At 72.3% G+C, this 52,391-nt stretch carries 38 protein-coding genes and 1 pseudogene (1 of these 39 running past the window's edge); 11 read left to right on the forward strand and 28 right to left on the reverse strand.

Features of this window, described 5'->3' with window-relative positions; all coding sequences use genetic code 11:
- The 3 genes in view from B0I28_RS20630 to B0I28_RS20640 are tightly spaced (each overlapping or abutting the next) and all read right to left on the reverse strand, a layout consistent with a single transcriptional unit that may run on beyond the window.
- Positions 1-361, reverse strand: partial view of a bifunctional aldolase/short-chain dehydrogenase gene (locus B0I28_RS20630; protein ID WP_106365724.1) — the 5' portion only. Its footprint begins 1,670 nt before the window's first position; the window shows 361 of its 2,031 coding nt (coding positions 1-361); its start codon is at positions 359-361; its stop codon lies off the left edge, out of view.
- The gene (rhaI, locus tag B0I28_RS20635; protein ID WP_106365725.1) at positions 362-1,531 is read right to left on the reverse strand and encodes an L-rhamnose isomerase; all 1,170 of its coding nucleotides are present in this window, start codon (positions 1,529-1,531) and stop codon (positions 362-364) included.
- Positions 1,528-1,908: an L-rhamnose mutarotase gene (locus B0I28_RS20640; protein ID WP_219926894.1), complete on the reverse strand. Its 381-nt coding sequence runs from the start codon at positions 1,906-1,908 to the stop codon at positions 1,528-1,530. Before B0I28_RS20640 ends, rhaI begins: the two co-directional genes overlap by 4 nt.
- A 234-nt stretch (positions 1,909-2,142) precedes the next feature.
- Between B0I28_RS20640 and B0I28_RS20645 the strand changes: the two genes are divergently transcribed.
- Positions 2,143-3,150 carry a LacI family DNA-binding transcriptional regulator gene (locus B0I28_RS20645; protein ID WP_219926895.1) on the forward strand — a complete coding sequence of 336 codons (1,008 nt, stop codon included), beginning with the start codon at positions 2,143-2,145 and terminating at the stop codon, positions 3,148-3,150.
- A 107-nt stretch (positions 3,151-3,257) separates the two neighbouring features.
- Complete coding sequence (arfA, locus tag B0I28_RS20650; protein ID WP_106365728.1) at positions 3,258-4,766, forward strand: arabinosylfuranosidase ArfA; 1,509 nt, start codon at positions 3,258-3,260, stop codon at positions 4,764-4,766.
- A gap of 48 nt (positions 4,767-4,814) precedes the next feature.
- Here the strand turns inward: arfA and B0I28_RS20655 are convergent, their stop codons facing one another.
- Complete coding sequence (locus B0I28_RS20655) at positions 4,815-5,303, reverse strand: Lrp/AsnC family transcriptional regulator (protein ID WP_106365729.1); 489 nt, start codon at positions 5,301-5,303, stop codon at positions 4,815-4,817.
- A 98-nt stretch (positions 5,304-5,401) separates the two neighbouring features.
- On the opposite strand from B0I28_RS20655, the gene B0I28_RS20660 reads away from it, so the two are divergent.
- The gene (locus tag B0I28_RS20660; RefSeq protein WP_106365730.1) at positions 5,402-6,595 is read left to right on the forward strand and encodes a trans-sulfuration enzyme family protein; all 1,194 of its coding nucleotides are present in this window, start codon (positions 5,402-5,404) and stop codon (positions 6,593-6,595) included.
- Here B0I28_RS20660 and B0I28_RS20665 read toward each other — a convergent pair.
- The 11 genes from B0I28_RS20665 to B0I28_RS20715 form a co-directional block, all read right to left on the reverse strand.
- Positions 6,577-6,987 carry an SUKH-4 family immunity protein gene (locus B0I28_RS20665; RefSeq protein ID WP_106365731.1) on the reverse strand — a complete coding sequence of 137 codons (411 nt, stop codon included), beginning with the start codon at positions 6,985-6,987 and terminating at the stop codon, positions 6,577-6,579. The two genes, B0I28_RS20660 and B0I28_RS20665, sit on opposite strands and share 19 nt — an antisense overlap.
- On the reverse strand, positions 6,984-7,730 hold the full coding sequence (locus tag B0I28_RS20670) for a maleylpyruvate isomerase family mycothiol-dependent enzyme (protein ID WP_106365732.1): 747 nt from the start codon (positions 7,728-7,730) through the stop codon (positions 6,984-6,986). Before B0I28_RS20670 ends, B0I28_RS20665 begins: the two co-directional genes overlap by 4 nt.
- 32 nt (positions 7,731-7,762) lie before the next feature.
- Positions 7,763-9,430: an allophanate hydrolase gene (gene atzF / locus B0I28_RS20675; RefSeq protein ID WP_106365733.1), complete on the reverse strand. Its 1,668-nt coding sequence runs from the start codon at positions 9,428-9,430 to the stop codon at positions 7,763-7,765.
- Between the two features lie 29 nt (positions 9,431-9,459).
- Entirely contained in the window at positions 9,460-13,026 is a 3,567-nt protein-coding gene (gene uca / locus B0I28_RS20680; RefSeq protein WP_106365734.1) for an urea carboxylase, read from the reverse strand.
- Between the two features lie 19 nt (positions 13,027-13,045).
- On the reverse strand, positions 13,046-13,753 hold the full coding sequence (locus B0I28_RS20685; RefSeq protein WP_106365735.1) for a GntR family transcriptional regulator: 708 nt from the start codon (positions 13,751-13,753) through the stop codon (positions 13,046-13,048).
- On the reverse strand, positions 13,750-14,442 hold the full coding sequence (gene urtE / locus B0I28_RS20690; protein WP_106365736.1) for an urea ABC transporter ATP-binding subunit UrtE: 693 nt from the start codon (positions 14,440-14,442) through the stop codon (positions 13,750-13,752). Before urtE ends, B0I28_RS20685 begins: the two co-directional genes overlap by 4 nt.
- Positions 14,426-15,181, reverse strand: a complete 756-nt coding sequence (gene urtD / locus B0I28_RS20695; protein ID WP_106365737.1) for an urea ABC transporter ATP-binding protein UrtD — start codon at positions 15,179-15,181, stop codon at positions 14,426-14,428. The genes urtE and urtD overlap by 17 nt, the downstream gene beginning before the upstream one ends.
- The gene (gene urtC / locus B0I28_RS20700; protein WP_106365738.1) at positions 15,178-16,245 is read right to left on the reverse strand and encodes an urea ABC transporter permease subunit UrtC; all 1,068 of its coding nucleotides are present in this window, start codon (positions 16,243-16,245) and stop codon (positions 15,178-15,180) included. Before urtC ends, urtD begins: the two co-directional genes overlap by 4 nt.
- A complete protein-coding gene (urtB, locus tag B0I28_RS20705; RefSeq protein ID WP_106365739.1) occupies positions 16,242-17,126 on the reverse strand; it encodes an urea ABC transporter permease subunit UrtB in 885 nt (294 codons plus the stop codon). Before urtB ends, urtC begins: the two co-directional genes overlap by 4 nt.
- Positions 17,127-17,154: 28 nt before the next feature.
- Positions 17,155-18,420 carry an urea ABC transporter substrate-binding protein gene (gene urtA / locus B0I28_RS20710; protein WP_106365740.1) on the reverse strand — a complete coding sequence of 422 codons (1,266 nt, stop codon included), beginning with the start codon at positions 18,418-18,420 and terminating at the stop codon, positions 17,155-17,157.
- Positions 18,421-18,673: 253 nt separating this feature from the next.
- On the reverse strand, positions 18,674-20,119 hold the full coding sequence (locus B0I28_RS20715) for a serine hydrolase domain-containing protein (protein ID WP_181245881.1): 1,446 nt from the start codon (positions 20,117-20,119) through the stop codon (positions 18,674-18,676).
- A gap of 85 nt (positions 20,120-20,204) precedes the next feature.
- Here B0I28_RS20715 and B0I28_RS20720 point away from each other — a divergent pair, with 85 nt between their 5' ends.
- From B0I28_RS20720 to B0I28_RS28660, 3 genes are all read left to right on the forward strand, one after another.
- A complete protein-coding gene (locus B0I28_RS20720) occupies positions 20,205-20,825 on the forward strand; it encodes a TetR/AcrR family transcriptional regulator (RefSeq protein WP_181245882.1) in 621 nt (206 codons plus the stop codon).
- 151 nt (positions 20,826-20,976) lie between these two features.
- A complete protein-coding gene (locus tag B0I28_RS20725; RefSeq protein ID WP_219926896.1) occupies positions 20,977-21,381 on the forward strand; it encodes a pyridoxamine 5'-phosphate oxidase family protein in 405 nt (134 codons plus the stop codon).
- A 2,404-nt stretch (positions 21,382-23,785) separates the two neighbouring features.
- Positions 23,786-24,814, forward strand: coding sequence for a serine hydrolase domain-containing protein (locus tag B0I28_RS28660; RefSeq protein ID WP_425433451.1), 1,029 nt, complete (start codon positions 23,786-23,788; stop codon positions 24,812-24,814).
- Positions 24,815-24,847: 33 nt separating this feature from the next.
- Here B0I28_RS28660 and B0I28_RS28665 read toward each other — a convergent pair.
- Positions 24,848-27,463, reverse strand: a pseudogene (locus tag B0I28_RS28665) (AAA family ATPase); the annotation flags it as partial.
- A gap of 78 nt (positions 27,464-27,541) precedes the next feature.
- On the opposite strand from B0I28_RS28665, the gene B0I28_RS20750 reads away from it, so the two are divergent.
- From B0I28_RS20750 to B0I28_RS20760, 3 genes are read left to right on the forward strand one after another with little or no spacing between them, the layout of a single operon-like run.
- Positions 27,542-28,513 (forward strand): ABC transporter ATP-binding protein, encoded by a 972-nt coding sequence (locus tag B0I28_RS20750; protein ID WP_106365790.1) that lies wholly within the window; start codon positions 27,542-27,544, stop codon positions 28,511-28,513.
- Positions 28,510-29,289, forward strand: coding sequence for an ABC transporter permease (locus B0I28_RS20755; protein ID WP_106365746.1), 780 nt, complete (start codon positions 28,510-28,512; stop codon positions 29,287-29,289). The genes B0I28_RS20750 and B0I28_RS20755 overlap by 4 nt, the downstream gene beginning before the upstream one ends.
- Entirely contained in the window at positions 29,286-30,077 is a 792-nt protein-coding gene (locus B0I28_RS20760; RefSeq protein ID WP_106365747.1) for an ABC transporter permease, read from the forward strand. The genes B0I28_RS20755 and B0I28_RS20760 overlap by 4 nt, the downstream gene beginning before the upstream one ends.
- Here the strand turns inward: B0I28_RS20760 and B0I28_RS20765 are convergent.
- From B0I28_RS20765 to B0I28_RS20815, 11 genes are all read right to left on the reverse strand, one after another.
- Positions 30,074-31,345 (reverse strand): MFS transporter, encoded by a 1,272-nt coding sequence (locus B0I28_RS20765; protein ID WP_106365748.1) that lies wholly within the window; start codon positions 31,343-31,345, stop codon positions 30,074-30,076. The two genes, B0I28_RS20760 and B0I28_RS20765, sit on opposite strands and share 4 nt — an antisense overlap.
- Entirely contained in the window at positions 31,342-32,154 is an 813-nt protein-coding gene (locus tag B0I28_RS20770) for a transporter substrate-binding domain-containing protein (RefSeq protein ID WP_106365749.1), read from the reverse strand. The genes B0I28_RS20765 and B0I28_RS20770 overlap by 4 nt, the downstream gene beginning before the upstream one ends.
- The gene (locus B0I28_RS20775) at positions 32,151-33,506 is read right to left on the reverse strand and encodes a hypothetical protein (RefSeq protein ID WP_106365750.1); all 1,356 of its coding nucleotides are present in this window, start codon (positions 33,504-33,506) and stop codon (positions 32,151-32,153) included. The genes B0I28_RS20770 and B0I28_RS20775 overlap by 4 nt, the downstream gene beginning before the upstream one ends.
- Entirely contained in the window at positions 33,503-35,419 is a 1,917-nt protein-coding gene (locus tag B0I28_RS20780; RefSeq protein WP_106365751.1) for an FHA domain-containing protein, read from the reverse strand. Before B0I28_RS20780 ends, B0I28_RS20775 begins: the two co-directional genes overlap by 4 nt.
- A gap of 19 nt (positions 35,420-35,438) precedes the next feature.
- On the reverse strand, positions 35,439-37,553 hold the full coding sequence (locus B0I28_RS20785; protein ID WP_106365752.1) for a serine/threonine protein kinase: 2,115 nt from the start codon (positions 37,551-37,553) through the stop codon (positions 35,439-35,441).
- Positions 37,550-39,910, reverse strand: a complete 2,361-nt coding sequence (locus B0I28_RS20790) for an AfsR/SARP family transcriptional regulator (RefSeq protein ID WP_106365753.1) — start codon at positions 39,908-39,910, stop codon at positions 37,550-37,552. Before B0I28_RS20790 ends, B0I28_RS20785 begins: the two co-directional genes overlap by 4 nt.
- 121 nt (positions 39,911-40,031) lie before the next feature.
- Positions 40,032-41,048 (reverse strand): LacI family DNA-binding transcriptional regulator, encoded by a 1,017-nt coding sequence (locus B0I28_RS20795; RefSeq protein WP_106365754.1) that lies wholly within the window; start codon positions 41,046-41,048, stop codon positions 40,032-40,034.
- A 25-nt stretch (positions 41,049-41,073) separates the two neighbouring features.
- On the reverse strand, positions 41,074-41,916 hold the full coding sequence (locus B0I28_RS20800) for a carbohydrate ABC transporter permease (RefSeq protein WP_106365755.1): 843 nt from the start codon (positions 41,914-41,916) through the stop codon (positions 41,074-41,076).
- On the reverse strand, positions 41,913-42,809 hold the full coding sequence (locus tag B0I28_RS20805; protein WP_181245883.1) for a carbohydrate ABC transporter permease: 897 nt from the start codon (positions 42,807-42,809) through the stop codon (positions 41,913-41,915). Before B0I28_RS20805 ends, B0I28_RS20800 begins: the two co-directional genes overlap by 4 nt.
- 68 nt (positions 42,810-42,877) lie before the next feature.
- Complete coding sequence (locus B0I28_RS20810; protein WP_106365756.1) at positions 42,878-44,191, reverse strand: ABC transporter substrate-binding protein; 1,314 nt, start codon at positions 44,189-44,191, stop codon at positions 42,878-42,880.
- A 20-nt stretch (positions 44,192-44,211) separates the two neighbouring features.
- Entirely contained in the window at positions 44,212-46,305 is a 2,094-nt protein-coding gene (locus B0I28_RS20815; protein WP_219926897.1) for a glycoside hydrolase family 36 protein, read from the reverse strand.
- A 207-nt stretch (positions 46,306-46,512) separates the two neighbouring features.
- Between B0I28_RS20815 and B0I28_RS20820 the strand changes: the two genes are divergently transcribed.
- Positions 46,513-49,194, forward strand: a complete 2,682-nt coding sequence (locus tag B0I28_RS20820) for a carbohydrate-binding protein (protein ID WP_106365757.1) — start codon at positions 46,513-46,515, stop codon at positions 49,192-49,194.
- A gap of 30 nt (positions 49,195-49,224) precedes the next feature.
- On the opposite strand, the gene B0I28_RS20825 is transcribed toward B0I28_RS20820, so the two are convergent.
- The gene (locus tag B0I28_RS20825; protein WP_342761236.1) at positions 49,225-51,375 is read right to left on the reverse strand and encodes a 2Fe-2S iron-sulfur cluster-binding protein; all 2,151 of its coding nucleotides are present in this window, start codon (positions 51,373-51,375) and stop codon (positions 49,225-49,227) included.
- Between the two features lie 204 nt (positions 51,376-51,579).
- Here B0I28_RS20825 and B0I28_RS20830 point away from each other — a divergent pair, with 204 nt between their 5' ends.
- A complete protein-coding gene (locus B0I28_RS20830) occupies positions 51,580-52,200 on the forward strand; it encodes a TetR/AcrR family transcriptional regulator (RefSeq protein ID WP_106365759.1) in 621 nt (206 codons plus the stop codon).
- The last annotated feature ends 191 nt before the right edge of the window (positions 52,201-52,391 follow it).

Consider the following 52,391-nt stretch of genomic DNA (forward strand, 5'->3'; position numbering starts at 1 on the left):
GGTGGTCCACATGTGCGGCGTCGACGAGGCCGTGCATCGCGGTGTCGATCGAGGGGGCGGCGCCGCCGCGGCCGTGGAGGCAGTAGTCGAACCGCTCGACCATGACGTCTTCGTCATCGACACCCGGGTAGGTGTCGACCATGGCGCGCAGGCGGTCCAGGCGCAGCACGGCGAGCCCGGACTCCTTGAGGGTGCCGAGGTCGCCGCCGGAGCCCTTGACCCACAGCAGCTCGACGTCCTCGCCGGTGACCGGATCGGTCTCGGCGCCCTTCGCGGAGGTGTTCCCGCCCGCGAAGTTCGTGTTCCGCTTGTCCGCCCCCAGGCGGTTCGAGCGGGTGATCAGGTCGTTGACAGCGCTCACTTACGCACCCCATCCGGCCTGGGCGCCGCCGACGCGGGCGGCCTTGATCTCCTCGGCGTACCCGGAGGCGGCGTACGCGGCCATGGGGTCTGCGGCGAGGCCCTTCTCGGCGCGGACCTCGGCCAGGAGCGGGCGCACGTCGGTGTTGTAGGCGTCCATGAGGACCGCGTTCGCGCCGAGCACGTCGCCGGCCTGCTGCGCGGCGGCGAGCGCGTCGTGGTCGACCAGGAGGGCCTTGGCGGTCGCCTCCTGCACGTTCATGATCGAGCGGATCTGGCCGGGGATCTTCGGCTCGATGTTGTGGCACTGGTCGAGCATGTAGGCGATGCCCGAATCGGGGAGGAGGACGTCCTGGAGGGTGAGCTCGTGGAGGATCCGGAAGAGCTGGAACGGGTCGGCGGCGCCGACCATGAGGTCGTCGTCGGCGTAGAACCGGGAGTTGAAGTCGAAGCCGCCGAGCTTGCCTTCGCGCAGCAGGAACGCCACGATGAACTCGATGTTGACGCCGGGCGCGTGGTGGCCGGTGTCGATGACGACGTGGGCCTTGGGGCCGAGCTTGAGGCAGTGCGCGTAGGCGGTGCCCCAGTCGGGGACGTCGGTGGTGTAGAACGACGGCTCGAACAGCTTGTATTCGAGCAGGAGCCGCTGGTGGTCGCCGAGGCGGGCGCAGACCTCGGCGAGGGACTCGGCGAGGCGGTCCTGGCGCCCGGAGATGGAGTCCTGGCCGGGGTAGTTGGTGCCGTCGGCGAACCAGAGCTTGAGGTCGGCCGCGCCGGTGGCGTCCATGATGTCGACGCATTCGAGGAGGTGGTCGACGGCCTTGCGGCGGACCTTCGCGTCGGGGTGGCAGACCGAGCCGAGCATGTAGTCGTCGTCCTGGAACGTGTTCGAGTTGATGGTCCCGATGCGCACGTTCAGGTCCGCGGCGTGGCGGGCGAGGTCGGCGTAGTCCTCGACCTTGTCCCAGGGGATGTGGAGGGCGACGGACCCGGCGGCGCCGGTGTACTTGTGGACCTGGGCGGCGTCGGCGAGCTTCTCGTACGGGTCGCGCGGGACGCCCTGCTGGGCGAAGACCTTGAAGCGGGTGCCGGAGTTCCCGAACGCCCAGGAGGGCATCTCGATGCTCTGGCCCGCGAGGACCTGCTTGGCGTACGGTGTGCGGTCGCTCATTTGCGGGCTCCTTCAGCGGCGGCGTCGGCCGCGGCCAGTTGGGTCTCCAGGTTGAACACTTCGGTGAGGACGTTGAACGCGTCGTCGGCGTGCGCGCCGCCGGTGCCCTCGAAGAACGGGGCCATCGACTCCTGCCAGCGGGCGTTGACGTCGGTGCGGGCCATGGCCTCGCGGGCGGCGTCGAAGTCGGGGGTCTCCAGGTAGCCGACGAGGAGGCCGTCCTCGCCCAGGAACAGGGAGTAGTTCGTCCAGCCGGTCGCGGCGAGGGCGCGGAGCATGTCGGGCCACACGGCGGCGTGGCGCTCCTTGTACTCCTCGATGCGGTCGGGTCTGACGCGGAGGGTGAAGCACACGCGGGTGGGTGGCGCAGCGGTCACGGGGTTCCTCCCAGGAGGGTGCGGGCTCCGGCGTGTGAACGCCGTGTTTTTGAATCGTTTCATGAACGGATTTCGATAACGTAGAACGGGAAGCAAGCGCTTGTCAAGCCGCGGCCGGGAAGAAATTCGAACACGGTTCGGTATATGCTCCTCAAGCTCGCCGTTCACGGTTGAACCGTTTCAATCGGCGGGCCGCCTGCACCCCCGCCCCCCGATAGACTCATTGAGGTGACCATGACCACTACCAGTATGAAAGACGTCGCGCGAGCGGCCGGCGTCTCGGTCGGGACGGTCTCCAATGTGCTCAACCGGCCCGAGGCCGTCGCCGAGGAGACCAGGGCGCGCGTGCTCGCCGCCATCGCCGATCTCGGCTACGTGCGCAACGACTCCGCGCGCCAGCTGCGGGCCGGACGCAGCCGCACCGTCGCGATCGTGGTCCTCGACGTGGCCAACCCGTTCTTCACCGACGTGGTCCGCGGCGCCGAGCCCCTGGTGGAGTCCGCGGGCGGCGTGGTGACCGTGTGCGACTCCGGCGAGGACGTGCGCCGCGAGCGGCGGCACCTGGAACTCCTTGAGGAGCAGCGGGTCCTGGGCCTGCTCATCACCCCGGTGGACGACTCGTCGGCGTCGTGGATCGAGCGGCTCACCGGGCACGACATCCCCGTGGTCCTGGTCGACCGCGGCGCGGGCCGCCACCCGCACTGCTCGGTGGCCGTCGACGACGTCGCGGGCGGGCGCCTGGCCGCGAGGCACCTGGTCGAGCGCGGGCACCGGCGGATCGCGTTCATCGGCGGACCCTCGGCGATCCCGCAGGTCGCCGACCGCTACGAGGGCTGCCGGGAGGTGTGCGAGGACGCGGGCGTCGAGCTGGAGGTGTTCGCGACCCCGGGCCTGAACTTCCAGGCCGGGCGCGAGGCCGTGGAGGCGATGCTCGGGCGCGAGGACCGGCCCACGGCCGTGTTCTGCGCCAACGACCTCGTGGCGCTCGGCGCGCTCCAGGGGTTGACGATGCACGGCGTGAAGGTCCCGCAGGAGTGCGCGATCGTCGGCTACGACGACATCGACTTCGCCGCCGCCGCGGCCGTGCCGCTCTCGTCGGTGCGCCAGCCGCGGGCCCAGCTCGGGAGGACCGCCGCGCAGCTCCTGTTCGACGAGATCGCCGAAGGCACGGAGCACACGCACCGCAACGTCGTGTTCCAGCCGGAGCTGATCGCGCGGGCCTCGACGGCCCTCGAACTCTGACGACCCCGGTACTGTACCGGTAAAGCAATCTTTGGTAGCGTCACGGCTACCGGGACTCCAGGGTGCCCGGGTTACCGTTCACCACGCAGTCCCTACCGGAGGCGATCATGGCCGACCACCACCGCGCACGCATCGAGTTCGACCCCCGCTTCACCGTCGCCGAGGTCCCCGACAGGCTGTTCGGGTCGTTCGTCGAGCACCTCGGCCGGTGCGTCTACACGGGCATCTACGAGCCCGAGCACCCGACCGCGAACGCCGACGGCCTCCGCGAGGACGTCCTCGACCTCATCCGCGAGCTGGGCCCGACCATGATCCGCTACCCCGGCGGGAACTTCGTCTCCGGCTACCGGTGGGAGGACGGCGTCGGCCCCAAGGAGGACCGGCCCCGCCGCCTCGACCTCGCGTGGGGCACCACCGAGACCAACCAGTTCGGCCTCGGCGAGTTCATGAAGTTCTGCCGCACCGTCGACGTCGAGCCGAACATGGCCGTCAACCTCGGCACCCGCGGCCTCCAGGAGGCCCTCGACCTGTTCGAGTACGCCAACCACCCCGGGGGCACCTACTGGTCGGACCTGCGCCGCTCCCACGGCGACGAGGAGCCCTACGGCATCAAGCTGTGGTGCCTGGGCAACGAGATGGACGGCCCCTGGCAGATCGGCCAGCGCACCGCCACCGAGTACGGCCGCATCGCCGACCAGACCGCCCGGTCGCTGCGGTTCATCGACGGCTCCGACGACCTCGACCTGGTCGCGTGCGGCTCGTCCTCGCGCGGCATGCCGTTCTTCGGCGCGTGGGAGAACGAGGTCCTCACCCACACGTACGAGTCGGTCGACTACATCTCCGCGCACGCCTACTACCACCCGCTCGACGGCGACGTCACCTCCTTCATGGCCTCGGCGCAGGACATGGAGCTGTTCATCGACGGGGTGATCGCCACCGCCGACGCGGTGGGCGCGAAGCTCAAGAGCGACAAGAAGATCAACATCTCCTTCGACGAGTGGAACGTGTGGTACCAGACCGCGCCCACCGGCGAGCGCCCCGAGCCGTGGTCGATCGCCCCGCGCCAGCTGGAGGACCACTACTCGGCGATGGACGCGGTCGTGTTCGGGTCGCTGCTCATCACGCTGCTGCGGCGCTCGGACCGCGTGACCGCGGCGTGCCTGGCGCAGCTGGTCAACGTGATCGCGCCGATCATGACCGAGCCGGGCGGGCCCGCGTGGCGCCAGACCACGTTCTTCCCGTTCGCCGAGGCCTCGAAGTACGGGCGCGGCACGGTCCTGAACGTCAACGCCGACTCCCCCGCCTTCGACACGAAGAAGTACGGCGAGGTCTCGGCCCTCCACTCGGTCGCGGTGGCGGGCGAGGACGGGTCGGTCACCGTGTTCGCGGTCAACCGCGACCTGGAGACCCCGATGACCCTGGAGATCGACGCATCGTCGGTGCAGGTCGGGGACGTGACGGTCTCGACGCTCACGGACGCCGACCGGGACGCGAAGAACACCGTCGACGACCAGGACCGGGTCGCCCCGGTCGCCAACGGGGACGTCGTCGTCAAGGACGGCCTGATCACTGTGGAGCTGCCCGCGATGAGCTGGAACACCATCCGCATCGCATAGCGGCGCAATGCAAGGGGGCCCGGGCCGGTCGGTCCGGGCCTGCCGTCGTCACGGGAGGAGGCCGCGGCCGTCGCGGACCTCGAAGACGAGCTGCGTCTCGGTCTGGCGGACCATCGGGTGGACGGTGATGTGCTCCAGGATGAGGTCGCGCAGGGCCTCGGGCCCGGCGACCGCGGCGTGCAGGAGGAAGTCGTCGTCGCCGCCGACGTGGAAGACGGTGAGGACCCCGGGCAGGGTCGTGAGGCGGTCGTACAGGTGGTGGACGAGTTCGCGGCTGTGGGAGCCCAGGCGCACCTTGATGATCGCGTGGAGGGGCCGGCCGAGGGCTTCGGCGCTGAGGCGGGCGCGGATGCCGGTGACGACCCCGGATTCGCGCAGGGCCCTGACGCGGTAGGCGCAGGTGGACTCGGCGACGCCCGCGCGGGAGGCGATGGCGGCGTTGGTCATGCGGCCGTCCTCGGCGAGCGCGGCGAGGATCGCGAGGTCGGTGCCGTCGAGCGGGACCGGTTGCGTTTTCTTCGGCCGCGCGTCTGCCATGACGGCTCCTCCCGCTGAATCTGCACTGGTATCCCGGTATGCCGGGGCTTTCCGCGGCAAGTATTGCAGCAGGTTGGGGATCTGCCTAGAGTCCGGTCATGACTTCGCCGTGGCTGCAACCCGACACGATCGCCGTTCACGCCGGCCGCGAGGACCTCGCCGCACTCGGCGTGCACGCCCTTCCGATCGACCTGTCCACCACGAACCCGCTGCCCGACATCGAGGCGGGCGGCCTGTCGTACGAGGCGATGGCCTCCGGCGGGACGCCGACCACGGAGGGCGGGAACGTGTACGCGCGGCTGTGGAACCCCACGGTCGCCCGGTTCGAGTCGGCGCTCGCGCGGCTGGAGCGCACCGAGGAGGCCGTGGCGTTCTCCTCGGGGATGGCGGCGATGACCGCGGCGGTCCTGGCGGCGACCGCGGGCACGGGCCGCCGCCACGTGCTGGCCGTGCGGCCGCTGTACGGCGGGACCGACCACCTGCTGTCGACGGGCCTGCTGGGGACCGAGACCACGTACTGCACCGCGGCCGGGGTGGCCGCGGCGCTGCGGCCGGACACGGCGATGGTGGTGCTGGAGACCCCGGCGAACCCCACGCTCGACCTGGTCGACATCCGCGCGGTCGTCGAAGCGGCCCAAGGCGTCCCGGTGCTGGTGGACAACACGTTCGCCACGCCGGTGCTCCAGAACCCGGCCGACTTCGGTGCCGCGATGGTGCTGCATTCGGCGACGAAGTACCTGGGCGGGCACGGGGACGTGATCGCCGGGGTGATCGCGTGCGGGGCCGAGACCGCGGCGGCGCTGCGCCGGGTCCGGGCCGTCACCGGCGGGCTCCTGCATCCGCTCGGCGCGTACCTGCTGCACCGGGGGCTGACGACGCTGCCGGTCAGGGTCCGGGCGCAGCAGGCCGGGGCCGAGCGGGTCGCGGCGTGGCTGCGGGGGCATCCGGCCGTGGCGCGCGTGCACTACCCGAGCGGGGACCCGCTGCTGGGCGTGCAGATGCGCGGGCCCGGCGCGATGATCGCCGTGGACCTGCGCGGCGGCTTCGAGCAGGCGAAGCAGGTGACGGGCGCGGTCGGCCTGTTCACGCACGCGGTGTCGCTGGGCGGCGTGGACTCGCTGATCCAGCACCCGGCGGCGCTCACCCACCGGCCGGTCGCGGACGGCGCGAAGCCCGCCGACAGCATCGTCAGGCTCTCGATCGGTCTCGAAGCGCCCGAGGACCTCATCGCGGACCTCGACCGGGCGCTCGCCGCGCACCGCCCGGCCGCCGCTCACGCGGGCAGGGCGTAGCCCAGCTCTTCGGCGGCGGTCGACCAGAAGCCGTTCTCGTCGGCCACCGCGACCGGGTCGACGGCCTCGAAGCGCTCCAGGAGGGCGTCGGTGAACGCGTCCCCCGGGTCCTCCTCGTCATCGTCGTCGCTGAAGCCCGCGGCGGCGAGGCGCTCGGCTTCGGCGGCGGCCTCGGCGTAGATCGCGGCGCATGCATCGAACTGGGCGCGGCTCGCGTTGACCGGCGACAGGTCGCCGTCTTCGGGCAGGAGCCACACGGTCCCGTCGGCGCGGTCGATCCCGATCGCGCTCAGGCCCGGGTCGACCGCGAGGAGGTCGAAGTCGCGGTCCCCGACGCTGGCCTGCGGGAGCGGCTCGGCCTGCACGGCGCCGGGGTAGGGCAGGGCGGTCACTGCGCGAACATTTCGATGAGGTCGTACAGGGCCTGCGCGTCGTCGGCCTTGCCGTCCACGGTGACCGCGTCGACCGGGAGGCGCCGCCACAGCCAGCACAGGAGCTCCCCCGGCGTCCCGGACACGACGGTCCCGGTGCCTGCGCCGTCGGCGACGTCGATGCCCGCGGCGGTCACGGACACGGTCCAGGCCCGCTCCCCCGCGTCGAGTCCGACCTCCAGGCCCAGGTTCGCGGTGACGGCGTCGGCGACCCACTCGCGGTAGGCCCGCGAGCCCCACGCGAGCATGACCGTCGCCATCTCGTCGATCCCGTCGAGCGCCAGCGCCGCGTCGATCTCCGCGACCGGGAGGCCCGCGGCGAGTTCGGCGTCCACGCGGTGGACCACCGTCTCCTGCGCCATGCGGCGGATCCAGAACCCGACGGTCTGGTCAGGGCCGTACCAAGTGTGCGCCAGGCTCTCCGGGCCCCGGTCGTCGAACTCGGCGAGCAGCTCGGCGAGCGCGGCGTCGAACCGCTCCACGGCCACGCCCCCGCGCGCGATCCGGTCGGCCTCGGCGGGTTCGCGCAGCAGCCGCATCGACTGGATCTTGTGGTCGTACACCCCGGTCACGTGGTCGAGCAGGTCGGTGGCGGTCCACTCGGGACAGGACGGCACCTTGGCGTCGGGTGCGGCGGCGAGGGCGGCGGCGCGGAAGCGGGCGGCTTCGGCGACCAGGTGCGCCCGGAGGTCGGGGAAATCCATGCCCCGATCCTCGCACGCGGGTGCGACACCCGTCAGCCGCGCCGGTTGCGCCAGCCTCCCGCGGCGGTGATGTCCTCGCCCGCCGGTTCGTTGGCGACGAAGCCGGTGGCCCAGGTGCCGTCGGCGAGTTCGACCTTGCCGAGGGTCATGGGGGCGGGGAGGCCGGCGAGGAACGTGCCGAGGGCGGCGGGGCTGAGGAGCCAGCGTTCGCCGGGGAGGGCGGCGCCGTCGGCGGTGCGGACGACGAGGGGTTTGGGGGGCGCGGTGTCGAGTTCGTACATGCGGTAGGCGGGGGCGGTGGTCACCTCGCCGTCGAAGCGGGCGTCGAGGGCGAGCAGCTGGTGGTTGAGGGGCATGCCGGTCAGGTGGGCGCCGAAGACGACGAGTTCGGTCCCGCGGGGGGCGTAGCGGGGGGCGGGGACGTCCGCGGCGCGGGCGGCGAGGTCGAGGGCGACCTGGTCGTGGAAGGCGGGGACGATGACGCTGACGCCGAAGCCCTTGGTGCCGTGCGCGCCGGCGGGGACGGCGACGGCGGCCATGTCGAGGAGGTTCACGAAGTTCGTGTAGGTGCCCATGGCGGCGTTGACGGCGATGGGGTCGGCCTGGACTTCAGTGATCTGGGGGTGGAGCGGCGCGGTGGGGAGCAGGAGCGCGTCGAAGCCGTCGAGGAGGTCGGCGGCGCGGAGGCGGGCCGTGCGCAGGCGCTGCTGGTCGGCCACGAGGTCGGCGGCGCTGAACTTGCCCGCGCCCTTGACGATCTCGGCGACCGTGGGGTCGGCGTCGCCCGGCTGGGCCTCGATGTGGGCGCCGAAGGCGGCGTAGCGCTCGGCGACGAGCGCGCCTTCGTAGAGCAGGAGCGCGGCGTCGAGGAGCGGCTGGACGTCGACGGGGACGAGTTCGGTGCCCGCGGCGGCGAAGCGCGCGAGGGCGGCGTCCCAGAGGGGGCGGAAGTCGGGGTCGAGCGCGGCGAGGTTCGCCTCGACGGGGACGGCGGCCCGCGCGGCGGGCGGGGCCGCGAGCGGGGCGTCCGCGGGCCAGGGCCGGGACGCGGGGTCGAGTGCGCTCTCGCCGGTCATGGTGCGGATCGCGCGGGTCGCGAGGTCGAGGTCGGGGGCGAAGACGGTGAGGCAGTCGTAGGAGGGGCAGGCGGGGACGACGCCGTCGACGGGGACGAGGCCGAGGGTGGCCTTGACGCCGACGATCCCGTTGAGGGCGGCGGGGACCCGGCCCGATCCGGCGGTGTCGGTGCCGAGCGCGAAGTCGGCGATGCCGAGGGCGACGGCGACGGCGGACCCGGAGGAGGACCCGCCGGAGATGCGGTCGGGGTCGGCGGCGGCGCGGACGGGGCCGTACGGGGAGCGGGTGCCGACCAGGCCGGTCGCGAACTGGTCGAGGTTGGTCTTGCCCAGGCAGATCGCGCCGGCCGCGCGCAGGCGCAGCACCGCGGTGGCGTCCTGGATCGGCGTGTACGCGAAGGACGGGCAGGCCGCGGTGGTGGGCAGTCCGGCGACGTCCACGTTGTCCTTGACGGCGAAGACCGTCCCGGCGAGGGGCAGGCGGTCGCCCGCGTCGACGCGGGCCTGGATGCGGGCGGCCTCGGCCAGGACCTCGGCCTTCTCGCGCAGGCTGATCCAGACCTCGGGCCGGTCGGCCTCACGGATGCGGGCGTAGGCGGCCTCGACGCGTTCCACGGTGTTCACTCGGTCCCCTGTCCTGTTGTCCACGTTGTTTATCGGATGACCAGCAGCGGCGCGCCGGGCGCGGCCTGGTCGCCGGGCGCGGCGAGCACGCGCGTCACGGTCCCGGACACGGTGCACACTACGGGCATCTCCAGTTTCATCGCTTCGAGCACGACGACGGCGTCCCCGGCGGTGACGGTGTCGCCTTCGGCGACGTTGACGCGCCACACGCTCGCGGCCATCGGCGCTTCCACGAGGGTCTCGCCGTCGGCGAGCTCGATCGCGTTCCCGCCGCCGGGGGCGGGCTCGGTGTGGTCGCGGTCGAACTCCCCTGCGTCGGCCCAGCGCTGCCGCTCCGCTTCGAACGCGGCGGCCTGGCGGGTGCGGAACGCGTCGATCGAGTCGGCGTTGTCGGCGAGGAGGCGCCGGTAGTCGGCGTACGCGAACGTGCCTTCGCGGATGTCGATCTCGGCCCTTCCGGCGGCGAGGTCGCGGCGGGTCTCGGCGAGCTGCTCCTCGGAGACGCGTTCGAAGACGACGCGGTCGAAGAACCGCAGCAGCCACGGCAGGCCGTCCTTGAAGGACGCGAGGTCGCGCAGTCCGGCCCAGATAGGGGCGGTGCGGCCGACGAGCTGGTAGCCGCCCGGGGAGTCCATGCCGTAGATGCACATGTAGGAGCCGCCGATGCCGACGGTGCCTTCGGCGGTCCACGTGCGGGCCGGGTTGTACTTGGTGGTGACGAGGCGGTGGCGCGGGTCGACGGGGACGGCCGCGGGCGCGCCGAGGTAGACGTCCCCGAGGCCGAGGACGAGCCATTCGGCGGCGGTGGCGATGTCGGCGACGTCCTCGATCGAGTCGAGGCCGTTGATGCGGCGGATGAACTCGATGTTCGAGGGGTTGAAGAGGGCGTCGTCGCGCACGTTGGTGGAGTAGCGGGCGATCGCCTCGTCGACGACGGCGTCGTTCCAGGAGATCGGCAGGCGCACTTCGCGGGAGGGCACGGTCATGTCGCCGGTGTCGGGCAGGTCCGCTTCGAGCTCGGTGAGGAGCCCGGTGAGGGTGCGGATCGGGAGCACGTCAGGGTCGACGTGCAGGTGGAGGGAGCGCACGCCGGGGGTGGTGTCGATGAGCCCGGCGGGGTTGGCGGCGGCGAGGGCGTCCATGAGGGCGCCGACCCGCATGCGCAGCGCCAGGTCGAGGTGCATGGGCCCGTATTCGAGGAGGATCGCGTCGTCCCCGGCGCGGCGGTAGGCGACGGCGGGCCGGTCGTCTCCGGCTTCGATGAGCGCGAGGGTCGCTTCGTCGCGGGCGGCGCCGACGAGCGGGACGGGCGCGGCGACCGGGTTGGCGCGCAGGCGGTCCGCTTCGGCCTCGTCGACGGGCAGGAAGCGGACGGCGTCGCCGGGGCGCAGCTGCCCGAGCTTCCACCGGTCGGAGGTGGTGACGGTGAACGGGCACGCGAACCCGCCGAGGCTGGGTCCGTCGGGGCCGAGCAGCGCGGGCGTGTCGCCGGTGAAGTTGACGGTGCCGACCGAGTACGGGTTGTCGTGGAGGTTCGAGGGGTGGAGCCCGGCCTCGCCGCCGTCGGTGCGGGCCCACTCGGGGCGGGGCCCGTCGAGGCGCACGCCGGAGCGTCCGGCGTGGACCTGCACGGACCATTCGGCGTCGTAGATCCGCTCCATGTCCGCGACGGTGAAGTAGTGCGGGGCGGGCTGCGGGCCGGGCGTGACGGCGAGGGTCCATTCGTGGCCGAAGGACGGGCGGTCCGCCACCGGGACCGGGGAGGTGGTCCCGGTGGCGGTGACCGGGAGCAGGCGGTCGCCCGCGCGCAGCTGGTCGCCGGTGTAGCCGCCGATGCGGCCGGGCGGGAACGTCGAGGCCGAGCCGAGGAACGTCGGCACGTCGAGGCCGCCTTGGAAGAGCACGTAGGTGCGGGCGCCCGCGTCGATGATCTGTCCGACCGCGAGCTCGCCGCCCGCCGGGACCTCGATGGGGACCCACTGCTCGACGGGGGCGCCGTCGAGCGTGACGGGCGCGGGCGCGCCGGTGACGCACACCGTGACCGGGACGCTGAACCGCAGCGTCGGGCCCGCGATCGTGCATTCGAGGCCCGGCACCCCTTCGTCGTTGCCGAGGGCGCGGTTGCCGAGCCGGAACGACAGGTCGTCCATCGGCCCCGACGGCGGCACCCCGACCTGCCAGTAGCCGATGCGGCCCGGGAAGTCCTGCACCGTGGTGAGGACCCCGGCGGCGATGACGTCGATGCGCGGCGAGGCGTCCTCGATCGTGGCGACGGTGCCGGTGTCGTGCTCCACGGCGAGCACCCGCGGGTCGGCCGCGGCGGCCCGGAGCTGCCCGAGGTTGGTGTGGACGCCCTCGATCCTGGTGTCGCCCAGGGCGTCCGCGAGGGCGGCCCAGGCGTCGGCGCGGGTCGCGCCGGTGGTGACGACCTTGGCGAGCATCGGGTCGTAGACGGCCGGGACTTCGAGGCCGCGTTCGATCCACGTGTCCACGCGCGCGGTCTCGGGGAGGTCGACGCAGGTGAGGAGCCCGGCGCTGGGGAGGTGCCCGCGGGCGGGGTCCTCGGCGTAGACGCGGGCCTCGACGGCCGCGCCGGTGACGGCGGGGCCGGTGTCGGGGAGGCCGTCGAGGAAGGCGGTGTCGCCCGCGGCGGCGCGGATCATCCACTCCACCAGGTCGATCCCGAGGACCGCCTCGGTGACGGGGTGCTCGACCTGGAGGCGGGTGTTGAACTCCAGGAACGACGCCTCCTCGCGGTCGGCGTCGTAGATGAACTCGACGGTGCCGGCCGACAGGTACTGCGCCTCGGCCGCGAGCGCGCGGGCCGCCGCGTGCATTCCTTCTCGGACGGCGTCGGGGAGTCCGGGTGCGGGGGCTTCTTCGATGACCTTCTGGTGGCGGCGCTGGAGCGTGCAGTCGCGGTCGGCGAGGGAGACCACGCGGCCCTCGCCGTCGCCGAATACCTGGACCTCCACGTGCCTGGCATGCAATACATAGCGTTCGATATATACCGAGTCGTCACCGAAGTTGTCGGCGGCGAGGCGCTTCACGGACGCGAACACCTCGGCGAGCGCTTCGGCGTCCTCGGCGACGCGCATCCCGATGCCGCCGCCGCCCGCGGAGGCTTTCACGATCACGGGGTAGCCGATGGCCTCGGCGGCCTTGACGGCTTGCTCGGCGGTGTCGAGCGCGGCGGTCCCGGCGGCGAGCGGGACCCCGGCGAGGGTGGCGGCCTCGCGGGCGGTCACCTTGTCGCCGAACCGCTCCAGCTGCCCGGGGGTGGGGCCGATGAACACGAGCCCGGCCTCGGCGACGCGGCGCGCGAACTCGGCGCTCTCGGCGAGGAACCCGTACCCGGGGTGGACGGCCTGCGCGCCGGTGTCCTTGGCGGCGGAGAGGATCGCGTCGACGTTGAGGTAGGACTCGGCGGGGGCCGCGGGCCCGACGCACACGGCCTCGTCGGCCTCGCGCACGTGCAGCGACGCGGCGTCGGCCTCGGAGTAGACGGCCACCGTCTCGATCCCGAGCCGGTGGGCGGTCCGGGTGATCCGCCGGGAGATCTCGCCGCGGTTGGCGATGAGGATGCGCTCGAACATGGGTCTCGCTCTCGAAGTGCTAGGGCCGGACGGCGTTCGCGAGGTGGGCCCAGGTCAGGGCGGCCTCGGCGCGGCCGACCACGATGGACCGGGACGTCTCGATGTGGCGGGTGAGGATCGCGGTGGCCTCGCTGTAGCGCCCGTCGAGGGCGCCTTCGGCGATGGCGATGTGCTCGGCGATGGTCGACTCCATGCGCTCGGCCGTGAAGTAGTCGAACATGCGGGCGGGCCGGATGCGGTTGTTCACGACCTTGAGCGCCTCGGCGAGCTGCGGGTTGCCCGAGGACGCCAGGAGCGTCAGGTGGTACCGCTCGTCGGACTCCACGAACCCGGCGTCGGGCCCGGGCGGGGCGTCCCGCAGTCGGTACCAGCGGTCGAGCTCGGGCCCGAGGAGGTCCGGGTCGTGCTTGACGTCGGGGTCGGCGGCGGCGCGGGCGAGGCCGCGCAGTTCGAGCGTGAGGCGCACTTCGTACAGGTCGTTGAGCTGCTCGATGCGCGGCCGGTACGGGTACAGGCCGTCGACTTCGCGCGAGACGAGCCCGTCGGCCGCGAGGCGGCTGAGCGCCTCGCGGACCGGGGTGCGGGAGACGCCGTAGATCCCGGCGAGGCGCTCCTCGCCGAGGCGCTTGCCGGGTTCGTAGCGGCCGTTCATGAGGTCGGCGCGCAGGGCGATGTAGACGCGTTCGGCCAGGGGGCCTTCGGTGTCAGGCAGTGGCGAGAACGTCATATGGCCATCGCCTCCCGGACTCGGGTCTCGGCTTCGGTGCCGGTGGGGCCGGAGGAGGCCACGCGGCCCGAGCGCAGCACGTAGTAGCGGCTCGCGGCCTGGAGCGCGAAGCCGAGGTGCTGCTCCACGAGGAGCACGGACAGGCCGCCGCGCTTGGCGAGGTCCACGATGGTCGACTCGATCTCGGCGACCACGTTGGGCTGGATGCCTTCGGTCGGCTCGTCGAGGATGAGCAGGCGCGGCTCGGTGATGAGCGCGCGGGCGATGGCGAGCTGCTGGCGCTGGCCGCCCGAGAGCAGGCCCGCCTGGCGGCCGAGAAGGCCGCGGAGGGCCGGGAACAGGTCCAGCTGCTCGTCGATGAGGGCCCGGCCGCGCTTGCGTCCGTCGGCGACGAGGCGCAGGTTCTCCCCCGCGGTGAGATGCGCGAAGCACTGCTGGCCTTGGGGGACGTAGGCCATGCCCGCTTTGACGCGCTTGTTGGTGGGCCTGCCGGTGACATCCGCGCCGTCGAACTCGACGGCCCCCTTCATCGCGGGGATGAGGCCGACGACGGCGCGCAGGAGCGTGGTCTTCCCGGCCCCGTTGTGGCCCATGACGGAGACGACCTCGTCGGCGCCGATCTCCAGGTCCACGCCGTGGACGACGGCCGAGCGGCCGTATCCGCAGGTGAGGTCATGCAGTCGCAGCATCGGCGTTCTCCTTCGCGGTGCCGAGGTAGACCTCCTGGACGCGGGGGTCGTCGGAGACCTCGTCGACGGTGCCGGCGGCGAGGACCGCCCCGGCGTGGAGGACGGTGACGCGGTGGGCGAACGCCCGCATGAAGTCCATGTCGTGTTCGACCACGGCGACGGCCCGGTCGGCGGCGATGTCGTGGAGGAGCAGGCCGGTGGTCTCGCGCTCCTCGTGGCCCATCCCGGCGATCGGCTCGTCGAGGAGGAGCACGTCGGCGTCGCCGACGAGGAGCATCCCGATCTCCAGCCACTGCTTCTGGCCGTGCGCGAGGATCCCGGCGGGCGTGTCGGCCTTGTCCTTGAGGCCGATGCGCTCCATGGTGTCGGTGACGTGCTGCGGCAGGTGCTTGCGGCGGCGCAGGAGCGTCCACGGGGAGCGCCCGGCCCCGGCGGCGATGTCGAGGTTCTGGGCGACCGTCAGGTTCTCGAAGACGGTGGCGGTCTGGAAGGTCCGGCCGATCCCCTTGCGGGCGATGTGGTGGACCTTCTTGCCGCGCAGCTCCTCGCCGTCCTTGACGACCGAGCCGGTGTACTTGGCGAGGCCGGTGATCGCGTCGACCAGGGTGGTCTTCCCGGCGCCGTTGGGGCCGATGAGGAAGTGCACCTCCCCGCGGTCGAGTTCGAGGTCCACGCCCGCGACGGCTTTGAACCCGTCGAACGCGACTTCGATCTGCTTGCAGCTCAATGCGGCACTCATGCTGCGGCCTCCACTGGTTTGCGCTGGAACCGTTTCGTGACGGCGGCGACCGAGGCGATCCCGCCGGGGAGCAGGGCGATGACGAGGACGAACAGGAGCCCCTGGGCGTAGGTCCACGCCGACGGGAACTGCTCGGACAGGGCGGTCTGGGCCCACGCGACGGCGAGCGCGCCGATCACGGGCCCGAGGAGCGTCGCGCGGCCGCCGATGGCGACGCCGAGGAGGAACATGATCGAGGGGACGATCCCGATGCTCGCCGGGGAGATGATCCCCACGATCGGCACGAACACCGCGCCCGCGACGGAGGCGAACAGGGCGGCGACGGCGTACGCGACGACCTTGACGTTCGCGGCGTCGTAGCCGAGGAACCGCACGCGCTCTTCGGCGTCGCGCACGGCCACGAGCAGCTCGCCGTATCGCGAGCGCCGCAGTTGCAGGGCGACGGCGAGGACCACGAGGAGGATCCCGGCGGCGATGAAGTAGAGCATCTGCTGGTTGACCGGGTCGTCGAGGTTGTACCCGAAGAAGTACCGGAACCGGCTGAGGCCGTTGAACCCGCCGAGGGACTGCTGCCCGATGAGGAGGATCGCGAACGCCCCGGCGAGGGCCTGGGAGAGGATCGCGAAGTACGCGCCCTTGACGCGGCGCTTGAAGACCGCGAGGCCGAGGAGGACCGCGAACGCGGTCGGCAGGAGGAGGATCATCGCGATCGTGAACACGGGCGAGGAGAACGGCGCCCAGTAGGCGGGGAGTTCGCGGATGCCCGCGAGCTCCATGAAGTCGGGGACGGCGCCGGGGCCGTTGCGGAACTCGGCGTCGGCCATCTTCAGGTGCATCGCCATGAGGTAGGCGCCCATGCCGAAGAACACGCCCTGCCCGAGGGTGAGCATCCCGCCGCGGCCCCAGGCGAGGCCGATGCCGACCGCGACGATCGCGTAGCACAGGAACTGTGCGAGCAGGCCGAGCCGGAACCCCGACAGGAGCAGCGGCGCGAGGCCGAAGAGGACGAGCGCGGCGGCGGCGAAGCCGGTCCAGGTGCCGAGGCGCGATTGGAAGAACTTCATGCGAGGCTCCTGGTTCGCAGCGTGAACAGGCCCTGCGGGCGCAGTTGCAGGAAGACGACGATGACGATGAAGACGCCGACTTTCGCGAGCGACGCCGTCGAGTACGTCTCGAACACCGCCTGCATCGCGCCGAGCGCGACGGCGGCGACCACCGCGCCCTTGATGCGGCCCAGGCCGCCCGCGACGACCACGAGGAACGCGTCCACCAGGTACGACTGGCCGGTCGTGGGGCTCGTCGACCCGATGAGCGTCAACGCGACTCCGGCGACCCCGGCGAGGCCCGAGCCGATGAAGAACGTCGCCGCGTCCACCGTCCGCGAGGAGATCCCCGCGGTCTCGGCGAGGTCGCGGTTGCCGACGACGGCGCGGATGCGCCGCCCGGCGGGCGTGAACCGCAGGACCAGGGCGACGGCGGCGACCGACACGACCGCCAGCGCCATGATGAACAGGCGGGTCTTGGGGACGGTGACGCCGAGGAGGTCGACGCCGCCGCGCAGGAACTCGGGGACGGACACGTTCACTGCGGGCGCCCCGAACACGTCGCGGGCGGCCTGCTGGAGGATCAGGCCGACGCCGAAGGTGACCAGGAGCGTGTCGAGCGGCCGGTGGTAGAGGCGCCGCAGGAGCAGCGCTTCGAGGACCAGGCCCATCGCGCCGCCGACGAGGAATCCGGCGGGGAGGGCGATCAGGAGGGAGACGCCGGCGTCTCCGACGGCCTGCTGCACGACGTACGCGGTGTAGCAGCCGGCCATGATGAACTCGCCGTGCGCCATGTTGACGACGCCCATCTGGCCGAAGGTGAGCGAGAGGCCGAGCGCTGCGAGGAGCAGGATCGAGCCGGTGCTGAGGCCGGTGAAGAGCTGTCCTACGAGGAGGTCCACGGTGTCTCCTTCCTGATCGCCGGGGGTGCTACTCGGTCACCGCGAGGTCGGCGGCCCAGTCGTAGCCGTCGAGGAACGGGTCGGGGTCGATGGGGCCGTCGGACTCCCAGACGGTGTAGAGGAGGCCGTCGGCGTCGATGCGGCCGATGCGGGCGGTCTTGGTGACGTGGTGGTTCTCGCCGTCGATGACGACGGTCCCTTCAGGGGAGTCGAAGGAGACGCCGTCGGCGGCGGCCTGGACGTCGGCGACCGCGAAGGACCCGGCCTTCTCGACCGTCGCGGCCCACAGGTAGACGGAGTTGTAGGCGGCCTCCATGGGGTCGGAGGTGACGCGGTCGGCGCCGTAGGCGGCCTTGAACGCCTCGACGAACGCGGTGTTCGCGGGCGAGTCGACGGTCTGGTAGTAGTTCCAGGCGGCGAGCTGGCCTTCGATGTTCTCGACGCCGATGCCGCCGACCTCCTCTTCGGCGATGGAGACGCTCATGACGGGCATCTCCTCGGCGGTCAGGCCGACGTTGGCGTACTCGCGGAAGAACGCGACGTTCGAGTCGCCGTTGAGGGTGTTGAACACGGCGTCGGCGTCGGCGGCCTTGACCTGGTTGACGATGGTGGAGAACTCGGTGGAGCCGAGGGTCACGTAGTCCTCGCCGAGGACCTCGATGCCGTGGGCTTCGGCGTAGGCGTTGATGATCGCGTTGGCGGTGCGGGGGAAGACGTAGTCGGAGCCGACGAGGTAGATCGACTTGACGCCGGTCTCGGCGAGGTAGTCGAGCGCGGGGATGATCTGCTGGTTCGTGGTGGCGCCGGTGTAGAAGATGTTCTCGGAGGCTTCGAGGCCCTCGTACTGGACGGGGTAGTACAGGAGCGAGTCGTTGTCCTCGAAGACCGGGAGCATGGCCTTGCGGGAGGCGGAGGTCCAGCCGCCGAAGACCGCGGCGACGCAGTCCTCGCGGATGAGCTTCTCGGCCTTCTCGGCGAACACGGTCGGCTCTGAGGCGCCGTCTTCGGCGACGATCTCGATCTCCTTGCCCTGCACGCCTCCTGCGGCGTTGATCTCGTCGACGGCGAGGGTGATCGCGTCGCGGACGGTGGTCTCGGAGATGGCCATGGTGCCGGAGAGGGAGTTGAGGGCGCCGACCTTGACGGTGTCGCCCGAGGTGTCGACGCAGGATTCGGCGGCGGCGGTCTCCTCCCCCGCGCGGGAGCCGCACGCGGCGGTGGCGACGAGGCCGGTGATGGCGGCGGTGGCGGCGAGGGTTCGGGCGAGGTGCCTGGCGTTGAGGCGGAGTGGCATGTGCAGTTGACCTTTCGCAGAGGAGCGTCCCGGGACTGAGGGGTGCCGGGTCTGCAAGGGGGCGTCGCCGCAGGCTGCGGCGGTGTACGAGTGCGTATACAGCGTCGTATCCGCTCTGGGTACAAGCTATGGGCGCGATGTTTCACGGCCGTTCACGTCGAGCACGGCCGTATGAACTCTCGTTGCCCGCATGTAAAGAAGCGCGCACAACGAAGGGCGCCGCTCCGGGAGGCGGCGCCCTTGCTCTGGTTCGCTAGTGCGGAGTGCGGCGCAGTCGGACGGTCCCGGCCCAGACGCGCACGGCGGCGGTGACCAGGGCGGCGACGCCGAGTGCGGTGAAGAGCCAGGCGATGTCGGGCATCATGCCGAAGAACGCGGCCCGGCTCGGGGCGAGCCCGGGGACGAGCGCGAACGAGACGTACGCGGTGGCGAGCGCGGCGAGGACCCAGCAGGCCATGCCGGTGATGGTGAGCGGGCGGTTCGCCTTGCGGGCCTTGCCGAGGCGCAGGAACGTCAGGTACACGGCGGCGAGGGCCGCGAGCAGGAGGACGCAGAGCCCGGCGAGCAGCGACGGGTACAGCGGGTCGGACTCGGGCTCGACCGGGTCGCCCCCGGCGAGCATGCGGGCGGCGCCGAGCATGGTGCCGATGAGCGCGGCGTCCTCGAAGTAGCCGTAGCGGTTCTGGGCGACGACGACGGCGCGGCCGAGTTCGGGCAGGAGGATCACGCCCGCGGAGAAGCCGGGGGCGCCGCCGGTGTGCCACACGGTGGCCGTGCCGAGGTCGGCGTTGCGCGAGTCGACGCGCCAGCCCAGGCCGTAGTCGACGGTGTCGTTGACTTCGATTGCGCCCGTGTGGGTCTCGGCGGCCGACTCGGGGGTGAGGATCGCGGACCCGCCGAGCTGGTCGACGGCGAACGCGGTGAGGTCCTGGATGTTCCCGCCGAGGTAGCCGTACGAGGGGCCGGTCTGGTCGAAGCGGGTCTTCACGGGGAAGGGCTGCCCGAAGGCGACGGCGTGGCCGCGGGGGACGTCGGCGGCGTCCTCGGCCGTGGTGACCGCGCCGATCATGCCGAGCGGGTCGAGGACCGCTTCGTGCAGGTACTGCTCGTAGGGCATCCCGGCGGCGGCTTCGACGACGGCGCCCGCGACGACGTAGTTGGCGCTGGCGTACTCGAAGGACTCGCCCGGTTCACTGATCGGCTCGACGTCGGCGAGGTCGGCGACGGCGTCGCCGTAGGGGTCGTCATGGTGGTCGAAGCGGTCGGTGAGGCCGGTGCCCTCGGGGATGCCGGTGGTCTGCCGGAGGAGGTCGCGCACGGTGATGCGGTCGGAGCGGTCCTGGTCGGCGAGCGTGAAGTCCGGGAGGTAGTCGGTGACGGGCGCGTCGAGGTCGAGGCGTCCGTCTTCGACGAGGGTCATGACGGCGGCCGCGGTGACGGGCTTGGCGACCGACCCCCACAGGAACGGGGTCCCGAGGTCGACGGGGTCGCCGGAGCCGTCGGCGCCCCAGCCGACCGAATAGGAGTTCCCGTCGAGGTCGACGATGGAGTAGGCGGCGCCGGGGACGCCGGTCTCCTCGAAGCGCCGTTCCAAGTACTCGGCGACGTCGTAGTAGGGCTGCTCCTCGGCCGGCACTTGCGGCAGCGGCATGATCGGGGCGAAGGCCGCGAGCGTGGCGGCGAGGACGGGGATCTGCATGGGTGTTCCCTGGGTGTCGGGGGTCCTGGCGATAACCATACGGCGGTACGGCAACCCGATAACCATACATCGGTATGATTATCGGGTGCCGAGGACCGCAGACCACGATCTCCGCCGCGCCCAGATGGCCGCGGCGGTCCACCGACTCATCGCCCACGACGGCCTCGACGCGGCCACGATGTCGGCCGTCGCCCGCGAAGCCGGGTTCTCGGTCGGCCTGGTGCAGCACTACTTCGCCTCCAAGGACGAGCTGCTCCTGTTCGCCTACGAGCGCCTCACCGCCGACCTCCTCGCCCGCGTCGCCGCCCGCACCGCCGACGGCGAGGCCGCGGGCCGCTCCATCCGCGCGATCATGCTCGACTGCCTGTGCGAGCTCCTCCCCCTCGACCCCGCCCGCCGCGGCGAGCACCGCGTCTCCCGCGCCTTCCAGGCCCGCGCCATGGACGTCCCGACCGCCGCAGAGGTCGCCGTCGCCACCGCCGGAGTCCTCAGAGGCCGTGTCGCCCAAGGCATCGAGAACGGCAAGGAGTGCGGCGAGACGGAGGCGGCCACCGACGCCGAGCTGGCCGCGGTCGAACTGACGGCCCTCGTGGACGGCCTCGCCGACCTCGTCTACCGCGAACCCGCCCGCGCCGCCGCGGCAGGAGCGGTCCTCGCCGACCGCCTCGCCGCGGTCCTCCCGGGCCGCTGCCGCCACTACGACTAGAAGCGCGGGCCGCCCGCCACGCCTACTGCGAGGTCCCTTGGTCACGGGGCGTCGGGACCTTCGACTCTGCCGTGCCGCGACCGGGGCCGCGAAGGATTGCAGGACAGGCGGGAGAGACGGAGCGTGTCCGCGAATGAGGGAGCGACGAGTGATGGCCGAAGTGACGGCGGCGGAGGCGATGGCGCTGCTGGCCGGGGTACCGGTCGGGAGGCTGGGCTTCCACCACCGGGGACTCCCGGCGATCCGGCCGGTGAACCACCTGGTGGAGGACGGGCAGATCCTCATCCGCACGCATTTCGACTCGCGCCTGTCCGCCGCGGTCGCCGAACTGCTGCCGCAAGGCGTCGTGGTCGCCTATGAGGCCGACGACCTCGACTTCGAGGCCAGGGCCGGATGGAGCGTCGTCGCGGTCGGGACCGCGCAGCCGGTCACCGCCCCGGACCGCCTCGCGCACTTCGAGGGGCGGCCGGACACCTGGGTCGACCAGCCTATGAACAAGCTCATCGCCATCCAGCCCGAGATCGTCACCGGCTTCCGCATCGAACCCGCCCGGTAGCGCCGCCCGTTCCGCCGCGTCACTGGTACTCGGCCTCGACTTCGTTCCTGCCGTTCCCGAGTTTGGGGTGGGGTGGGGGTTGGGGTTCGTGCGGGCGGCGACGAGAGGGTGGACGGTGGGGCGGGGTGCGCGGGTTGCCTTGGGGCCGTGGGGGTCCGGGGAGGAACGTGAGGATGTTCCCCACCTGTGGGTGATGACAGTGGCACCTGGTGCGAGGGATGATTGGGGTACGCACAGGGACAGGGAAATCGTACAGGTGTCGGGCGGTGCAAGCAGACTAAGCCAAGCCTCTGGCCGACCGGCAAACCAGATGATCTCCGAGGCAGCGCCCCCGCCGCGAGACGACGGGACCAGGCCGATCTCATCCCCGCAGTGCTATCGGGACCCGCAGCAGTCAACCACCCCCCTTGGCGGGGGCATGGTGATCGGGCGGGGGACCCGGGGAAGGGATCACCTCGACCCCGGGCGGTGTCCGCTACGAGGCACACGACCGGAACACCAAGCGACCGACGAGGCCGAACACACGCCGCACGCAGCGACCGCGCACACGGCAGGCGGTGCCGCACCCGGCCGGGCATTCGAGGACCCGGCACCGCGACACCACCCCCACACGCGCAGACCCGCACCCCTGCGGCCACGGCCCACCACCGCACCACCCCGACACGGGCGCAAGCCTGCCCACAGGGACGCATCTCCCGACCTGGGGCACACACCTGCCCCGACGGGCGCACTTTCCCGACGGGCAGCCAACACGCCCACCGGGAGCACCAACCCCGCCAGGCATCGCGCATGCCCACGGGAGCGAACACCCACCGGGCACCCGCACGGCGGGACCGGGAACCGGGGGACGAGGCCCCGGACCCCAGAACTGATCCGATCCCGAAACAGGGACCGAGACCGGAGCCGGGGGGAAGGGCAGGAGGACAGGAGGACAGGAGGGACAAGGGAGACCGCGGAAGCCGCATCGCCGAGGACCGGCACGGCACCGGCGCTGGCACTGAGGCCTGGCGCCCGCAGGCCGGCCGCAGACCAGGGACCGGATGCCAGGAAACCGACAAGGCCGCACCTGCGAAGGAGGTGACACACCATGCACACCACGACCACGCCACACCCGCTGCCACTGCCGCACCCGCGCCCGCTATCGGCGCCGCGCCCCCGCGAGCAGGCCGGCACCACCGGGAGCCGACCCCGCCCCGCCCCGGCAACGCACGCCGAACCAATCCCACGCCTCTCCGTCGCCGCCCGCACTAGCCTCGATCCGAACGCCGCCCCAGCCCGGCGACGCACATCGAACCGCCTCCGCGCTCCGCCGTCGCCGCCCGCATGAACCCCAACCAGACATCGCCCCGCCACGGCCGCGCACACCAGGCCGGCTGCCACCACTCCGTCGTTGATCACCGAACTCCAACCCCATCGTCGCCCCAGCCCGGCGACACACGCCCGACCGAATCCCCCGCTTCTCCGTCGCCGACTGGTTGAACCCCGACCTGATCCCGGCCACACGTCGGCAGTGGCCCGGGCCGCCACTCGCTGCTCCGCCGCTGAGTGACTGCATCCCCGAGCCGCCTCGCCCTGCCCTTCCCCGTCACCTCAACGTAAAGGGGCTGCTCTGCTCGAACATCGTGGTCAGGCAATCCAGACAGCGATGTCCGGGGCCAGCACTCCATCCGTCAAGGATTCGCTCGCCAACAGCGGCGCCCCGTCGAACCCGAGGAGCCCCAACGGAATCGGCGCGTCACTGAAGTTGACCGCGCAGGCGAAGGCGCCCCCACGCCGGAACGCGAGCACACCGTCGGGTCCATCACGCAGGTCGAGGTCGGCCCCTTGAAGGTCCGGGCGGGTACGGCGGAGGGCGATGGCCCGCCGGTAGAGGTCGAGGGTCGAGCCGGGCCGCTCGATCTGGGCATCGACGCTCAGCGCGCCCCACGACGGCGACTGCGGCAGCCATGGGGCGCGGCCGTCCGGGGGCCCGAACCCGAAGTGCGGCCTGGGTCCGCCGCTCGTCGGCCTCCTGCTTGCGGCGCAGCTCGGCGTTGGCCTCGTCCCGGGAGGACTCGATCCGGTACACGCGCATCGCTGCGATGGCGGCGATGGCCGCGAACGCCAAGGCGCCCAGCGACGACAGCGCAGAGCCAATCCGGAATGCTCTTCCAGCCCGCGCTCCCAAGACTACGAACCCGCGTCGCGTTCCGGGGTCCGGCAGTGGAGTGCCGCAGTGGTGCAGGCGGTACCACGAAGGGGCCAGTGCACGGGATCGATCGAAGCCGTTCGGGCCCATAGCGTTGCAGTGATGACGACGATGATCTCCGCCGCGGCCCTGGCGCTCGGCCTCGCTTTCACTCCCGCCGTTCCCGTTCAGCGACAGCTCGACACCGAGGCGCTCGAAGCGGCGCTCGACGAGTTCATGAGCCTGGGCGACCAGTCGGCGGTCGTGGAGGTCCGCGACGGCGACGAGGTGTGGGCCGAAGCGGAGGGGCCGCGAAGTTTCAAGCCGTGGGCCGACGATGTGGAGGCCGGTGACCGCATCCGGATCGGCAGCGTCACGAAGTCGATGACGGCCGCTGTCTTGCTCCAGCTCGACGGGGAGGGCGCGATCGACCTCGACGATCCGCTCGACGCGTACCTGCCCGGCCTGCTCCCCTACGACGACCAGCCCACGGTCCGCGAGCTGATGGGGCACCAGGGCCGTGTCCCGGACTTCCTGCCGCACCTGTACGCGTCGGTGTTCGAGAACGGCGACATGACCGACTTCTACGCGAACTACCGCACCTACTACAGCCCCGAGGAACTCGTGGCGATCGGCGTCCAGGACCCGCGGCCGACCGGCTTCTCCTACTCCAACACCGGGTACACGGCCCTCGGGATGCTCGTCGAGGAGGTCACCGGCAACCCGCTCGGCGAGGAGCTGGCCGCGCGCGTCTTCGCGCCCGCCGGGCTGGCCGACACGTATTTCGCCGACCCGCACGGCTCGGGCATCCGCGGCCCGCACCCGGTCCCCTACCTGAGCACCGGCGACCCCACGCGTCCGTACGTTGACACGTCGAAGCTGTCGAGCAGCCAACTGTGGGCGGGCGGCGGCGTCGTCTCGACCATGGGCGACCTCAACGACTTCTACGACGCGCTGGTCGACGGGACGCTCCTCACCCCGGCGCAGCTCGCCGAGGCCACCGACTTCCAGGAGACGGGCAAGAGCTTCGACTACGGCCTGGGCCTGTTCAGGATCACCCTCGAATGCGACGGCGGCCCTGAAGTGTTCTTCGGCCACGACGGCGACAGCCTCGGCCACGAGACCCAGTCCTTCCACTCCCTCGACGGCGACCGCCAGATCTCCATGGCCTGGAACGCCATCGACCGCCACGGCTACCACGACGGAGACGCCCTCGAAGCCGCCGCGGACGAGCTGATCCGCACCGCCCTCTGCCCCGACGCGTAAGGCGCGCTTGAGATGCCGGGCGACGAGCTCGGTGCGGCTCGCCGTGCCGGTCTTCGCGAGCAGGCGGGACATGTGGACCTCGACGGTGCGCTGGGAGATGCCGAGGGCCGCCGCGATCTGGCGGTTCGAGTCGCCGCGCGCGGCGGCGGCGAGGACCTGGGTCTCGCGCGCCGTCAGCACTGGTTCGTCCTCTAGGGACGACAGGAGGGCTTCGGCGGCGTCGCGCGCGTGGCCGGGCCAGCGTTCCAGGAGGGCGACGGCTTTGCGCGCGTGGGCGATCGCGGTGTCGCGGTCGCGGCTGGCCGCGGCGGCGAGGCGATGGGCGATGCTCGCCCACGCGGGCAGGGGGTTCGCGGCCGCGGCGTCGGCGAGCGCGAGGACGCCGTCCCGGTCGCCCGAAGCGGCGCGGGCGGTCATCCAGAACAGGGCCGCGTCCGGGTTCGCGGCCGGGCCGGGGACCGCTCCGAGGCAGTCGGTCAGGAACCGCTGCGCCGCTTCGAATCCGATCGCGGGAAGCGCGAGTCGGGCGGCCTCGATGACGCGGGTCTCGCGGCGGCGGTGCAGCTCCGGCGGGACCGCGTCGCGGTAGGCGCGCAAGGCCGCCTCGATCTCGGGGCGGCGGCCGCGGTGCGCGGCTAGAGCCAGCGCCAGCCAGTGCGGGTAGGTGACGACCCAGCCCTGGTCCATGCCCGCGACGAGGTCGAGCCCTTCGCGGCAGAGGCGTTCGGCCGCTTCGAGGTCGCCGCGTTCGACGGCGAGGAGCCCGGCCTTCGCCGCGAGGACGGCGCGCTCGTGCGGGTCGGACTCCTCGCGGGCGCGGGCGCTGAGGAGGTCCCAGGCGCGGCCGAGATCGCCGAAGCCCATCGCCGCGTCGGCGCCGACGCGCGTGATCTTCCCGCCCCAGGAGGCCATGCCGAGGTCCCCGACGGCGGCCACGGCGCGGTCGTACAGCCGCCATGCCTGGGCCTCGGGCAGGTCCGCGAGGTGCACGGCGAGCAGGTTGTTGACGGCGCGGCTGAGCTTGCGCAGGTCTCCCGCGGCCTCGGCCTCGCGCCACACATCGGTGAGGAGGCGGACGGCGGCTTCGGTGTCGCCCAGGTAGTACAGGGCGGTGGCGCGGCTGATGGCGGCCGAGCGGCGCTGCACGTCGAGGCCGTGCTCGGCGAAGAGCGGTTCGGCGGCGTCGCAGAGCGCGGGGATCGGCTCGTACTGCTCGGAGCGGACGTACGCCATGGCGCGGCCGGTGGCGCAGCGGGCCTGCTCGACGCTCCCGGGGGCCGCGAGCGCCTCGGCCGCTTCGAGGCTGCGCCACTGGTCCTGGACGCGTCCTTGGTGCCAGTCCACTTCGGCGAGGTGGAGGTGCGCGATGCAGCGCGCAGCGTCGTCGCCAGCGGCGGCGATCCGGGCGAAGTGGACGCGGGCGCCTTCGTAGTCGCCCGCGAGGAGGGCCGCCCGGGCGGCGGTGGCGCGCAGTCCCTCGTGGTCGGGGGCGAGGGCGAGGGCGTCTTCGGCGGTGCGCTGCGCGGACTCGGTGTGCCAGTCGGCGAGCTGCCTTGCGGCGGTGCGGTCGGCGGCGGCGACGGCGAGGTCCGTGTCGCCGACGGCGTGTGCGTGGACGGCCACCGCGGGATCGTCGCCGCGGGCGAGTGCGGCGTCGAGCGCGGCCTGGTGGACTGCGGCGGTCTCGGCGGGGAGCGCCGTGGCGGCGAAGGCCTCGCGCATGAGGGCGTGGGGGAAGCGCAGTGCGTCGCCGTCGCGCAGGAGGACGCCCGCGGCGGTGAGCCGCGGGAGGGCGCGGTCGAGGAGGTCGGTGCCGAGGACGGCGGCGACGTCGGTGCCGATGCGTTCGCCGAGGAGGGCGAGGCCGCGGGCGAGCCGCCAGGCGTCCTCGTCGGCTCCGGCGAGGCGGGCGCGCACGAGGGAGGCGAGGTGTCCTGGGAGCGGCGCGGCGGGGGCTCCGGCGGCGGCGAGTTCTTTGACCCAGAACGGGTTCCCGCCGGTGCGGCGGTGGACGGCGCGGGCGTGCCGCGCGTTGCGGCCGAGGAGGGCGCCGGTCTCGGCGACCGTGAAGGGCCGCAGCGCGATCGTGTCCGCGGTGCGGGCGGCGTCGAGGCGGGCGAGGGTGCGGGCGGCCGCTGCGGGGTGGCGGGCCTCCTCGGGCGGGCGGGACGCGGCGACGAGGAGGACGGGGAGGTCCCAGGCGGCGGCGAGTTCGGCCCACAGGGCGAGGCTCTCGGGGTCGAGCCAGTGGAGGTCGTCGGCGGCCAGGAGCGCGGGGCCGTCGCCGACGAGGCGGCGGAGGGTGCGCACGGCGCCGCGCAGGAGCGCGCCGTCGGGGAGCGGCGCGGGAGCCTCGGCGGGTTCCTGGCGCAGGGCCCGCCACAGGCGGGGGTCGGTGCCGCCGGGGGGTTCGGTCTCGGCGGTGGCGGCGGCGAACCAGTCGTGGGGTGCGGCGGCGTCGGCGCGGGCGGTGCCGACGAGGAGGAGCGGCGGGGCGAGGGCGGCGGCGGCTTCGCGCAGGAGCCGGGTCTTGCCGATGCCCGCTTCGCCGATGAGGGTGACGGCGGCGGGGCCGTCGCCTGCGGTGACCGAGTCCCAGGCCGCGGCGATGCGCGCGAACTCGGCGTCGCGGGCGATGAGCGGGGACATGGGGCCAAGGCTAGCGGGGCGGGCGCGTACGTGGAAACACGTATTGCACCGGCCCGGTGCGGCGGCGACGCTGTTGCCATGAGCATCACTGGAATCGAGGCCCCGGCGGTCGAGGTGCGGGGCCTGGTCCGCGACTTCGCCGTGAAGGGCGGCCCGCCGCGGCGGGCCCTGGACGACTTCGATCTGGCCGTCGCGCCCGGGGAGGTCCACGGGCTGCTGGGCCCGAACGGGGCGGGCAAGACGACGCTGTGCAAGATCCTCTCCACGGTGCTCCTGCCGACGGCGGGGACGGCGCGGGTGCAGGGCCTCGACGTGGTCGCCGACGCCAAGCGGGTGCGTCCGCTCCTGGGGATCGTGTTCGGCGGCGAGCGGGGCCTGTACGCGCGGATGACGGCGGCGCAGAACCTGCGGTTCTGGGCGGCGCTGTACGGGCACGGCCGCCGCGAGGGGCGGCGACGCGCAGCGGAGCTGCTGGAGCGGGTGGGCCTGGGTCCGCGCGCCGACGAGGCGGTCGAGACGTTCTCGCGGGGCATGAAGCAGCGGCTGCACCTGGCGCGGGGGCTCGTCGGGGACCCGCGGGTGCTGCTGCTGGACGAGCCGACGGTGGGCATGGACCCGGTGTCGGCGCACGAGTTCCGGGACCTGGTGGAGGACCTGCGGGCCGAGGGCCGCGCGGTGCTGTTGACCACGCACGACATGGCCGAGGCCGAGGCGCTGTGCGACCGGGTGTCGTTCATCGACGGCGGGCGGCTGCTGCGGTGCGAGGACCCGCGGGTCCTCGGGGAGCTCCTTTCTCGGCACGAGCGGGTCCGCGCCTCGGGCGTCCCCGAGGCGCTGGCGGCGCGGCTCGCGGCGCTGCCGGGGGTGGAGCGGGTGCGGGCGACCGGGCCGGGCGCGGTCCTGGTCGAAACCGACCGCGGCGGGGCGGCGCTGCCGGTGCTGCGCACGCTCGTGGAGGCGGGCGTGACCGACGTGTCGACCGCGCCGCCGAGCCTCGAAGAGGTGTACCTGCACCTCATCGGGGACCGCGGGATGGCGGTGCGGCCGTGAGGGGCTCCTCCCCCGCGTTCTGGGCGGCGGCCCGGTTCCAGCTCGGCGAGTTCCGGCGCGACCCCGGGACGCTCCTGATGCTTGTCACCGCGCCGTTCTTCGCGGTGATCCTGCTGTCGGTCACCGAGCACGGCGGCCGGGCCGACCTCGCGCCGTACGCGATCCTCGCGCCCGCCGTGATGGCCTCGATCGGCATGGCGGTCATGGAGGCGGGCGAGACGATCTTCCGCGACCGCACCGCCGGGGTCCTGGAGGCGGTCCTGACGACCCCCGCGCCGCTGGCGACGGTGCTCCTGGGGCGGATCGCGGCGATCACCGCGGTGAGCCTGGCCGGGATCGCCGAGTGCTGGCTGGTCGGCGCGGTCGGGTTCGGCGTGGTCGTGCACGTGGCCCACCCGCTGGTGTTCGCGCTGACGCTGGCCGCGACGGCGGCGGGGATCGCGGCGACCGGGGTGCTCATGGCCGCGGTGTTCGTCGTCGGGCGGAACGTGCGGAGCTTCCAGAACTCGCTGACGTTCCCGCTGTACCTGCTCGGCGGCGCGATGGTCCCGGTGGCGCTGCTGCCGTCCGGGGTCGAGGCGCTCTCGCGCGTGTTCTTCCTGTCGTGGGCCACGGACCTGCTCCGCGACAGCCTCGCGCCGGAGCCGGTGGCCGCGTTCTGGCCGCGCCTGGCCGCGGTGCTCGGCCTGGCGGCCGCGACGTTCGCCGCCGGGTCCTGGCTCTCGCACCGCCTCGTGCGGCGCGTCCGGCGCAACGGGACGGTGGGGTTCGCGTGAACGCGATCGCGGTACTGCGGCAGACGATGTGGTCCGGGTGGACGGATCTGCGGAGCGTCTACACGCCGACGACGTGGGCGTTCGGGTGGATGGTGCGGGTGCTGTGCCAGGTGGTGTTCTACTCGACGCTCGGCGCGCTCCTGGGCGATGCCGAGCGGGCCCGGTTCCTGCTGGTGGGCGCGGCGGTCTTCATCGCCGTGAACGAGACGATGATGGCGTCGGCGTCGACGACCTGGGAGCGGTTCAGCGGCACGCTGTCGCTCCTGGCGGCGGCCCCGGCGGGCATGGTCGTGGTGCTCGCGGCGCGCAGCTGGTTCTGGGTCGCGTCCGGGACGCTCTCCTCCTCGATCGCGCTCCTCGCGCTGGCCCCCTTCTTCGGTCTGCGCCTGGGCCTCGGCGACTCGCTCGCGGCCGTGGCCCTGATCCTGCTGACGGCCCTGACGAACTACGCGGTCGGCCTGTGCTGCGGGAGCCTGTCGCTGCGGTTCCACCGGCTGCGGAACGTCTTCTCGAACATCGCTCTCCTGACGATGACCGCAGTCTGCGGCGTCATGGTCCCGGCGTCCTTCTGGCCCGCCGGCCTCCAATGGTTCGCCGCGGCCTTCCCCGCCTCCCACGCCCTGGAAGCGGTCCGCCTCGCCATAGCCGACGCCCCCGCCGCTGCGGTCCTGGCAGAAGCAGCCCTCGCCGCCGGAACATCCGCAGTCTGGCTCGCCCTCGCGGCCACCGCCCTCGGGTGGTTCCAGACCGACGCGAGACGGACCGGCTCGATCGACTTCGGCGACTAGCTTTCGGCGGGCGGCGGGGCCGTGGCGAGGCCGTAGAGGGTGACGGCGAGGGCGAGGGTGGCGTAGAGGGAGATCGTCAGGGTGGTGCCGGTGGCGTCGAAGAGGAGGAGCGCGATGATCGGGGCGAGCGCGCCGCCCGCGACGCCCGCGAGCTGGTAGCCGAGGGAGGTGCCGGAGTAGCGGACTCGCGTGGGGAACAGCTCGGCGATGAACGCCGCCTGCGGGCCGTACATCGCGGCGTGGGCGGCGAGCGCCACGGCGACGGCGGTCATGACGAGCCAGGTCGAGCCGGTGTCGAGCAGCGGGAAGAACGCCCAGGCCCACGCCATGGAGGCGACGGCGCCCGCGGTGGCGATTCCTCTGCGGCCCAAGCGGTCCGAGAGGCGGCCGAACCAAGGCACGAGCGCGAGCTGCACGGTCGAGCCGGCGACGACCGCGGTCAAGCCGACCCAGGAGGGCAGGCCGACCCGGTCGTCGAGATGCGTCAGCAGGTAGAGCGTGAAGATGTAGAACGCGACGTCGACGCCGACGCGGGCGCAGAACGACGCGGCCAGCGCGCGCCGGTGTCCGGCCCAGACCTCCCGGAGCGGGTTGCCGCCTGTGGCCGGGAGTCCGGCGAACATGGGCGACTCGGCGACGTTGCCGCGGATCCACAGGCCCACCAGGGCGAGCGCCGCGGAGATGAGGAACGGGAGCCGCCAGCCCCAGGTCGCGAACGCGGCCTCGTCGAGGACGGCGTTGCACAGGGCGAGGACGCCGACGGCGGCGATGTTCCCCGCGGGGACGCCGAACTGGACCCACGCGGCGGCCAGGCCCCACCGGGAGCGGCCGGAGTGCTCGATGGACAGCAGGACCGCGCCGCCCCATTCGCCGCCGAGCGCCAGGCCCTGCGCGAAGCGGAGCAGGACGAGGATGACCGCGGCGGTGGTGCCGATGGAGGCGTGGGTGGGGAGGATGCCGATGAGGAAGGTGGACATGCCCATGAGCAGCAGGGTCACCGAGAGGACCTGGCGGCGGCCGTACCTGTCGCCGAGGTAGCCGAAGGCGATGGAGCCGACGGGGCGGGCGAGGAAGCCGACGCCGTAGGTGGCGAACGCGAGGAGCGTGCCGGTGGCGGGGTCGCTCCCGGGGAAGAACAGCGGTTTGAAGACGAGGACCGCGGCGGTGCCGTAGAGGAAGAAGTCGTACCAGGCGAGGGAGGTGCCGACGGCGCAGGCGGCGATGACCTGCCGCGGGGTGCGGGTGCGCGGGGCGGTGGCGGTGCTCATTCGCATCCTTCGAACTGCGGGATGGGCGGGTCGGCGACGTCGAGGCCTTCGGAGGCGAACCACTCCTGGAGGGTGCGGGCCATAGTGCCGTCGGTGTACATCTCGGTGATGGCGCGGTTGAGGGCCTCGCATCCGGCGGTGTCGCCGGAGCGCAGGCCGATGCCGATGCGCTCGTTGGAGAAGCGGATGTCGAGGATCTTCAGTCGGAGGTCGGAGCGGCTGAACTTGAGTCCGGCGAGGACGAACTCGTCGGTGGCGATGGCGTCGATGCCGCCTTCGGCGAGGACGTCGAGGCAGTCGGCGAAGGAGCGCACTTCATAGGTGTCCACCTGGACGCCGTGCTCGCCTTCGATGCGCAGGACGACGTTGGAGTACCTGGAGTCGCAGACGGTCTTGCCTTCCAGGTCCCCGAGGGTCGCGATCGAGTCGTCGTCCTCGCGGACCATGACGTTGAAGGACTCCAGGACGTAGGGCCCGGCGAAGTCGATCTCCTGCTTGCGGTCGGCGGTGATCGAGTAGGCGGCGACCACCATGTCCACCTTGCCGGCTTGGAGGAACGCCTCGCGGTCCTCGTTGGCGACGGGGACCCACATGGGTTCGGCGCCGAGTTCCGCGGCGAGGTGCTCGGCGACGTCGATCTCGAAGCCGACGAGGTCGCCGTTCTCGTCGGGGGCGCCGAGGAGCGGGTAGTCGTCGGGGACGCCGATCCGGAGGACCTCCTTGTCGACGATGGACTCCGGGTCGTCGGCGGCGCAGGCGCCGGTCGCGAGGAGGGCGGCGGCGCACAGTGCGGCGGCGGTGCGTCTCATCGGAACTCCCTGAGTCGGGGGGCGAGGCCGCTGAAGGTGAGGACTATCAGCGAGACCATGGCGGCGGGCAGGAGGAACGCGAAGTCGGCGATGGCGTCCTCGCCGTCGCCGATCGCGTCGTCGAAGGTGTCGAGGCGCGCCTCGACGAGGGCCGCGAGGTCGCCTTCGTACTCGGCGAGCGCGTCCGTGACGGCGCGGAGCCGCTCGGCGGGGGTCGCGGCGGCGTCGGCGCGCATGGCGGCGTCGGCGTCGATGAGGGAGGCGTAGGACGCGAGGGCGGCGTCGCCCGCGGCCCCGCGGTCGAGCCCTGCGGCGATGAGGCCCTGGTCGGCGCCGCCGCCGAGGCCGGTCCGGTAATCGGCGAGGTTCCCGGCCCCGTCGATGTAGAGCAGCTGCTGGGCCTTGTCGAGGAAGGTCTGCTCGTAGACGTCGACGCGGGCGGGGTCGAGGAGGTATCGGACCTGGTCGGCGTGGAGGCTGGTCGAGATCGCTTCGGCGCGTTTGAGGGACATGGTCGTGTCGAAGCCGTCCGTCTTCGCCTCGTCGAGGGCGTCGCGTTCGGCGCCGAGGACGACGAGCCCGGTGAACAGGTAGAGGGCGGCGACGGCGGTGGTGACCAGGAGGGAGGGGTTGAGGAGGCGGCGGAACGCGCGGGCGAGGTGGAGTTGCAGCCACGCGAGGGCCGCGAGCGCGGCGGCCCCGGTCGCGGCGACGGCGGCGAGCCCGAAGCCGATCGCGGACTGCGCGCCGTCGTGGGACTCGCGGACGATGGTGCCGTTCTCCAGAGTGAGGTTGTAGGCCTGCGGGAGGATCCAGCCCTGCATGAGGTCGGCGGCGGCCCGGTAGGCGGCGAGGACGTCCTCGGGGACCTGGCCGGCGGGGTAGTCGGCGAGGTCGGCGAGGAGGAGCGCCTCGGCCGCGAGCTGCTCGTACTGCCCGTAGTAGCCCATGATGGACTCGATGGTGTCGCGCTGGGTCTGCGCGGCCCCGGCGAGGCGGTGGGCTTCGAGGAGGGACTTCGCGATGTCGCCGCGCAGGGCGGCGTATTCGCGGAGGGCGGCCTCGGTCTCGACGGGGGCGTCGGCGCCGAGGAGGAGCACGGTCGCCACTTTGGTGTCGGCGTCGCTGAGCGCGACGTAGAGGTCGACGGTGGCGACGACCTGGCGGCCGGACTCGTGGCCGATGACGTCGAGGGCGCCGCGGGCGGCGGTGACGGCGACCGCGAGGGACGCGAACATGGCGGCGAGGGCGGCGACCGCGACGGCGGCGCGCACCCACAGGGAGCGGGCCCCGGCGGCGCCGCGGGCGAGTCCGAGGCGGCCGAGGGCGGCCTCGTCGGGGGCGGCGTTCACGGGCGGCTTCCTTCGGTGGGCTTGCGGCGCAGCCGGATCGCGGTCCAGAAGCCGAGGTTGACGGTCTCGTCGGGGCCGATGGCGCGCGGCGCGCCGGGTTCGAGGCGGGTCCCGGCGACGTAGGTGCCGTTCTTGGAGTCGAGGTCGGTGACGGTCCAGTCGTCGCCGTCGCGCTGGAGGACCGCGTGGAGGCGGGAGACGCCGAGGTCGGCGGCGGGCCGCTCGGCGAGGTTCACGGGCGGGAGGGGCCGGGGCGGGTTCCGCAGGTCGTGGACGCGGCCGATCTCGGTGGCGGCCCCGTCGAGCCTGACGGTCCGCTCGGGGGCGTAGCCGGGGAACGGGGGCCGCTCGTCGCCGCCGGTGGCCCGGGTCTCGTCGTAGTAGGCGCGGTCGACGGAGACGACGGCTTCGAAGTCGGCGACCGCGACGGACGGGGCGAGCGGTTCGGGCCCGGTGGACTGCCTCGCGCCGCAGTGGGGGCAGTACGCGAAGCCGCCGGGCTGGGCCTTCCCGCAGGCGGGGCAGCGGGCGGGCGGGGCGGCGGCGGGCAGTCGCGGCAGGCCCACCTCGTCCGACATCGGCATGTCGCATTCGCTGCACGCGTCGGGGTCGGTGGAGCGGTGCCCGTTGGGGCAGGCGTACGTCATGCCGCGTCCCCCTTGCGGCCCAGGACGGACGAGCTGCGCTCGGTGTCGAACCGCTGCGACTCGGTGTACAGCTCGTCGGCGCGGCCGAAGCGGCGGAGGGTGACGCTCCTGGTGACCGGGTCGATCTCGGCGATCCGCGCGAGCGTGTCCTTCATGCCCTCGAAGCCGCCCTTGTCGGCCCTGTCGTAGGCGCGCGACCGCGCGCGTGGCGGTCTCCTCGTCGCCTGCGCGCATGGCGGCGAGGATGCGGCCGATCTCCTCGCTCAGTTCGAGCTGCCCGGTGAGGGCCGCGACCTTCGGGTCGATCGCGACGAACAGGGACTGGTTCTCGGTCCAGACCGCGTCGAACTCCGCCTCCGCGGCGGTCTCCCCGCCGACGCGCAGTTCGATCTGGCCGCTGCGCCGCAGGCCGGTGCGGGTCTCGGGGAGCCGCAGGCCCAGGATGTACTCGCGCTCCTCGGCGCCCCACGCGGCGAGCGGGAACGCCCAGCTGCGGTCGGACAGGGCCCGCATGCCCGGCACGAGGTCGACGACGGGCCCCATCTGGTCCATCGAGGCGAGCTGGGTGCCCTTGGGCCCGTAGACGATCAGCTCCACGTCGTCGGTGGCCTTGGACATGGCCCGCGCGGAGATCTCCGCGAAGTACGCGGGCAGCTCGTCGAGGCGCTCGCAGAACTTGAACCGGCCCTGGAAGCGCTCGGCGATGGCGGCGAGCTGCGCCGGGCTCCAGTCGAGGCCGATGCCGACCGAGTCGCACCCGAACTTCCCGCGGCAGTATTCGAGGTCGCGGTGGAAGCTCTCCGGATTCTGGGTGACGAGGCCGTCGGTGAGGAGCAGGACGTGCCCGATCGCGCCGGGCCGGGTGGCGAGGAGGTCGGCGGCGGCGCGCAGCCACACGCCGGTCTCGGTGGAACTGCCCGACCGCATGGTGGCGATGGCCGCGGTCGCGGCGCGTCGCGTGGCGGGGTCGGCGCGGGCGAGCGTCCCGTCGCGCGGGTACTGGGGCACGGCCTCGTACCCGCCCGCGACGACCGCGAACAGCGCGCCGTCGCGGACGACGTCGAGCGCGGCCTTCGCGGCGCGCTTGGCCTCGCGCAGCTTCGCGCCGGTCATCGACCCGGACCGGTCGATGACGATGACCTCGGCGACGTCGCCCGCCGGGCCCGCGCCGGTCCGGCTCGTCACGGTGAGCGCGGCCGTCAGCGCGGTCTTTCCGGGCTCCATCCAGCGGTTGTGGCCGACGCTGAGCGTGAATTCGGGGTCCATCGGTCCTCCTGCGGGGGTGTCACAGCCAGGTGCGGGGGCGGTTGCGGTTGGCCTCGGTCACGAGCGCCCACCGCGTCAGCGGCGAGTCGCAGTTCGCGGCGATCCGCCGCAGCACCGCGTCGTAGGCCGTGGCCATCGCCGCGGCGGTGAGGGGCACACCGTCGATGCGGCGCGACGGGTCCTCCAGGCCGGGGCCGATCACCGCCAGCGCGGCCCGCCACAGTTCGGCGCGGGCGAGGTCGGCCTGGAGGGCGTCGAGTCCTTCGAGGTTGGCGAGGTTCGCGCCCGCGGCCACGATCGTCTCCCAGTCGGGGCCGCGCCGCACCCGCTCGGCGACGAGCGCCTGCTGGGCGGCCCGGTACTGGCTGGAGGCGGCGGGGACGCCTTCGAGCGCGGTGAGGCGCACCGCGGGGTCGGCCGAGCAGCGGGCGACCCCGAACGCGGCGCTCGTGTAGGTCGGGTCGGTGCGGCGCACCTGCTCGTACTGCTTCGCGGCCTGGGCCAGGCCGGCCGGCGCGCCGTCCGCGGCGAGTTCGGTGCACACGGCGAGGGCGAGCATCGGCGCGAGCTCGCCGGGCAGGTGCGCGCGGACCTTCCGGAAGTGCCCGGCGGCGGCCTCGGGGTCGCGGCCGAGGTCGCGGACGCCGCGGTACCAGTCGAGCCGCCAGTCCGCGCCGAACCGGGCGGCGGCCTCCGCGAAGAGCCGGTCGGTCTCGGGCGCGTCGGCCTCGATCGCCATGCGCAGCAGGGCGAGCCGTGACTCGTCGCTTTCGGGGAGGGACTCGGCGAGCTCGATGGCCCGGTCCGGGGGCTGCATCGCGATGGTCGCGAGCGCGGTGTACGCGGGGTCGGCGCGGTCGGCGAGCGGCACCGGCAGGACGGTGCGGGCGGCGGCGCCGCGGGCGGTCTCGAACACGGTGTCGGTGCGGTTCGCGAGCCCGGCCGCGAACGCGCCGCGCTCGACGCCGAACCGGTCGGAGGCGACCGGGGCGGGCCGCTCGCCCGCGTCGGCCAGGAGCTGTCTCAGGACGCCGTGGAGCTGGTCGGCCATCTCGTCGGCGGTGGCGAACCGCGCGTCGCGGTCGTGGTCGCAGGCGCGCTGGAGGAACCGGTAGAGCGACTCGTTGAAGTTCGGCGGGCGCTCGGGCAGCGGGGTCTCCTGGACTTCGTCGCCGACGAGCTGCGCGGCGGGGAATCCGAGCGCGAGCACGGCGAGGGTGCGGCCGACGGTGTACAGGTCCGAGACCGCGTCGGGCAGGTGCTCGCGCTCGATCTCGGGGGCCTGGTAGCCGCGGGAGCCGTAGATCGAGCCGCCCGCGAAGTTGATGCGGCGCATCGCGCCGAGGTCGATGATGGTGAGGCGGTCCCCCGACTGGATGACGTTGCCGGGCTTGAGGTCGCAGTAGACGAGCTGGTAGCCGTGGAGGTACGCGAAGGCGTCGAGGATCTGGAGCGCGAACCCGGCGGCGGTGATCGGGGCGACGGCGTGGCGGCCGAGGCGCGCGGGGTGGGCGCGGTCGCCGAGCGAGCGGCCGCGCACGTAGTCCATGACGAGGTAGTCGTACTCGGCGCCGTCGGGGAAGCGGTGCTTGACGGAGTTGTGGATGTCGACGATGTTGGGGTGCTTGACGGTCACGAGGTAGCGGCGCTCGGCCTCGACGATCGCCTGGGCGGCGGGGTCGGCGGGGTCGAGGAGCCCTTTGAGCACCACGTCGTTGTCGAGGTTGCGGTCGTGGGCGACGTAGATGCCGCCGAAGCCGCCGTGGGCGATGCAGCCCTTGACCTCGTACTGCCCGGCGACGACGTCGCCCGCTTGCAGGTAGTTGGTGAAGTCGAACGGCTCGGCGCACTCCTCGCACAGGCCGACGAGCGGGCCGGACCGGCCGTCGCTGGTGAAGCCGACGCGGTGGTTCTTGCGGCAGCGGCGCTGGCTGTCGGGCGGGACCGGGTCGATGAACACGGTCGCGAATTCATTGGTGTCCTCGTCGTCGAAAGGCGGGAACAGGTCGTCGGCGGGCGGGGGCGGCGCGGCGGGCGCGTCGCGGTGGTGGCCGCACTCGTCGCAGTGGCCGCGTTCGTCGAAGACGCCGGTGCCCTCGCCGGGGCAGTCGTCTCGGAGGCAGTTCTCGGTCATGGGGCCGCTTCCTCGCGCGCTGGGTGGGGGCGCAGGTCGTCGAGGTGGGTGCTGATGAGTGTGGCACGCAGGCCTCGGGACCGGTCCCGGTCGACGGCGCGGGCCGCGAGCAGGACGGCCTCGGCCGCCGCGAAGTCGCCGAGTCCTTTGTGGGCTTCGGCGAGGGAGAGGGACGCGGTGACGACGCCGTCCCAGGCGCCGCCCGCTCGTGCGGCGGCGACGGCCGCTTCGAGGACGGGGAGGGCCTCGCGGTGGCGACCGAGCCGGGCGAGCGCGCCCCCGAGGTTCGCGCGGGCGGTGCCGATCCGGTCGCCGCCGGGGGTGCGCTCCAGGAGCGCGAGGGTGCGGCGGCCGAAGTCGGCGGCAGCGGCGGGGTCGCCTGCGGCGTAGGCCGCGACGACGACGAGGTTGCAGTGGCGGGCGCGCTCGACGGGGCCGAGGTCGGCGGCGGCCGCGGCGGCCCGCTCGCCGAGACGGGCGAGTTCCGTGGGGCGGTGGCCGCGCTGCGCGTAAGCGCACAGGACGCCGGCGAGGCGGGAGGCGTTGGGGTGCTCCCACCAGGCTTCGTATGCGGCGGTGAGGAACTCGTAGTCGGCGGTGGGCGCGTCGCGGCGGTGGTAGTGGGCGATGACCCGGTCGCGGACCAGGTCGCGGTCGGCGGCGGGGAGTTCGCGGGCGGCGAGGCCGGCGGCGTAGTCGGCGACGAGCGCGTGGGCCTCGTACCGGTCGTCGGCGTGCAGGAGCCAGCGGGAGTCGACGAGGTCGGCGAGGAGCCGCTGCGGGTCGTCTCCGGCGCGGCGGGCCAGCGCGAGGGCGAGGTGCGCGGGGACGCCGGGCCCGGGCAGGGGCGCGAGGGTGAGGTAGAGGCGCCGCTGGGGTGCGCCGAGGCGCTGGAAGGACTCGTCGAGGACGGTCTGGAGGCCGGTGCGGCCGGCGGCGCGGTGGCGGCCGGTGGGCGCGGGGTCGCCGAGGAGGTCGGCGGCGATGCTCAAGGCCAGGGGCAGGCCGCCGCAGCGGGCGATGAGGGGCGCGAGCGAGGCGGTGGCGGCCGGGGACGGGGCGGTGCCGATGCGGCGCAGGAGGAGCGCTTCGGCTTCGGCGGTGTCCATGCCGTCGAGTTCGAGTGCGTCGATGTCGCTGCGGGCCTCGACCTGCTCCATGGGGTTGCGGGCGGTGACGATGGTGAAGGCGCCGCCGGTGCCGGGCAGGAGGGGCAGGACCTGGTCGGCGTCGCGGGCGTCGTCGAGGAAGACCAGGAGCCGCCGCCCGGCGGCGTAGGCGCGGAAGTCGGCGGCGGCCTGGGCGGGGTCGTCGGGGATCGCGGCGGCGGGGAAGCCGAGGTCGCGCATGAAGCCGTGGAGGACTGTGAGGGGGTCGGCGGGGCGGGTGGTGCCGCGCAGGTCGGCGAAGAGCTGCCCGTCGGGGAAGTCGGCGTGCCTGCGGTGGGCCCAGGCGAGGCCGAGGGCGGTCTTGCCGATGCCCGCGGGGCCGGAGACGACGACGCCGGAGGCGCGGCGGACGCGGCTGCGGTCGAGGCGCCGGAGGGCGGCGGTGCGGCCGGTGAAGTCGGGGACGGCGGGGTGGAGCTGGTGCGGCCCTGGGGGATGCGGCCCGGGAGCCGGGGGCGGGGGTTCGCCGGAGGCGATGCGGCCCAGGAGGTCGCGGAGTTCGGGCGCGGGCCGCTCTGCGCGGGCGGCGAGGCGGGCTTCGAGCTCCTCGTAGGCCTGCTTGGCGTCGCTGTCGCGTCCGGCGGCGGCGAGCGCGGCCATGAGGCGGCGGACGGCGTCCTGGTCGAGAGGGCGGTCGCGGACCGCTTCGCGGGCCTCGCGGATCAGGGTGTCGTGGCGGCCGAGGCGGAGCATCGCGCCGAAGCGGGCTTCGGCGATCTCGGCCTTGAACTCGAGGAGCCTGGCGGCTTCGGCGTCGATGTAGGGGCCGGTCAGGCCCGAGAGGGGGCGGCCGCGCCAGCGGGCCAGCGCGGCGCCGAGGAGCGCGGCCGCGGGCTCGTCCTCGCCGAACCGCACGTGGACCAGGGCGTCCTGGACGTCGCGGCGGACGGCCCCGATGTCGGTCTCGCCGGGCCGGACCGCGAGCCGGTGGCTGGTGCCGCTGCGGGTGAACGCGGCGGTGCCGTCGCCGGGGAGGGCCCGCCGCAGACCGTCCACAAGCGAGGTGATGCGCTCATCGGCGGCGGGCGTTAAAGTCCCGCCCCACAGCTCCCCCGCGATGACGTCGACCGGGACGGGCCGCTCTTCGGCGAGCAGCAGCATCCCGAGCAGGCGCTCCTGCAATGCGTTGAGCTGCACCGCGCCCGCGGGCGCGCTGATCCGCAGCGGTCCGAGGACGGCGAATCGCATTGACGTGCTCCGGAATCGAATAGGGGTACGCGAATTTCCGTATCCGGCAAGCGTACTAGAGGCCGAAGCTCCGCCGCCGCCCCCGACTGGAAGCTCACCGGGACGGGCGACGGCCCGCTCCTCACGCGGCGGCGCGTCGTCCGGGGTGCGGGGCGGCGGTGCTTTCCCTGAGGATGAGCTTGGGGCGTTCGGTGGAGTGGCGGCGGTCGTCGGTGCCGTTGACGGCGTTGAGGAGGAGCTGGAAGCCGCGGCGGCCGAGGGTGGCGAAGTCCTGGCGGGCGGTGGTCAGGGGCGGGCTCCAGAGTTCGGCGAGGGGGTTGTCGTCGAAGCCGGCGACGGAGATGTCGTCGGGGACGCGCAGGCCCGCTTCGGTGATGCCGCGCATGACGCCCATGGCGATCTCGTCGTTGCCGCAGAAGACGGCCGTGACGGCGGGGTCGGCGGCGAGGGCGCGGCCGATCGGGATGCCGCTCTTGGGGTCCCAGGTCGCGTCGATCAGCGGCGGGATGTCCGCGCCCGCGCGGCGCAGGGCCCGGCGCCAGCCGGTCGTGCGGCCGTCCACTTTCCGCGAGGGCGGGACGCGGACGTGGTGGACGGTGGCGTGGCCCAGGCCCAGGAGGTACTCGGTGAGCTCGTCGGCCGCGGCGGCCTCGTCGAGGACCGCCTGGGCGGTGTTCGGCTCGCGCACGCCGGAAAGGGCGACCACAGGGAGGTGCGGGGGGATCTTGCCGAGGGCCGCGACGCCGGGCGGGTCGAACTTGAGGACCGCGACGCCCGCGAGCGGCTGGGTCAGCGTCGCCTCGATGGCCTGGTCGACCTCGTCGGCGGACTCCACCACGGTGATCATCACCGTGTAGCCCTCGGCGCGCGCGGCGATCTCGATGCCGCGGATCGTCTCCGCGTAGCCGTACCGGGAGGTGTTCCCCGCGATGATCGCGATCGTCTGCGGCTTGCGGGAGACGAGCGCGCGGGCCGCCGCGCTCGGCCGGTAGCCGAGGTCGGCGATGGCGGCCTCGACGAGTTCGCGCTTGGCCGGGCTGACCCGCGCCGCGCCCGTGAGGACGCGGGACACGGTCGGGACGGACACGCCCGCGCGGGCGGCCACGTCCGAGATCGTCGGGTTCCCGGCCCTGTTCATTTCACCGCCCCACTCGTGCCCTGCTTCATTTCACCGCTCCGCTCGTGATGCCGGAGATGATCCTGCGCTGGGCGACCATGAACGTGATCAGCAAGGGCAGGCTCATGAGGATGATATAGGCGAAGATCAGGTGCCAGTTCTGGAGATACAGACCCGCGCTGGCGACCTGGTAGAGGTTGAGCGGGAGCGTGTCGATGCGGCCGCCGATGACGAACAGCGCGTAGAACACGTCGTTCCAGATGTACAGGCAGATGAGGATCGTCGCGGTCGCGAGCACGGGCCGCAGCAGCGGCAGGATGATCCGGATGAACACGCGCACGGGTCCGGCGCCGTCGACGCGGGCGGCCTCTTCGAGCTCGTGCGGGATGGTGCGCACGAAGCCGGTGACGAAGAAGATCACCGTGGACAGGTACATGCCCATGTAGACGCCGATCATGCCGAGCGCGGTCCCGGCGAGGCCGAGCTGGCGCAGCAGGAGCACGATCGTGACGACCGCGGGCGGCAGCACGATCCCGGAGATGCCGAGCGCGTAGATCGCCGCGGTGAGGCGCCCGCCGCGGCGGCCGAGGATCCACGCGGCCATCGAGCCGAGGACGAGGACGCCGACCACGGACGGGACCATGACGAGGAGGCTCCCGAAGAACGCCGAGAGCATGCGCCCGTCGGTGAACACGGTCGCGAAGTTCTCCCACAGGTGCCACTGCGAGGGCGCGGACAGGTTCGGGTCGAGGGCCTCGCCCTGGTCCTTCCCGGCGGTGGCGACGACGAGCCAGAACGGGACGCCGAGGACGGCCGCGGCGACGAGGATCGCGGCGATCGGCTGGCCGAGGCGGCGCCTGGGGGCGCGGCGGGCTGACAGGGCGGTCACAGGACGTCCTCTCGCTTGCGGAGGTACCGGATCACGGGGAACGCGAGGATCGCGACCATGAGGAACAGGACCAGGCTCATGGTCGTGGCCTGCGCGAACAGGCCCTGCCCGAAGGTCCGGAAGATGAAGATGTTCAGCAGCTCGGTGGTCCCGCCGGGGCCCCCTTCGGTGGTGGCCTGGACGATGTCGAAGCCGTTCATGGAGCCGAGGAGCGCGGTCGCGACGTTGAACGTCACGGCGGGCGCCAGGAGCGGGAACCTGATGGCGCGGAACATGGTCCAGCGGCTGGCGCCGTCGAGGCGGGCCGCTTCGAGCACGTCCTCATTGATCGTCTTGAGGCCGGCGAGGTAGATGAGCATCGACAGGCCCATCCACTTCCAGGCGTGGACGATCGCGACGACCACGATCGTCCAGGTCGTGGAGCCGAGCCACGGGATGGCGACCTCGGTGCCGGTGAGCCAGCCGAGGATGCCGTTCAGGGCCCCGTCGGGTTTGAGGAGCGCCTGGAAGATGTAGCCGACCGCCAGCGCGGACATGACGACCGGGATGAAGAACGCGACGCGCACGGCCCGGTTGACGGCGGTGTCGCGTTCGAGGAGCAGCGCCAGGCCGAGGCCGAAGAGGTTCTGGAAGAGGGCCACCAGGACCGCGTAGACGAGGGTGACCTTGAGGGAGTTGAGGAGCGTCCCGTTGGAGAACAGGGACGTGAAGTTGTCGGTCCCGGCGAAGTTGATGGCGCTCTTGAAGCTCGACCAGTCCGTGAACGCGTACACGAAGTTGAACAGGGTCGGGACGAAGAAGAACACGACCAGGACGGCCAGGGCCGGGATGAGGAACCACAGGGGGTGGTCGCGGTGCCTGGAGCGCGGGACTCCGAGGGCGTTCGAGCTCATGGGTTCTGCCTTTCAAGCCGAGGTGCGGGGGCGCCGGCCATGCCTGCCGGCGCCCCCTGGGGGGCGGTCTAGAAGCCCTCGGCGCCTTGGGCCTTGGCCAGTTCCGCGAACTGGGCCTGGGTGGCCTCGGCGACCTCGGTCGGGGTCTTGGTGCCTTGGATCATGTCGGCCAGGTAGAGGTACAGGTCGGGGTTGGCGATGGCGAGCGCCTGCATGGACCCGGCGGCGTCGCCGACGGACTCGGAGGCGGACAGGAGCGCTTCGGGGACGTCGGCGGGCGTCTCGACGCCGGGCTGGAGCGAGACGGTGGACTGGGCGTTCACGAAGTCGCCGTAGCCGTCGCCGAGCCAGTAGGACAGGAGCTGGCGGGAGGCGGACTCGCGGTCGGCGTCGCCGGTCTTGAAGGCGACGAGCGCGTTCGACTGGTCGGGGATGAACGTGCCGGTGTTGCCGGACGGGGAGATCGGGAAGAAGCCGATCTTCTGGTTCAGCTCCTCGGTGTCGGCGAGGGACTGGAGCTGGCCGAAGAAGGAGTTGACCTGCATGACCATCGCGGCGTCGCCGTCGAGTAGGGCCGCGCCCTGGTCCTCGAAGGTGGCGGTCTTGATGTCCTCGTTGAACAGGCCCTCGTCGATCAGGGCCTTGTAGGTGTCGATGGCGCCCTGGATGGTCGGGTCGGTGAAGGCTTCTTCACCGGCGTTGACGCGGTCCCAGAGGCCGTCCTCGGCGGCGTCGGCGAGCTGGACCTGGACCCACCACTGGGTGGCCCAGCGGTCGGCGCCCATCTCGTAGAACGGGGTGGTGCCTTCGGCCTTGAGGTCGCGGGCGAGCTGGATGAAGGAGTCCCAGTCGGTCGGGAGGTCGGTGACGCCGTTGGCGGCGAAGACCTCCTTGTTGTAGTAGACGCCTTCGACGGCGGGCGTGGTGATGAGCGCGGCGTACCGGGTGTCGTCGAGGATGCCGGTGATGTCGCGCAGCGCCGGGTCGTAGGAGTCGAGCCAGGGGGCGCCTTCCAGGGACTGGAGGTTCTGGGAGGCGTTGAGGGCGGTGAGCTGGGAGGCGGTGGGCTGCCAGAACGCGAGGTCGGGCTTGTCGCCGGTGGCGACCTTGGTCTGGACGCCCTGCTCGTAGGGGTCGGGGATGGTGACCACTTCGACTTCGGCGCCGGTGAGCTCCTCGAAGCCCGCGATGACGCTGTCGGGCACGGTGTTCGAGTTCTGGGCGGCCCAGATGGTGAGGGTGGTGCCGGAGAGGTCGGCGTCCTGCGCGGGCCAGTCGGCGGGTCCGGCGTCCGAGTCCCCGGCGCCGGGGTCGGAGCACCCGGCGAGGGCCACGGCGGCCGCGGCGGCCAGCGCGAGTGTGCTGCGGAACCTGTTCTTCATTGAATCGCTCCTTGTCGCGGTTACTTCGAGGTGGTGAGGCGCAGGGTGCGGGCGCCGACGGGGGCGCCGTCGCTGCGCACGGTGAGGGTGCCGGTCGCGGCGTCCCAGTCGGTCTTCCATTCGGGAAGGGCCGCGGGGAAGACCGTGGTGACGTGGACGTCGCGTCCGGCGAGGTGCGGGAAGTGCAGTTCGGTGGCGGCGGGGCCGCCGCGGCGCCACACGGAGACGAGGTCGCCTCCGGGTGCGGTGAGGCCGAGGGCGGTCCAGGGGTCGGTCCAGCCGGGCAGGCCCGCGGGCCAGTGCGGGGCGCCCGCGGCGATGTCAGTGCGGAGGGTCTTGGCGGCGGCGATGGCCTCGGCGACGACGGCGCGCTGGGCGTCGGTCATCTCGTTGAGGTGCCCGGAGACGTAGTAGCGGCCGAGGAGGCCGGTGACGAGGCAGAACGCGGCCTCTTCCTCGTTCATGCCGGGCTGGGGGTAGGCCCAGCTGGCGGCCTGCTCGGGGAGGAGGGCGATCGGCGCGGCGGCGGCGATCGGCGGGTACTTCGTGAACTCCTGCTGGTCGGAGGTGGACTGCATGGCGAGGCGGGAGAGGACGGCGAAGTCCATGCGCATGGCGCCGGAGGAGCAGTTCTCGACGACGAGGCCGGGGTGGCGGTCGAGGACGCCGTCGAGCCAGGCGAGGTGGGCGCGGTTGTGCTCCAGGAGGCCGTCGCCGACGCTGTCGGCGTCGCGGTCGGTGCCGGGGCCGGGGTTGATGTTGTAGTCGAATTTGAAGAAGCCGATGCCGAACTCGGCGACGAGGCGGTCGACGACGCCGTCGAGGTGACTGATGGCGGCGGGGTGGCGCAGGTCGAGGTGGTAGCGCTGGTGTTCGGCGATGCGCTGGCCGTGGCGCTGGAGGAACGCCTCGGGCGGGAGGCGGTCGGCCATGGGGCTGTTGACGCCGATGACCTCGGGTTCGAGCCAGAGGCCGGGGACCATGCCGTGGCCGCGGACGGCGTCGATGACTTCGCCGAGGCCGCCGGGGAAGCGGGTGGTGGAGGGGCGCCATTCGCCCACGGAGGGCCACCAGTCGCCGGAGTCGTCGTACCAGCCGGCGTCGATGCAGAAGATCTCGGCGCCGACGTTCGCGGCGGCTGCGATGAGCGGGAGGAGCTTCTCGGTGGTGGGGTCGCCGTTGAGGGTGTTCATGTAGTCGTTGAAGACCACGGGCATGGCGGCGTTGTCGGGGTGGGGGCGGCGGGCGGCGCGGCGGAAGGCGGTGAGGGCGGCGACCGCTCCGGTGAAGTCGTCTCCGGCGGTGATGGCGGCGGGGACGGTGGTGAAGGATTCGCCGGGGTGGAGGACGCGGGTCCAGGAGTGGTCGGTGTCGGTGGGCCCGGAGAGGCTGACGTAGCCGCCGCGGAGGTCTTCGCCGAGTTCCCAGCGCCAGGCGCCGTTGTGCTCGATCTGCCAGGCGAAGGCGAGGCCGTCGGTCTCCACGCCCGCGACGGGGAGGTGGTGGCCGGTGGACCAGGTGCCGTCTGAGGTCGCGGACCAGTGGCCGCGGGGGTCGTGGTCCCCTCCGGCGAGTTCGGTGGACAGGCGCGGGAAGTCGTTGCCGCGCAAGGGGGTGCGGGTCCAGCGGCCTTCGCCGAACCAGTCGCTGACGCCGTTGACGCGGTGCCAGGCGGCGAAGTCGTCGTCATGGTCGCCGCCGTCGGTCCGGGTGAAGCCCATGGTCCAGGTGGCGACGGAGCGCAGGACCTGGACGGTGTCGGCGGTGATGGTGGTGCGGGCGCGGATCGCGCCGTCGGCGGCGTCGAGGAGTTCGATCGCGGTGGTGGCGCGCAGGCCCTCGGCGGCCTGCTCGATCGTGAGGACGCGGCCGGCGGCGGTGCGGGTCTCGGCGTGGCCGGTGTAGCGCATGAGTTCGCCGAGCCGGGTGTGGGCGAGGCGGTCGGCGGCGGGGCGGTGGCCGGAGGCGGCGGTCGCGACCTCGACGAGCGGGAGCGCGTGGAGGTCGGTGGCGCGGTCGCCGCGGACGATCCCGGCGACGCGCACGGGCGCGTCCTCCCCCCACTCGAACCGGAGTGCGAGTCGGCTACTGCCCCAAGTGAACTGCTCGGCCACGATGCCCCTTGTCCTGGTGTTCGGCGCGGGCGTCCGCGGTCCGGACGCCTGATATCGATTTCAATCGGTACCGTAACGCGTCCTGATATCGATTTCAAATCTTGTCTTGAAATCGTTATCAGATTTCGATACGGTCGGGCCGTCAGTCGAAGATCGACCCCTGTCAATGACGACAATGAGAAGAGGAACCACACGATGAGGAGACCGATGGCAACTGTCGCTGCCGCAGCGGTCGCCGCGACGGCCGTGACCGGCCTGTCCGGAACGCCCGCCAGCGCCGCGGAGACCGAGGTGCTCGCGGTGGACTTCGCCCAGCGCACCGGCGAGTTCCGCGGCGGCGCCTCGGGCACGCTCTACGGGTTCGGCGACGAGGGCGCCCCCACACAGGCCGTCATCAACGGCGCCCACATCACCAACTCGTCGCAGAAGGCCCCCTACGGCACCCAGCACCCCTCGGGCGACGCGATCAAGATCGAGGACGGATTCTTCGACAAGCACGGCCAGGACCTGTACATCTACGTGCAGGACTACTACCCCGAGTGGCCGTACAACGGCGGCAGGCGCCCCGGCGACGACCGCACCTACGACCAGGCCACCGGCACCTACACCGAGGAGCCCAACGGCGTCTGGGACTTCCTCGAAGTCACCGAGTTCGTGGCCGAGGCCGTCGCCACCGACTCCGACCGCCCCCAGGACTACGTGTTCATCCCCTACAACGAGCCCGACGGCGGCAACTGGTACCCCGACTGGGCGAACCAGAAGGACCAGTTCCTCGCCGACTGGCAGGCCACCTACGAGAAGATCCAGGAGGTCTGGGACCGCCACGGCCTCGGCCACGCCCGCATCGGCGGCCCCGGCGACACCCGCTGGCAGCCCCAGCGGTCAGAGGACCTCCTCCGGTTCGCCAAGGAGCACGGGTCCCTGCCGGACATCTTCATCTGGCATGAGCTGGGCATCGACAACCTCGCCACGTACCGGCAGAACTTCGCCGACTACCGGGCGCTCGAACAGGAGCTGGGCCTCGATCCGATCCCGGTCAACATCACCGAGTACGGGATGCTCCGCGACATGGGCGTGCCCGGCCAGCTCGTCCAGTGGTTCGCGATGTTCGAGGACACCAAGGTGGACGCGCAGGTCGCGTACTGGAACTACGCCGGGAACCTCTCCGACAACTCGGCCCGCCCCAACGGCGCGAACGCCGGATGGTGGATGTTCAAGTGGTACGGCGACCTCGAAGGCTCCGAGACCGTGGCCGTCACCCCGCCCGAGCTGAACGCCGTGGACACCCTCCAGGGCATCGGCGCGATCGACGAGGCGAACAAGCGCGCCACGGTCCTGTTCGGCGGCACCGGGAACGACGTGACCCTGGACCTGAGCGGCCTCGACCGGTCCATCTTCGGGAGCGCAGTGGACATCGAGGTCCGAGAGACGACGCTCAACGGCGCCGAAGGACTGACAGACACCCCGCGGGTCGTCAAGGCCCTCGACGGCGTCGAACTCGGCGACGGCACTCTGAGCCTCGACGTGCCCGTGTACGACCGGTACGCCGGATACCAGGTGGTCATCACCCCCGACGGCGCCCGCGACGTCGAGGCCGGCGCCGCGGCCCAGCCGTGGACCGCCTCGGTCGAGGCCGAGCGCATGGACCTCACCGACGCCACCGTCTACACCCAGGACCCGCAGGCCAACGGCGGCTGGAAGTTCCTCGCCTCCGGCGGCCGGGACGTGGGCTCGTTCAACAAGGCGACCTCCCGCGCCGACTGGACCGTCGAGGTCCCCGCGGACGGGACCTACCGGCTCCAGGTCGTCGGCGGCGCGCCCGGCATCCCCGGCCGCCACGCGCTGTTCGTCGACGACACCGCCTCCGGCACGATCCAGTACGCCGCGGACCTCGCGCTCAACGCCAACAGCCGCTGGCAGTACCGCGGCAGCGCCGAGGTCCTCGTGGACCTCACCGCCGGTGAGCACCTCCTCTCGATCCGATCCAGTGAGGACGGCGCCACCGTACTCCCGAACTCCGACATCACCCTGGACAAGGTCTCGCTGACCTCGGTCACCGACGAGTCCACCGTGTACCCGGCCACCACGTTCCGGCTGGAGGACGGCGCGACCCTGAACTGGGCCAACGGGAGCGACCGCGGCTCGGCCAAGCTCCAGGGCGAGGGCCGCGCCGACCTGTACGCCAACGCGATGGAGACCGGCTACTACGACCTCGCCGTCGACTGGTCCTCCACGAAGACGTCCTCGGTCGAACTCGTCGTCAACGGCGAGCCGACCACAGAGCTCACGTCAACCCGGAAGGGCAAGTGGCGCTCCAGCGCCACCGTGCACCTCGTCGAGGGGATCAACGAGATCGAGCTGCGCTCCCCCGACGGCGCGACGGTCCAGTCGCTGACCACGGTCCGCAACCGAGGCGCCGATGCGGCGGCCGTGTCGATCGAGGCCGAGGACGCCGTCCTGCTGGGCTCGGCGGCGGTCACGGACCTCGCCGAGTCGACCGGGTCCAACGCCACCGGCATGGCCTACGTCGGCTGGGTCGGCAACGGCGCGGACAACGCGGTCGAACTCCCCCGCGACGGCTTCGCCGCGCCCGGCGACTACGACGTCACCGTGTACTACGCCAACGCGGAGCTGTCGGGCGACCACGACTACAACCCGCAGGTCGTGGACCGGCTCCTCCAGGCCACCGAGGACGGCACGGAGGTCGGCCACGCCTACTTCCGGTACACGTACTCGTGGGACAGCTTCTCCCAGCGGTCCTTCCCGGTCGCGCTGGCGACCGCGGACCAGCCCCTGCGCCTCGGCAACCCCGACGCATGGGCCCCGAACCTCGACCGGATCGTCATCTCCCCCAGAGTGATCGGCGACCCGACCACCGCGAGGCGCTAGGCCGCGTTTGAGAATGAGGAAGCCTCTAGTTCAATCTCTTGTGCTGCAACAAGGTTCATGAACTGGAGGCTTCCTTGTCGAAGGGAGCAGCGGGGAAGCGGAGAGATCGGTGATATCCAGGGTGACCGTGGACAGAGGACAGCTGACGCAGGTCAGCACCTGGCCCTCGGCCTTCTGCTCGGGGGTGAGGCAGGTGTGTTCGGGTCGGGTGACCTCTCCGCCGCGCACGCGCACCATGCATTCGCCGCAGTTGCCGACCGTGCAGGAGTACGGCATGGGCAATCCGGCGGCGAGAGCGGCATCGAGCAGGGTCTGGCCGGGTTCGACCACGGCGGCTCCGATGAGGCTCCCGTCCTGCTCGACTCTCACCTCCTGGGGTGCCGCGGCGCCGGCGGGCGCGGTGATCGCGCCGGTGAAGCGTTCCCGGTGCGTGCGCTCGGGTGGCACGCCGAGTCGTTGCAAGACATCGTGGACGGTGTCCATCAGCGGTTCGGGGCCGCAGACGAAGTGCTGTGCGCTGTCGGACAGGGGCAGTCCGCTCACCCATCGGCGGATGCCTTCGGGGCCGAGCCGTCCGTCGCGACCGGTGAGGACGCGGGTGACGGTCAGCCGCTCCGGATAGTCCGTCGCCAGGCGGGTCAGCTCGTCGCCGAAGATCATGTCCTCGGGACTTCGGCTGCTGTAGAGCAGGTCGATTCTGCCGTCCGCCGCGGGGACGGACAGCCGGGTTCGAATCATGCTCATCATGGGTGTGATGCCGCTGCCGGCCGCGATGAGTACGAGCTGATCGCGAGCCTGCGTCGGAGCGTGGAAGCTGCCGGAGGGGCCGCGCACCGCGAGGCGGTCCCCGGGCCGCAGGCCCCGATGGGCGTGCGTGGAGAAGCGTCCGCCCTCCACGTGTTTGACGGTGACTTCCAACCGGGTCGCTCCGGGAACCGAAGAGGCCGAGTAGGCGCGCCTTACCGCGGAGCCCTCTATGTCCGTGACCAGGGTGAAGAACTGTCCGGGGTCGAAGTCGAAGGGTTTGGCCTCTGCGGATGCGTCCTCTAGGACCAGGGTTCGGGCGGTGGGCGTCTCCTGGCGTATCTCGCAGATGCGCACAGGGCGCAGCGGGCTCTCCGCTGCGTCGCCTTCGGGCGCGTCGCCGTGGTGAGCGGCGACAGGGACTTGAACGTTGTCGTAGCCCTCTTTGCGCAGCCCTGAGAGGTAGGCGCGGTCCACTGCTTTCCGCATCAGCCGGCTCATCCCCGGAACGGCGGTGATGAGCTTGATCAGCCGAGCCGATCCGTGTCCGGACCCGGCTGGGTTGGCGGCCAGGTGTGCGCTGCCCAGGGCCATCATGTCGGGTGCACGACCGTGACCGGTCCGTCCCTCCGGCGTCCACAGGTGTGCATCGGCCAGGGCGTCGTTGCTGTTCACCTCGGCGTGCTCGACGCTGATGAGGAGTGCGAGATGTGGTGGCACTCCGCGCAGCGCCATCGTCTTGAGCAGTGCGGGGTCGTCGGTGATCGCTGCGCGCCCGCGGACGTGCAGCACACCGCTGCGGCCGGGGACGAGCGCAGCGAGTGAAAGGCGGTCGTCCTGCAACAGGTTGTGCAGGCTGTCTGCGCGCTTGTTGCCCTTGCGGTCGGCCAGGACCAGGGTGTGGCCGTCCAAGATGCGGGCCACCGCATGCCGCTCCCCGCGCGGGCTGGTGTCGCTGCCGCCGCCCGTGTCCCAGGTGGAGATGGCCAGAAAGGGTGACGCGGCCAGAAAGTCGCTCACGCCGGCGCCGGCCAACGGCCCGTCGCCCAGTACCGGCTCGGCCGCCTGGAATTGGGCGGGCGGCTCCCACAGGCCGGAGCGGATGACCGCCTGTGCGCAGTGCACGTATGCCTCGGCGACATCCACGGCCGTCTCCCCGCTCCTGAGGGCGGATGCAGCGCCGTTGACCCGCAGGACCTCACCCACGCCGGGCAGCAGAAAGAACAGCGATACCGGTCCGCGCGCAACGGCCGGCCCAGGAACGGGAAAGGAGAACCGCTTCAGGGAGTGGGTGCGCGCGAACCCGGGTGTGCCGCCGACGAACGTGGTCCGGGCGACGCCCCTGGTGTCCCGGTAGCCGAACGCCGCGACCGGGCTGTAGGCCAGGACGTCGCGGCAGCCTGCGTCGAGGACGCCGATCTGCTTGCGCATGATCATCCCGGCCGGACGGCCGACGACCTCCTCGACTTCGCCAACCGTGGAAAGCCGGTGGAAGGAGTCCGGCCAGAGATTGTCCTGGTGGGTGGTCACGGCTGCACACTCCTCGGGTCGCATCGCTTGATTTCGCAGGTCATAGCAGTATTATGAGCAAAAGCTCACCTCTTGACTACTCGTATTTGACCCGTACGGAAGGATCAACGGATGTCCCCCGCCGACCGCCGCCTCGCCCCACGTCGCAAGCCCCGACAGGTGCGCGCCGAACTCACCCGCGAGCGCATCCTCACCGCCGCTGCTCACGTTTTCTCCGAGTTCGGCTACTCCGCCGGCACCACCAACCGCATCGCCGAACACGCCCGCATCTCCATCGGCTCGCTGTACCAGTACTTTCCGAACAAGGACGCCATCCTCGCCGAGCTGCTGGTCCGGCACATCGACCGCGGCGCCTGGACGGGGGCTCAAGAGCTGGATCTGGCCCCCGGCACACTGACGGAAGCGGTGCGCTCCTTGGTCCGCGATGCGATCGACCACCATCGCGACGACCCGCAACTACTCCGCATCATGATCGAGGAGGCGCCGATCTCCAGCGAACTGGTCGAAGCGATCGACCGACACGGCCAGGCGCGGGTGAGCCAGGTACGCGACGTGCTCGCCCGTCATCCGGACGTCCGCGTGCGAGATCTCGACGTGGCGGCAGAGCTGGTTGTGGGAACCGTTGAGCTGAACACCCACAAGCTCATGGCAACCCCGCACCCCATTCCGGTCGACAGGCTCGAAACGCAGTTGGTCGCCATGATCACTCGATACCTACGAGGCGATCAGTAGCTGCCGGTCGGAGGTTCGGGAAGCTCGCCATCCGCTACGAGGCCACCATCCAGGGCGCGATCCTGCTCGACCGCACCCCTCATTCTCAAGCGCGGCCTAGGTCGTGTTTACGAACTGAGGAAGCCTCCTGTTGAATCTGTTGTGCTGCAACGGATTTCAATAGGAGGCTTCTGTGTCGAGCCTATCAGGGC

The organism is Glycomyces artemisiae, from assembly GCF_003002955.1.
Lineage (GTDB): Bacteria > Actinomycetota > Actinomycetes > Mycobacteriales > Micromonosporaceae > Glycomyces > Glycomyces artemisiae.

What these genes read in the sequence shown, in the direction of transcription:
- rhaI (WP_106365725.1), bottom strand. Translation starts at nt 1,531, where the DNA reads ATGAGCGACCGCACACCGTACGCCAAGCAGGTCCTCGCGGGCCAGAGC.
- B0I28_RS20645 (WP_219926895.1), top strand. Translation starts at nt 2,143, where the DNA reads ATGACCACTACCAGTATGAAAGACGTCGCGCGAGCGGCCGGCGTCTCG.
- arfA (WP_106365728.1), top strand. Translation starts at nt 3,258, where the DNA reads ATGGCCGACCACCACCGCGCACGCATCGAGTTCGACCCCCGCTTCACC.
- B0I28_RS20655 (WP_106365729.1), bottom strand. Translation starts at nt 5,303, where the DNA reads ATGGCAGACGCGCGGCCGAAGAAAACGCAACCGGTCCCGCTCGACGGC.
- B0I28_RS20660 (WP_106365730.1), top strand. Translation starts at nt 5,402, where the DNA reads ATGACTTCGCCGTGGCTGCAACCCGACACGATCGCCGTTCACGCCGGC.
- B0I28_RS20670 (WP_106365732.1), bottom strand. Translation starts at nt 7,730, where the DNA reads ATGGATTTCCCCGACCTCCGGGCGCACCTGGTCGCCGAAGCCGCCCGC.
- uca (WP_106365734.1), bottom strand. Translation starts at nt 13,026, where the DNA reads ATGTTCGAGCGCATCCTCATCGCCAACCGCGGCGAGATCTCCCGGCGG.
- B0I28_RS20685 (WP_106365735.1), bottom strand. Translation starts at nt 13,753, where the DNA reads ATGACGTTCTCGCCACTGCCTGACACCGAAGGCCCCCTGGCCGAACGC.
- urtE (WP_106365736.1), bottom strand. Translation starts at nt 14,442, where the DNA reads ATGCTGCGACTGCATGACCTCACCTGCGGATACGGCCGCTCGGCCGTC.
- urtD (WP_106365737.1), bottom strand. Translation starts at nt 15,181, where the DNA reads ATGAGTGCCGCATTGAGCTGCAAGCAGATCGAAGTCGCGTTCGACGGG.
- urtC (WP_106365738.1), bottom strand. Translation starts at nt 16,245, where the DNA reads ATGAAGTTCTTCCAATCGCGCCTCGGCACCTGGACCGGCTTCGCCGCC.
- urtA (WP_106365740.1), bottom strand. Translation starts at nt 18,420, where the DNA reads ATGCCACTCCGCCTCAACGCCAGGCACCTCGCCCGAACCCTCGCCGCC.
- B0I28_RS20715 (WP_181245881.1), bottom strand. Translation starts at nt 20,119, where the DNA reads ATGCAGATCCCCGTCCTCGCCGCCACGCTCGCGGCCTTCGCCCCGATC.
- B0I28_RS20725 (WP_219926896.1), top strand. Translation starts at nt 20,977, where the DNA reads ATGGCCGAAGTGACGGCGGCGGAGGCGATGGCGCTGCTGGCCGGGGTA.
- B0I28_RS28660 (WP_425433451.1), top strand. Translation starts at nt 23,786, where the DNA reads ATGAGCCTGGGCGACCAGTCGGCGGTCGTGGAGGTCCGCGACGGCGAC.
- B0I28_RS20750 (WP_106365790.1), top strand. Translation starts at nt 27,542, where the DNA reads ATGAGCATCACTGGAATCGAGGCCCCGGCGGTCGAGGTGCGGGGCCTG.
- B0I28_RS20765 (WP_106365748.1), bottom strand. Translation starts at nt 31,345, where the DNA reads ATGAGCACCGCCACCGCCCCGCGCACCCGCACCCCGCGGCAGGTCATC.
- B0I28_RS20770 (WP_106365749.1), bottom strand. Translation starts at nt 32,154, where the DNA reads ATGAGACGCACCGCCGCCGCACTGTGCGCCGCCGCCCTCCTCGCGACC.
- B0I28_RS20780 (WP_106365751.1), bottom strand. Translation starts at nt 35,419, where the DNA reads ATGGACCCCGAATTCACGCTCAGCGTCGGCCACAACCGCTGGATGGAG.
- B0I28_RS20785 (WP_106365752.1), bottom strand. Translation starts at nt 37,553, where the DNA reads ATGACCGAGAACTGCCTCCGAGACGACTGCCCCGGCGAGGGCACCGGC.
- B0I28_RS20790 (WP_106365753.1), bottom strand. Translation starts at nt 39,910, where the DNA reads ATGCGATTCGCCGTCCTCGGACCGCTGCGGATCAGCGCGCCCGCGGGC.
- B0I28_RS20795 (WP_106365754.1), bottom strand. Translation starts at nt 41,048, where the DNA reads ATGAACAGGGCCGGGAACCCGACGATCTCGGACGTGGCCGCCCGCGCG.
- B0I28_RS20805 (WP_181245883.1), bottom strand. Translation starts at nt 42,809, where the DNA reads ATGAGCTCGAACGCCCTCGGAGTCCCGCGCTCCAGGCACCGCGACCAC.
- B0I28_RS20810 (WP_106365756.1), bottom strand. Translation starts at nt 44,191, where the DNA reads ATGAAGAACAGGTTCCGCAGCACACTCGCGCTGGCCGCCGCGGCCGCC.
- B0I28_RS20820 (WP_106365757.1), top strand. Translation starts at nt 46,513, where the DNA reads ATGGCAACTGTCGCTGCCGCAGCGGTCGCCGCGACGGCCGTGACCGGC.
- B0I28_RS20825 (WP_342761236.1), bottom strand. Translation starts at nt 51,375, where the DNA reads ATGATCATGCGCAAGCAGATCGGCGTCCTCGACGCAGGCTGCCGCGAC.
- B0I28_RS20830 (WP_106365759.1), top strand. Translation starts at nt 51,580, where the DNA reads ATGTCCCCCGCCGACCGCCGCCTCGCCCCACGTCGCAAGCCCCGACAG.